Raw genomic sequence first — 57,671 nt, 5'->3', positions numbered from 1 at the left:
TCACGTGGGCGGTTCGGTCCCGGCCTGCTCGCTCACCATGTACCGCGCGTACCAGTCCGGCCAGCCGGGATCCTCCGCGCCGATGCGCGCCTCGTGCTCGCCGTGGGCGGCCGCGGCCCGCCGCAGGGCACTCGCCAGGTCCTCGGCCGAGGCGAACGAGGTGGCCGCGGGATCCAGCCGCCCCGGCAGCCGGTCGGTGATCTCCTGGAGGAGCCAGCCGTTGCCGTCCGGGTCGCTGAACGACAGGAAGGAGCCGTAGCTGCCGTGCTGTGGTGCGGGACCGGGCAGCCGGGCGTCGCCGTTGGCGTGGTGGAAGACACCACCGGAGTCGTGGAACACCTCGCTGGGGTGGGCGCCGTGCCGTGCCAGCTCGTCATGGGCGCTGTCGATGTCGTCGACGACCAGGTGCAGCCCCCGGGCCGACCCGGGCGTCTGTTCGGTGACCGACTCACCGAAGATGACGGAGGCCGGCGAACCCGGTGGGGTCATCTGCACCACCCGGAACTCCCCGTCGGTGGCGACGTCCGCGTCGAGCCGCCAGCCCAGCGCCGTGTAGAAGTCCTTGGCCCGGTCCACGTCGGACACCGGCACCACGACGACCTCTAGTTTCATGTCCATGGCTTGCACTTCCCGTCTCGGAGGGGACACCGGCGACGACCGGATCCGCGACAGGGCCGAGCAGGGGCTCAGTGAGCGAGGAGCTGCTGACCGCCGTCGATGTCGTAGGTGGCGCCGGTGAGGGCGTCGTTGACCATGAGGTGCACCGCGAGGGCGGCGACGTCGGCCGGACCGACCACGCGCCCGATGGGCAACGTCTTCCTCAACTCCTCGCGCCGCGCTTCGAGTCGGTCGCCCAGCAGGGAGGCCGACAGCGGAGTGTCCACGAACCCGGCCGCGATGAGGTTGACCCGGACCGGGGCGACCTCCAGCGCCAGGTTGGCGACCAGCGCCGGCAGCGCCGCGGTGAGGGCGCCGGTCACCGCCATCCCGGGCGCGGGCCGCCGGCCGCCGGTGCCGCCGATGAAGAGCAGCGCCCCGCCGGCCCTGACCTTCCCCCGGCTCGCCCGCGCCACCGCCAGCACCATCGCCAGACGCCCGCCGAAGTCTCGTCCGGCGTCGGTCAGGTCGACTTCGTCGAGGGGGGCGTACGACGGGCTGCCCGCCGTCACCAGCACATGGTCGACCTGCCCGGGCAGCTCCCCGACGAAGCGCTCCATGCGCGCGGTGTCATGGGCGTCGAACACGGCCGTGCTCAGCGGGTGCAGCTCGTCCGCGGCCCGCTGGAGACGCTCGGCGTTGCGCGCCACGAGCACCAGTTCGCCGCCGGCCGCCCGTACCTGCCGCGCGGTCTCCAGACCGATGCCCGCGCTGCCGCCCACCACCACGACCGTCTGCCCGGCCAGTTCCCCGTGCGCTCCGCTCCGCTCGTCACCGCTCATGAGCGCCGTCTCCGCTCTGCCGTGCGCCCTCACCGGCCCCGGCGTCCACCATCCCGACGAACTCCTCGGTGGTGACGACGGCATGGGCGTACAGGGGAGCGTTGAGTTCGAAGGTCGCGGTCATCTCCGGCCAGCTGAAGGACGCGATGGCGTCGCGGACGAGGGTCACGTGGTACCCCAGCTCCTGGCCGAAGCGCGCGGTGGTGTCCACACAGGTGTTGGCCCGCATACCGATCAGCACGATCTTCCGGATGTGGTGCTGCTTCAGCATGAAGTCGAGGTCGGTGTTGGCGAACCCGCTGGACGCCCAGTGCTGCCGTACGACGATCTCGTCCTCGCGCGGCTGGAAGTCGGGGTGCCACTCGGCACCCCAGCTGCCCTCGGCGAAGATCTGCTGGGCGACGACGCGCCGCTGGGTCGGGGACAGGTGGTCCCAGGTGACGTAGTCGCTCGGCGTCGTCCGGTGGTGCGGGACGACGAAGACGCGAAAGCCGTGGGCGCGGGCCGTGGCGAGCACGGTGCGCATATGGTCGAGCAGGCCCACGCCCTCCGCCACTTCCTTCGCCCGGGGCCACAACTTGCCGCCCTCGGACAGGAAGTCGTTGTAGGGGTCGACGATCAGAAGAGCGGTTTCGTCCGGGTAATACGGGGAGTACCGCGCTACGGAGGTCTCAGCAGTCATGGACGGTTCCCAACTGGTCAGCGACCGGATCGCTCGCTGCCGGGACACGGCACCGGACAGTACAGCCGACGGCCGCCCGCAAGCCCTCCGCGCCCCAAGCCCCGCGTAACACTCCGTCACGGGCCCGCCGGCTCAGAAATCCCAGTCTGTCACTCCCCCGGCCCAACGGCATCCGGGCCACCGGCCCCTCACCGGCGACGGCACCAGCCGAGGAAGGGACACGTCAGCCGAGCGACGGCGAGGGCGAGGGCGACGATGACGGCGACGTAGCAACGCCGGCACCACCATCCGAGCACCGCTGGAGAGCGTCCCGCTCCCGGAGGTCGACCAGCTCTTCCAGCTCAACACCCTGGGCGCGCTGCGCGTGGCACAGGCCGTGCTTCCCGCGATGCGGGAGAGGGGAGCGGGCCGCCTGGTCTTCGTCTCCAGCATCCAGGGCCGGATGGTGCTCCCGCTGATAGGCCCTGCCGGCCGAGATCGACTGGTAGCCGGGCACCTCTCAGGCCCGCGGCCGGGAGAGTTCCACTCCGCGCCGCTCCCGGATGACGCCCTTGACGGCGACCGGGATCTCGCGTCCGCGACCTCCGACCCGGAGCAGGAACGACCTGGAGCACGAACGACCCGGAGCAGGAACGACCCGGAGCAGGAACGACCCGGAGCAGGAACGACCCGGAGCACGTGCGGGCCGGAGCACGTGCGGGCCGGAGCAGGTGCGGCCCGCACCTCACGGAGTGCTTCCGTGGACCAGGTGCTGGGGTGCGAGCAGCCGCCTCAGCACAGGGACGGCGCTGGTCGCGCTGCCCGCCTGCGCCGCGGACAGGGCGCTGACGTCGACCGGCAGGGGCATTCCGCCACGGGGGACGGCGAGAACGGTCATGCCCGCGGCTGCCGCCGAGCGGATGCCGTTCGGTGAATCCTCGACAGCGACACATCGGGACGGCGGGATGCCGACGGCGGACGCCGCCCGCAGATAAGGGTCCGGCGCGGGCTTGACCCGCACCACGTCCTCTCCGCACACCACAGCGCTCAACTCCGGGTACAGGCGCAGCCCCTTGAGGACCGCCAGCACGAACCGCCGAGGACTGGCGGTCGCCACACCGACGGGCCCGTGTCGTCCCGCTTCGACAACCAGCTCCACCGCTCCCGGCAGCGCCCGCACACGCCCCTCGGCGCATGCGTCGACCATCGCGGTGGTGCAGGTCTCCACCACCTCCGCGCTGCTGACCGCACCGTGGCACAGCCCCGCGACATACGACGCCCAGCCGCCGTTGCCGTGCAGTGCGGCGTCGTCCTCGGCCCGCCACCGGTGCCCGTGACGGGCGGTGAAAGCGGCGCACACCCCGGACCACGCCGCGCCGCTGTCGATCAATGTGTCGTCCAGGTCGAAAATCGTCGCCCGCCGCGCCGGCGTCACGCCGGCGCCGCATCCGGGCGCAGCGGCAGCGCCTGCGACAACTGCTCGATCGACAGCAGGGTCAGCCCATGTTCACCGGCGAACGCCCGCAGCCGATCGGACCGGGCCACGGACCCGTCGTCCTCGCAGATCTCACTGATCACGGCGACCGGGAGCAGTCCCGCCAGGCGCATGAGGTCGACACCGGCCTCCGTGTGCCCGCGCCGCTCCCCGATCCCTCCGGCACGGGCCCGCAGCGGAAACACATGCCCGGGACGGACCAGTCTGTCGGGACGGCAGCCGGGTTCGGCCAGCGTCCGGACGGTCAACGCCCGGTCTGCGGCCGAGATACCGGAGCCGGCACCGACCGCGTCCACGGAAACGGTGTACGCGGTGGCCTCCACACCACAGGCAGCCGGAACCATCAGCGGCAGCTCCAGCCGGTCGGCGATCTCGGGTGCCATGGGCACGCAGATCAGACCACTGGTCCAGCGCACGAAGAATCCCAGAGCCTCGGCCGTGGCGAACTGAGCCGCCATGACGAGATCGCCCTCGTTCTCACGGTCCGCGTCGTCCACCACGATCACGGGCCGGCCGGCCCGCACATCCGCAAGGGCGACGGCCACCGTGCCGAGGTCCGCATCCGGACGCGGCACCGAAACTGACGTCAAAGGAACCAGCCCTTCCCGAGTCTTCGTTCCTGCCCAGTCCATCGGTGTGCGGACGAGCGACCTTGAGGGATCCCGCGGCGGCGCGCGAATCACTCCAGCCCCGCGAAATCACGTCCGGTCAGCGCCCGGCGCACCCCCCGCGGACACCAACGAGCCCCCGTCCGAGGCGCCCCTGCCGAACTACCCGACCCGCCGCGACGTCCCTGCCTTCCCCGGAGCTTGCTCCGGACGGGCGTCTTCCGCCGCGTTCGCGGGCCGACCGATGAGTTCCCGAGCCCTGTGCGGTCTGCCTCCGCACAAGCCAAAGCCGCGCACAGGCCGCGCACGAGAGCCGAAGCCGCGCACGAGATCCGTGAGGGAACCATGACCGACCACCCGCTACCACCCGTCGTCGACGCCGCGACCTGGGAACACCGGCTCGAGGCACTGCGTGCCCGGGAGAAGGCCGCAACGCGGGAGCTCGACGCCATCGCCGCCGAGCGTCGCCGCCTGCCGATGGTCGAGATGCCCGACTACACACTCGAGGGCGAAGACGGCCCCGTTCGGCTGGCAGACGTCTTCGAGGGCAAGAGGCAGCTGATCGTCTACAACCACATGTGGTTCACCGGCAAGGAATGGCAGTGCCCGGGCTGCACGGGGTTCACCTCGCAGTACACCCGCCTGGAGTTCCTGGACAACTACGACGCCCGATTCGTCATCGTCACCCAGGGCCCGATCAAGGAGGCGCTCGACTACAAGCAGCGGGTCGGCAACCGGATGGCGTGGTACTCGACCGCGAACAGTCCGTTCGGGTCCGACGTCGGCGCGCCGCCCGACGGTGGATTCGCGGTCAACGTGTTCCTGCGCGACGGCGACACCGTCTATCGCACCTGGCACACCGACGGCCGGGGCACCGAGCAGCTCAGCCACAGCTTCGCGCTGATCGATCTCCTGCCGTACGGACGTCAGGAGGAATGGCAGAACTCGCCCGAGGGCTGGCCCCGGTCCCCCACCTACAGCCGGTGGGCGACGTCCGAGAACATCGCCGCGCTCTACGGCCCGGGAGCCCGCTGAACTCGTCCCGGACGACGGACGGGTGAACCCGACGGCTTGTCAACGGCCTTGGCACGGACGCGAAAGGAGGTCGCCGACACGCCCCTGCCACGTCTCAACCACCCGGTCGAGCGCGTGGCTCACCTCAGTGCGCGTGCCCACCCGGTGCCGACGCGGCGTTCTTGACCGTCAGCGGCAGCAACTTCTTCCCGGTCGGGCCGATCTGGATGGCCGTGTCCATCTGCGGGCACACCCCGCAGTCGAAGCAGGGGGTCCAGCGGCAGTCCTCGACCTCTGTCTCGTCGAGGGAGTCCTGCCAGTCCTCCCAGAGCCAGTCCTTGTCGAGGCCGGAGTCGAGGTGGTCCCAGGGGAGGACCTCCTCGTAGGTGCGCTCGCGGGTGGTGTACCAGTCGACGTCCACGCCGAAGGCGGGCAGCGTCTTGTCGGCGCAGGTCATCCAGCGGTCGTAGGAGAAGTGTTCGCGCCAGCCGTCGAAGCGGCCGCCGTCCTCGTAGACCGCGCGGATCACGGCGCCGACGCGGCGGTCGCCGCGGGAGAGCAGGCCCTCGACGATGCCGGGCTTGCCGTCGTGGTAGCGGAAGCCGATCGAGCGGCCGTACTTCTTGTCGCCGCGGATCTTGTCCCTCAGCTTCTCCAAGCGCGCGTCCGTCTCCTCGGCGCTCAGCTGCGGGGCCCACTGGAAGGGGGTGTGCGGCTTGGGGACGAAGCCGCCGATCGAGACCGTGCAGCGGATGTCGCCCTGGCCGGAGACCTCGCGGCCCTTCTGGATGACGTTCATCGCCATGTCGGCGATCTGCAGGACGTCCTCGTCGGTCTCCGTGGGCAGGCCGCACATGAAGTAGAGCTTCACCTGGCGCCAGCCGTTGCCGTAGGCGGTGGCGACCGTGCGGATCAGGTCCTCCTCCGAGACCATCTTGTTGATGACCTTGCGCATGCGCTCGGAGCCGCCCTCGGGGGCGAAGGTGAGGCCGGAGCGGCGGCCGTTGCGCGTCAGTTCGTTCGCCAGGTCGACGTTGAAGGCGTCGACGCGGGTGGAGGGGAGGGAGAGGCCGATCTTGTCCTCGGTGTAACGGTCGGCCAGGCCCTTGGCGATGTCGCCGATCTCCGAGTGGTCCGCGGAGGAGAGGGAGAGGAGGCCGACCTCCTCGAAGCCGGTCGCCTTGAGACCCTTGTCGACCATCTCGCCGATGCCGGTGATCGAGCGCTCGCGCACCGGGCGGGTGATCATGCCGGCCTGGCAGAAGCGGCAGCCGCGGGTGCAGCCGCGGAAGATCTCGACGGACATGCGCTCGTGGACCGTCTCGGCGAGCGGGACCAGCGGCTGCTTGGGGTACGGCCACTCGTCCAGGTCCATGACGGTGTGCTTGCTGACCCGCCACGGCACGCCCGACTTGTTGGGGACCACGCGGGCGATACGGCCGTCGGGGAGGTACTCGACGTCGTAGAAGGCCGGGATGTAGACGGAGCCCGTCCTGGCGAGGCGGAAGAGGACCTCCTCGCGGCCGCCGGGGCGGCCCTCCGCCTTCCAGTCACGGATGATCTTCGTCATGTCGAGGACGGCCTGCTCGCCGTCGCCGATGATCGCCGCGTCGATGAAGTCGGCGACGGGTTCCGGGTTGAAGGCCGCGTGGCCGCCGGCCAGGACGATCGGGTCGTCCAGGCCACGGTCCTTGGACTCCAGGGGGATCCCGGCCAGGTCGAGGGCGGTGAGCATGTTGGTGTAGCCCAGCTCCGTGGAGAAGGACAGGCCGAACACGTCGAAGGCGCCCACCGGGCGGTGGCTGTCCACCGTGAACTGCGGGACGCGGTGCTCGCGCATCAGCGCCTCCAGGTCCGGCCACACGCTGTACGTGCGCTCGGCGAGGACGCCCGCCTGCTCGTTGAGGACCTCGTAGAGGATCATGACGCCCTGGTTGGGCAGGCCGACCTCGTAGGCGTCCGGGTACATGAGCGCCCAGCGGACGTCGCAGTCCTCCCACGGCTTGACCGTGGAGTTGAGCTCTCCGCCGACGTACTGGATCGGCTTCTGCACATGCGGGAGCAGAGCTTCGAGCTGCGGGAACACAGACTCGGCGATCTGAGCGGCGGCTTCGGCAGGCATCTCGCGGACCTTTGTGAGCTGACTGGGGGCACCCCCGGCCGGAGGCTGGGGGGAGGGTGGTCATCCAGCCTAGCGCGCCCGGCGGTGTCCCCCGTACGCCCGCTCAGACGGGCGCATCCTTCTTGATCTCCCGCCAGGCGCCCGGCGTCTTCGCCTCCGCCGCCGCCGCCCGCCGTTCCTCACGGCCGTACAGCAGCCCGTAGGTGAACGCGCTCTCCCCGGCCGCGTGGGCCACCGCGGACAGTTCGCGCAGGGTCTCGCGGGCCATCACGCTGTCCTGGTGCTCGCCGAGCAGGGACTGGAGCGACTTCATGGACTTGGCCAGGGACTTCGCCGGGCCGCCGAGGGCGGGGCGGGCCGCCTCGGCCGCGTAGCGGGTGCGCTTGGCCTTCTTGCGGGCGTCGTGCAGGCCGAGGTCGCGGTCGTGGCCGGGAGGCTGTGCCATGGCGGCCTCGATCAGGTCGGTCACCTTCGCGAAGTCCTTGTGCACGGCCTTCGCGAGGACCTTCTCCGGGTTCCCGGCGGCCGCCTCCCGAAGCGGCGGGTCGGCGATCAGGGTGTCCAGGGTGTCCAGCAGGGCGAGGTAGCGCCGGGAGTCCAGGACGCCGAGGAGCCGGCCCCGGGAGCCGCGCTCGCCGGCCTCGGCCCAGGCGTGCAGACGGTCGTGGACGGGGCCGGAGACGAGGGGGCCGGGGACCTCGTCCAGGGCGGTCATCAGGCGTTCGGCGAGGACCTCCTGGTCGCGGCCCAGGCCGAGCTCCCCGGCCAGCCACTTCAGCTCGTCCGCGACCGGGTCGGTGACCTGCCGGTCGAGGACCTTGCCGAAGGAGCGGAAGGTGCTGCGCAGCCGGCGGGTGGCCACCCGCATGTCGTGCACGCCCTCTTCGGTGTCCAGGCGTACGGCGGAATCGAGCTCGACGATCGCGTCCCGCTGGGCGCGGACGTAGGCCAGGACGTGGTCGCCGGCCGTGACGGGTGCGCCCAGGTCCGGCTTCGGCGGGTGCGGTTTGCCGCCCTTGGTCTCGGCCAGGGCCCGGGCCAGTTTCGAGGCGGACTCGGACGGCCGTACGCCCGCCTTGCCCAACCGTTTCTCCACCTTGTCGAGGAAGGCCGGGTCACCGCCGTCGGCGAGTTCCACCTCGATCTCGGTCCACTGGGCCTTGCCCGCGCCCCCGAAGAGCCGCTCGGCGCGGACGCGGTCCACGCTCACCTCGGCGAGCAGGGCGCCGTCCGCGTCGACGAGGTGGCGGATGTCACGGGTGGTGCGCAGCCGGATCACCGGGACCAGCTGGCCCTCGCGGACCCGGGAGCGGGCCAGACCGGCCAGTTCGTCGGGGATCGTGTCGGAGAGCGGGGCGTGGATCTCGTCGCGGATGCCGGGGGCCACCGGGAGTTTGAGGTGCCAGCCGGCGTCGGTGCCGCCGGTGCGGTGGCGCAGGGTGACCCGGGCCGAGGCCAGGCGCAGGTCGGAGGTGTCGTGGTAGGTCGCGTCGAGTTCGGCGGTGCCCTTGTCCACGACGTTCGCCACGCCGGCGACGCCGGTCAGGTCGGGCAGTCCACTCTCGTCGGATTCGTACTTGCGCTCGATCTCACGCTTCGTATCCGCCATGAACCGAATCTAGTGTCCATCGCCGCACAGGGACAGCGGGCGCCCGAGGCGAATCGGAGGAAAATCCTGAATGAGGGTGAGGTGAACACATCGGAAACGACATGTGCACCTCACCCTCAGGTGTCCGGCTGCGCCGGCATCGGACCCGTGACGCCTGCACCGGTCCCGTCACGCCGGCATCAGACCCGTCACGCCGGCACCGGTCCCGTCACGCCGACATCGGACGCTGCACCCTGATCGACTGCAACAGCCCCACCGCCACCCACACCGCGAACATCGACGAGCCGCCGTACGACACGAACGGCAGCGGCAGGCCGGTGACCGGCATGATGCCGAGGGTCATGCCGATGTTCTCGAACGCCTGGAACGCGAACCACGCCACGATGCCCGCCGCCACGACCGTGCCGTACAGCTCGGTCGTCTCGCGGGCGATCCGGCAGGCGCGCCACAGGACGACACCGAGGAGCACGATGATCAGGCCCGCGCCGGCGAAGCCCAGCTCCTCCCCCGCCACCGTGAAGACGAAGTCGGTCTGCTGCTCGGGGACGAACTGGCCGGTGGTCTGCGAGCCGTGGAAGAGGCCGGCGCCGGTGAGGCCGCCGGAGCCGATGGCGATCCGGGCCTGGTTGGTGTTGTAGCCGACGCCCGCGGGATCGAGGTCCGGGTTGGCGAAGGCCGCGAAGCGGTTGATCTGGTACTCGTCCAGGATGTGCAGCTGCCAGACCGCGATCGCGCCCAGCAGACCGGTCGCCAGCAGGCCGAAGACCCAGCGGTTGGAGGCGCCGGAGGCCAGCAGCACGGCCAGGATGATGATGACCATCACCATGACCGAGCCGAGGTCGGGCATCAGCAGCACGATCAGGATCGGTACCGAGGCCAGGCCCAGGGCCTGCAGGACCGTGCGGTGGTCGGGGTACTTCTTGTCGCCGGCGTCGACCCGGGCCGCCAGTATCATCGCCATCCCCAGGATGATGGTGATCTTGACGAACTCGGACGGCTGGAGCGAGAAGCCGCCGCCGAGCACGATCCAGGAGTGCGCGCCGTTGACGGTGGAGCCCAGCGGGGTGAGCACGGCCAGGATGCCGAGCAGCGACAGGCCGTAGAGGATCGGCACCGCGTTGCGCAGCTGGCGGTGGCCGATCCAGACCGTGCCGATCATCAGGGCGAGTCCGATGCCGGTGTTCATCAGGTGCCGGAACAGGAAGTAGTACTGGTCGCCCTGGTTGATCTCGGTGCGGTTGCGGGTCGCCGAGAACACCAGCAGCGAGCCCAGCAGGGACAGCGCCAGGGCCGCCATCAGCATCGGCCAGTCCAGGCGGCGGGCCAGCGAGTCACGGGCGAAGACCCGGGTCCAGCCGGCCCGCGCGGGACCGTATCCGGAGACGGAGAAGCTGTTGGCTCCGGTCATGCCGGGAACCTCCCGCCACAAACGCTCGTCACGTCAGCATCCTCCGGCTTCCCCTCCTGCGCGTCCGCCTTCGGGTGTCGCGGTTGCCCGTCGACGGCGACGCCGTGGTGGCCGGGGTCTGCTGGCCGTCGTCGCCCTTGTCGCTCTTCTGGCTCGCCTCGAAGTCCTTCGCCGGGTCCTTGGAGATCTTCGGGGAGGCGATGGTGCCGTCCGTGCGGACCTTGGGCAGGCCCTGCTGCGGGGTGTAGAGCAGCGCCTTGTTCTTGTCGATGGAGCCGTCGGCACCGACGCCGTACAGCGCGCTGTAGATGTTGCGGACCGCCTCACCGGAGGCACCGGAACCGGTACCGGCCTGGGCGATGGTCATGATGACCGTGTAGTCCTTGCTGTAGGTCGCGAGCCACGACGTGGTCTGCTTGCCGTAGACCTCGGCGGTACCGGTCTTGCCGTGCAGGGCGATCTTGTCCTGCGGCCAGCCGCCGAACTTCCAGGCGGCGGTACCGCGGGTGATGACGCCCGCGAAGGCGTCGTCCATGCCCTTGATGGTGGCCTGGCTGACGGGCAGCTTGCGCAGCGCCTTGGGCTTGATCTCCTGGACGGACTTACCGTCGGCGCTGACGACGGCCTTGCCGATGGTCGGCTGGTACTCGGTGCCGCCGTTGGCCACGGCGCCGTAGATCATCGCCTCCTGGATCGGCGTGACGAGGGTGTCGCCCTGGCCGATGGAGTAGTTGATCTCGTCGCCCTCGCGCATCTTGTTGCCTTCGAGGCAGTTCTCGTACTCGATCTTCTCGACGTAGGTGCCGTCCTTCTTGCCGGACTTGCACCAGGCGTCCTTGTTGGCCTTCCAGTAGTCGAGCTTCCACTGGCGGTCGGGGACCCGGCCGGTGACCTCGTTGGGGAGGTCGACGCCGGTCTCCTTGCCGAGGCCGAACTGGTGGGCGGTCTTGAAGAACCAGTCCTTGGGCTCGCCCTTCTTCGGGTTGATGCCGCCGTCCCTCTTCCACTCGCGGTCGGCGAGGCCGTAGAAGACGGTGTCGCAGGACACCTCCAGGGCCCGGCCGAGCGAGATCGGGCCGAAGTTCTCGCCCTCGAAGTTCTTGAAGACCTGGCCGCCCACCGAGTACGAACTCGTGCAGGGGTAGCCGCCGTCCCACACGTAGCCGGCCTGGACCGCGGCGGCCGTGGAGACCACCTTGAACGTCGAACCGGGCGCCGCCTGACCCTGTATGGCCCTGTTGAGCAGCGGGTAGTCGGAGTTCTTGCCGGTGAGGGCCTTGTAGTCCTTGGCGGAGATGCCGCCGACCCAGACGTTCGGGTCGTAGGTCGGCGCGGAGGCCATGGCGACGATCCGGCCGGTCTTGGCCTCCATCACGACGACGGCACCGGAGTCGGCCTTGTAGTTCTCGCTGGTGATCTTGTCGTACTGCTGGCGGGCGGCCTTCATCGCCTTGTCCAGCTCGTTCTCGGCGACCCGCTGGACGCGCGAGTCGATGCTGGTGACCAGGTTCGAACCGGGCTCGGCGGCATCCGACTTGGCCTTGCCGATGACCCGGCCGAGGTTGTCCACCTCGTAGCGGGTGACACCGGCCTTGCCGCGCAGTTCCTTGTCGTACTCGCGCTCCAGGCCGGAGCGGCCGACCATGTCCGAACGCAGGTAGGGCGAGGTGGTGTTCTGGGCCTGCTGGATCTCGTCGTCGGTGACCGGGGAGAGGTAGCCGAGGACCTGGGAGGTGTTGGACTTGCCGGGGGCCGGGTAGCGGCGCACGGCCTCGGGCTCGGCGGTGATGCCGGGGAAGTCCTCGGCGCGCTCGCGGATCTGCAGGGCCTGCTTGGCGGTGGCCTCGTCGGTGATCGGGATCGGCTGGTAGGGGGAGCCGTTCCAGCAGGGCTGCGGGGTCTTGGAGTCGCAGAGGCGGACCTTCTGCATGACCTCGGTGGGGCTCAACCCGAGGACGCCGGCGAGCTTGGTGAGGACCGCCTTGCCGTCGTCCGCCTGCTTGAGCAGGTCGGTACGGGAGGCGGAGACGACCAGCCGGGTCTCGTTGTCCGCGATGGGGACTCCGCGCGCGTCCAGGATCGAGCCGCGGACGGCGGGCTCGACGACCTGCTGGACGTGGTTGCCGGAGGCTTCCTTCTGGTACTCGGCGCCCTCACGGATCTGCAGGTACCACAGGCGGCCGCCGAGGGTGCCGAGCAGGGAGAGGACCAGGATCTGGATGACGACGAGACGGATCTGGACCCGTGGGGTCCGTCCGGTCTCCGGAATATTAGTCATGGGCGAAGCCCATTCCTTCAAGGGTGGTGGTGGGAGACGGGTGGGCGTTGGTCACTGGGTTGCCTCCCCCTCTCAGTGCTGTACGTAGGTGTCATATACGACGAAGCTGTGGGCCGCGCCGCCGGGTCGCCGGGTGAACTCCCGCACGCTCACAGGCGCTTGACCCCCTTGATGCGGCCGACGCGGACGTTGCGGGTGCGGGCTCTGGCCCGCAGGGAGCCGAGACCGCCGCGCTGGCCGCCGACGCGCAGTCCGGTGCCGGAGGAGAGCCAGCCGGAGGAGATGTCGCCCGCCTTGGTGCCGGAGTTGGCCTCCGTGAGCGGGTCGCTGTCGGCGCGGCGGGCCAGCCACATGATGCCGGGGACCACGAACGGGGCGAGCAGCAGGTCGTAGAGGGCGGCGCTGATCAGCAGGCTGGTCATGCCGACGTGCCGGGCGGCGGTGTCGCCGACGAGGGCGCCGACACCCGCGTACAGCAGGGTGGAGCCGACGGCGGCGGCGACCACGACGAGCATCGGCCCGGTGGCGGACTTCAGCCGGCCGTTCTCCGGCTTGATCAGGCCCGCGAAGTAGCCGACGACGCACAGCACCAGGGCGTAACGCCCGGCCGCGTGGTCGGCGGGCGGGGCGAGGTCGGCGAGGAGTCCGGCGCCGAAGCCGACGAGGGCGCCGCCGACATGGCCGTAGACCATGGCGAGGCCGAGGACGGTGAGCAGCATCAGGTCGGGGACGGCGCCCGGGAGGTGGAGGCGGGCGAGGACGCTCACCTGGATCACCAGGGCGACGACGACCAGGGCGGAGGAGAGCAGGATCCGGTTGACACGCATGAAGGGATTCAGCTCCTACCGCTGCTGCTGGTCGTTGGTGTCGGTCTCGTTCGTGCCCGAGTTCGTACCCGAGTCGGTGCCCGAGTTCGTACCCGAGTCCGATCCCGTGTTCGCGCTCGCGGACGGCGTGACCGTGACGGTCACCGTCGGGGTCGGCGTCGGCTTCGGCTTGGCCGGGAGCACCTCGTCGCGGGGGTCCTTCTTCGGTGCCTCGACGACCACGCCGACGATGTCGAGCTTGGTGAAGGACGCGAACGGCGTGACGTAAAGAGTGCGCGTGAGGCCGCCGTTGGACGGGTCGACGCTGGAGACCGTGCCGACCGGGACGCCGGGCACGAAGGGCCGGTCGGCCTCGGAGCCGAAGGTGACGAGCCGGTCGCCCTTCTTCACCTCGGCCTTGCCGTTGAGGAGTTCGACGCGCAGCGGGCGGTCGCCCTGCCCGGAGGCGAAGCCGAGTTCGTCGCTGCCCTCCATGCGGGTGCCGACGGTGAAGTCGGGGTCGTTGGCGAGCAACACGGTGGAGGCGTCCGGGCCGACGGTGGTGACGCGGCCGACCAGGCCGTTGCCGTTCAGCACGGTCATGTCCCGCTTGATGCCGTCGTTGGCGCCGACGTCGATGGTGATGGTCCAGGAGAAGCCCTGCGCCGACCCTATGGCGATGACCTGGGCGCCCTTGATGCCGTACTGGCCCTCGCCGGCCATCTTCAGCATCTTGTCGAGCTGGTTGAGACGGCTGCGGTTACGGTCGTCGCTGCCGAGCTTCGCCTTGAGGGTCGCGTTCTGCTTCTCCAGCCGGGCCAGCCGGTCGTGCCGTTCACCGGAGTCGCGGACGGCGGAGACGGCGTTGCCCACCGGGTCCACCACCGTCGACATGCCGTTCTCGATCGGGCCGAAGGCCGCGGCCGCGGCCTGCCGGGCGCCGTCGACCGGGGAGTTCCTGCCACCTCGGATGTCCACCGTGATCAGCGCGAACGCGATGGCGATCAGCAGCACCAGGAGCAGCCGGCTCTCTTTCGTGTCCCTCACGTGCGGCGGCCGTGCCTTCCTCGATAGGAACTTGCGGGAGCTTGTTTTGTTGGTCGGGGGAAGTCGGGGGGCGGAGCTCGATCTTGCGAGCCTATGCCTCCATATCAACGATCCGCCGCACGAGAGGGGATCATCTCGTACGGCGGAATCGAAGAGTTACGTCATCTGCGCGGCTGGGCGTCCAGGACCTGCTGGAGCGCCTCGAATTCCTCGACGCACTTGCCGGAGCCGAGCGCCACGCTGTCCAGCGGGTCCTCGGCGATGTGGATCGGCATGCCGGTCTCCCGGCGCAGCCGCTCGTCCAGACCGCGCAGCAGTGCTCCGCCGCCGGTCAGAACGATTCCCCTGTCCATGATGTCACCGGACAGCTCCGGCGGGCACTTGTCCAACGTGGTCTTGACGGCGTCCACGATCGCGTTGACGGGTTCCTCGATCGCCTTGCGGACCTCGGCGGCCGAGATGACCACGGTCTTCGGCAGCCCGGACACCAGGTCCCGGCCGCGGATCTCGGTGTGCTCGTCGGCGTCCAGGTCGTACGCCGAACCGATCGTGATCTTGATCTGCTCGGCCGTCCGCTCACCGAGGAGGAGGCTGTACTCCTTCTTGATGTGCTGGATGATCGCGTTGTCCAGTTCGTCGCCCGCGACGCGGATCGACTGGGCGGTGACGATGCCGCCCAGCGAGATAACCGCGACCTCCGTGGTGCCGCCGCCGATGTCCACCACCATGTTGCCCGTGGCCTCGTGGACCGGCAGGCCGGAACCGATGGCGGCGGCCATGGGCTCCTCGATGATGTGCACCTGGCGGGCACCGGCCTGCGACGACGCCTCGATCACCGCGCGGCGCTCGACCCCGGTGATACCGGAGGGCACGCACACGACGACCCGCGGCCGCGCCAGGTAGCGCCGCTTGTGGATCTTCAGGATGAAGTAGCGGAGCATCCGCTCGGTGATCTCGAAGTCGGCGATCACGCCGTCCTTCAGCGGCCGCACGGCGACGATGTTGCCGGGCGTGCGCCCGATCATCTTCTTCGCTTCCGCGCCGACCGCGAGAATTCCACCGGTGTTCGTATTGATCGCGACAACGGACGGCTCGTTGAGTACGATCCCGCGACCCCTGACGTACACCAGCGTGTTGGCGGTCCCGAGGTCGACAGCCATGTCACGGCCGATGAACGACATTGAGTTCCCCATCAGGATTCGTCTGGCCTTCCCGGGAGCTTTTGAGGGCATTTCAGGTCGGCGAAGTGGGTGCTGTGACGTGAAGGCTTACATCGTAGACGCGCCTGCACGAACACTGCGCGAGGGTCTTCGCCATTGTCATCACGTACAGGGCCGCCTCGCTTGTGGAGACGGTCCGACGGGGGCACTCGTTCCCCCGATCGGCACGCATATGCCGAGGGACGGTCGAAATCATTCGACCGTCCCAGGCCAGACGGAGTAGTGGACTGACCACCCGTCAGAAAATTCTACGGAAACTCTACGGGGCCCCGCCCCGGGGAGTCAGGCGCGGCCCGGGAAGAAGATCTTGATCTCGCGTTCGGCGGACTCCTCGGAGTCGGACGCGTGGATCAGGTTCTCGCGGACGATCACGCCGAAGTCGCCGCGGATGGAGCCCGGCGCGGCGGCGATCGGGTCGGTGGGACCGGCCAGTGCGCGGACGCCCTCGATGACCCGCTCGCCCTCGGCGATCAGGACGACGACGGGGCCGGAGGCCATGAACTCGACCAGCGGCTCGTAGAACGGCTTGCCCACGTGCTCGGCGTAGTGCTGCTCCAGCGTCGCCCGCTCCAGGGAGCGCAGCTCCAGCGCGGTGATCCGCCAGTCGGCCTTGCGCTCGATACGGCCGATGATCTCGCCGGTCAGGCCACGACGGACGGCGTCGGGCTTGAGCAGGACGAGGGTGCGCTGAGTCACGTGAGGGCTCCTTCGCGGTACTTACGTGTGCGGTGAGGAGAGGCTACAGGGCAGGTCCGGGCGGCCGTCACGCAGTGTCAGCTCCCGAGGTCGCGGACCGGTCCGCCTGCGCCGCGAAGCGGGCCTTCGCCTCGTCGATCTTCCTGCCGTAGTGCACCGACGCCCACCACAGGGCCGCGAAGACCGCGCCCAAGAAGTACATCGTCGGCACGAAGACGCCGGAGGCGATCAGCGCGATCTGCAGGGCCCAGCCGAGGGCGATGCCGCCGGGGCGGGTGATCACACCGCACAGGGCCACGCAGAGGAACATCGCGATGCCGCTGACCAGCCACACCGTGGCGGTGGACAGGTCCGGGGCCTTCATGGCGACCAGCGCGGCGAAGCCGATGACGAAGAACTCGCCGATCAGGGTGGAGGAGCAGAGCGTCCGCATGGTCAGGCCCTCCCCAGCAGCAGCCGGGCCTCGCCGACCGTGATGACCGAGCCGGTGACCAGCACCCCCGCGCCCGCGAACTCGCCCTCCTCCTCGGCCAGCGTGATCGCGGCCTCCAGGGCGTCCGGCAGCCGCGGCTCGACCTGGACGCGGTCCTCACCGAACACCTCGACGGCGACCGCGGCCAGTTCGTCCGTGTCCATCGCGCGATGGCTGGAGTTCTGGGTGATCACGACCTCGGCGAAGATCGGCTCGAAGGCCTCCAGGAGGCCCCGGACGTTCTTGTCGCCACTCGCCCCGACCACGCCGATCAGCCGGCTGAAGTCGAAGGCCTCGCCGACCGCCTCGGCGGTGGCGCGGGCGCCGGCCGGGTTGTGCGCGGCGTCCAGGACGACGGTGGGAGAGCGCCGTACGACTTCGAGCCGGCCCGGCGAAGTGACCGCCGCGAAGGCCTTGCGGACCGTGTCGATGGCGAGGGGCTCCGGGCGCTGGGAGCCGACACCGAAGAACGCCTCCACGGCGGCCAGCGCGACGGCCGCGTTGTGGGCCTGGTAGGGGCCATGCAGGGGGAGGTAGACCTGCTCGTACTCGCCGCCGAGGCCGCGCAGGGTGAGCAGTTGGCCGCCGACGGCGACCTGGCGGGCGACCACGCCGAACTCCAGGCCCTCGCGGGCCACCGTGGCGTCCACCTCGACGGCCTTCTTCAGCAGCACCTGGGCCGCGTCCACCGGCTGCTGGGCCATGATCACGGTGGCGTCCTGCTTGATGATCCCGGCCTTCTCGCCGGCGATCTCGGCGGTGGTCTCGCCGAGCCGGTCGGTGTGGTCGAGGTCGATGGGGGTGACGACGGCGACGTCACCGTCGATCACGTTGGTGGCGTCCCAGGAGCCGCCCATGCCGACCTCGACGACGGCGACGTCTACGGGGGCGTCCGCGAAGGCCGCGTACGCCATGCCGGTGAGCACCTCGAAGAAGGAGAGCCGGTACTCCTGCCGGGAGTCGACCATCTCGACGTACGGCTTGATGTCCTGGTACGTCTCGATGAACCGCTCGGCGTCGATCGGGGCGCCGTCGAGGCTGATGCGCTCGGTGATCGACTGCACGTGGGGGCTGGTGTAGCGGCCGGTGCGCAGGTCGAAGGCGCCGAGCAGGGCCTCGACCATGCGGGCGGTGGACGTCTTGCCGTTGGTGCCGGTGATGTGGATCGAGGGGTACGCCCGCTGGGGCTCGCCCAGCACGTCCATGAGGGCGGTGATCCGGGTGACCGACGGCTCCAGCTTGGTCTCGCCCCAGCGGGTGGCCAGCTCCGCCTCGACCTCACGCAGGGCCCGGTCGACCTCGGGGTCCTCGGGGCGGCCCGGGACGTCGGCCTGCGCCGAGCCGCCCTGGGTACGCAGGGTCCGGCTGCCGGCCTCGATCACCGCGAGATCGGGGTCGCGTTCCGTCTCGGCCTCGACGATGTCGTCGAAGTTCTCGTCGAAGCTGTCATGGGGGTCGCGCGGGGGCAGATCACTCACGGCACCAGTCTACGGAGCCCGGCACCGGCCCCGCGGCCCAGGAGGGCCCGGCGGGCCAGGAAGGCTCGCGGACTCGGCGGGCCCGGCGGCCCAGGAGGACTCGGCGAGCCCGGCGGGCCAGGAAGCCAGGAAGGCCCGGGCAGGCCCCGCAAGCCCCGCAAGCCCCGCAGGCTAGGCAGGCCCGGTGGGCTCGGTTGGCTCGGTGGTGGGCAGGGCCTGTTCGCACCAGATGGTCTTGCCGGCGGAGGTCTGCCGGGTGCCCCAGCGCTGGGTGAGCTGGGCGACCAGCAGCAGGCCCCGGCCGCCCTCGTCGAAGACCCGGGCCCGCCGCAGGTGGGGTGCGGTGCTGCTGCCGTCGGAGACCTCGCAGATCAGCATCGCGGTGTCCCGGATGAGCCGCAGCTGGATCGGGGAGCCGCCGTAGCGAATGGCGTTGGTGACCAGCTCGCTGACCACCAGTTCGGTGGTGAAGGACAGGTCCTCCAGCTGCCAGGCGCCGAGCTGGTCGGTGGTCAGGGTCCGGGCCCGGCCGACGTGCTCGGGGTCCGCGGGGACCTCCCAGGTGGCCACCCGGTCGCAGGGCAGGGCATGGGTGCGGGCGAGCAGCAGGGCGACGTCGTCGGCGGGCTCGCCGGTGCGCAGCGCGGCCACCACGCGGTCGCAGGTGGCCTCCAGCGGCTCCCCTGGCGTCGCCAGCGCCCGGCGGAGCCGCTCGAGGCCCTGGCTCAGGTCGAGGTTGCGGGAGTGCACCAGGCCGTTGCTGAACAGCGCGAGGGTGGTGCCTCCGGCGAGGTCCAGCTCGGTCGTCTCGAACGGCAGTCCGCCCAGCCCGAGCGGCGGTCCGGCCTGGCCCGGGGCCTTCTCCACCGCGCCCTGCGGGGTGATCACGAAGGGCAGCGGATGGCCGGCGCTGGCCAGGGAGCAGCGCCGCGAGATCGGGTCGTAGACGGCGTACAGGCAGGTCGAGCCGACCTCTCCGGCCGGTTCCGGGGCGCCGTCGTCGAGGTGGAGGACGAGGTCGTCGAGGTGGGTGAGGAGTTCCTCGGGCGGCAGGTCGACGTCGGCGAGGGTACGGACCGCCGTACGCAGCCGGCCCATGGTGGCCGAGGCCTGGATGCCGTGGCCGACGACGTCCCCGACGACCAGGGCGACCCGGGTGCCCGACAGCGGGATCACGTCGAGCCAGTCGCCGCCGACTCCGGCCCGGGTGCCGGTCGGCAGGTAGCGGTAGGCGATGTCGACGGTCGGGCGGGCGGGCAGGTCGTGCGGCAGCAGGCTGTGCTGGAGGGCCAGCGCGGTCTCGCGCTCCCGGGTGTAGCGCCGCGCGTTGTCGATGGCGGCCGCGGTCTTCGCGGCCAGTTCCTCGGCGTCGGACAGGTCGTCCTTCTCGAACGGCGGGGAGTGCCGGGTCCGCCAGAAGGCGATCACCCCCAGCGGGATGCCCTGCGCCGACAGTGGCGCGGTGATCAGCGAGCCCATGCCGTAGGCGAGCAGCCGGTCCGCGCACCGGCTGTCGGTGGCCCATCCCGCCGGAGCGGCGCGCAGGTCGGAGTGGAGGGCCGGGCCGGTGCCGGGGACGGACCGGCAGGGTGCGGCCGGTGCGCCGACCGGGGCCAGCGGCGACTCGTCGCGGATGCCGCCCCGGGCGACCCGCTGCAGGCCCGCGCCGTCGTCGTTCGCGGGCTCCCCGCCGGTCAGGACGGCTGCCGCCAGGTCGACGGTGACGTGGTCGGCGAAGCGGGGGACCGCGACCCGGACGAGTTCGTCGGCGGTCCGCCGCACATCGAGGGTGGTGCCCACGGCCGTACCGGCGTCGTAGAGCAGTCTGAGCCGGCGGTGGCTCTTCTCCAGGGAGGCGGCCATGCTGTTGAACGCCGTCTCCAGCTGCCCGATCTCCCGTCTGCCGGAGGGCGGCACCCGTGCGCTGAGATCACCGGCGGCGAGCCGGGTCGCGGTGACGGCCATCCTGCGCACCGGCCAGACGATCACTCGGGTCACATAGGCGCCGTAGCCGACGATCAGCAGGACCGCCCCGGCGACACCGACGGATGCCGCGAAGGTCAGCCGGTCCATCCGGTGCTCGAGGGCGTGCTCGCGCTTGTCGATGACGACGCGTTCGTCGCCGAGGTAGTTGCCGAGCTGGCCGCGGAGCGCCTCGACGCGCTGCCTGCCCTCCCGCGTGCGGGTACTGCTGCTCGCATCGGGATCACCGCGCCGGGCCGCGTCGACGAGCGGGATCGAGTAGTCGTGGATGAAGGACTGCCCGGATTCCCGGATCTGCCGGGCGAGCCGCCGCTGGGAGGAGGAGGGGCTCATGTCCACGAGCCGCTGCGCCTGCACGGGGAACGCGGCCCGTCCCGCCCGCCACGGCTTGAGGAACTCGTCCTGCCGAGTGATGACGTAGCTCAGCTGACCGCCCTCCATGTCGAGCACGGCCTTCTGGACCGCCGTGGCCTGGTCCAGTGCCGGCCGGCCGCCGCGAGCGGTCAGCAGGGAGCCGCGCGCGTCCTGGATCGCCCACAGCAGCATCAGGAAGACGAGCCCGATGAGCACGGCGAGCAGGGCGCCCGTGACAGCCGTCAGGGGAACCAGTCCCCTGTGCGGAGGTGTCCTCGTCCGGCCCCTGCGCAGCATGCGGGCGTTCCCTCCGCCACGAAGCATCAAAACAGAACAATCAGGTCATGTTCCTACTTTTGGATTGTAGGGCGGTGGCCGGTCCGCGCTTGATGACGGAAGAAATACGCGCAGGCGCCCGGCGGCCCGGGGAACGGGCTGCCGGACGCCTGCGGAGACGTGCGGGGACGTGCGGGTCAGGCCTGCGGAAGGCGGTCCAGCTGGGTCTGGATGCGGGCGATGTCCTCGTCCGCCTTGGCCAGCCGGCCGCGGATCTTGTCCACCACGTTGTCCGGGGCCTTCGCCAGGAACGCCTCGTTGCCCAGCTTCGCCGTCGCCTGGGCCTTCTCCTTCTCGGCGGCCGCGAGGTCCTTGGCGAGGCGCTTGCGCTCCGCCGCCACGTCGATCGTGCCGGAGAGGTCGAGGGCGACCGTGGCGCCGGCGACCGGGAGGGTGGCCGTGGCCGCGAAGGCGTCGCCCTCCGGCTGGAGGCGCAGCAGCTGGCGGATGGCCGCCTCGTGCGGGGCGAGCGCCGTGCCGTCGAGGGTGAGGCGGGCCGGGACCCGCTGACCAGGCTGCAGGCCCTGGTCGGCGCGGAAGCGGCGGACCTCGGTGATGACGGACTGGAGGCTCTCGATCTCCCGCTCGGCCGCGTCGTCGCGGAAGCCGCTGTCGGACGGCCAGTCAGCGATGACGACCGACTCGCCGCCGGTCAGCGTCGTCCACAGGGTGTCCGTGACGAAGGGGACCACCGGGTGGAGCAGCTTCAGGGTGACGTCGAGGACCTCACCGAGGACCCGCTGGGAGACCTCGGCGCCCCGGCCGCCGGCCTGGAACGTCGTCTTCGACAGTTCGACGTACCAGTCGAAGACCTCGTCCCACGCGAAGTGGTAGAGGCAGTCGGACAGCTTCGCGAACTGGAAGTCGTCGTAGAACGCGTCGACTTCGGCGACCGTCTTGTTGAGGCGGGACAGGATCCAGCGGTCCGTCGCCGACATCTCGGACGCGTCCGGCAGCGGGCCCTCGACGGTCGCGCCGTTCATCAGGGCGAAGCGGGTCGCGTTCCAGATCTTGTTGGCGAAGTTGCGGGAGGCCTGGACCCAGTCCTCGCCGATCGGGACGTCGGTGCCCGGGTTGGCGCCGCGGGCCAGGGTGAAGCGGACGGCGTCGGAGCCGTACTTGTCCATCCAGTCCAGCGGGTCGACGACGTTGCCGAAGGACTTCGACATCTTCTTGCCGCGCTCGTCACGGACCAGGCCGGTCAGCGCGATGGTGCGGAAGGGGACCTCGCCGTCCATCGCGTAGAGACCGAACATCATCATCCGGGCGACCCAGAAGAAGATGATGTCGTGGCCGGTCAGCAGGACGTCGGTCGGGTAGAACTTCCGCAGGTCCGCGGTCTGTTCGGGCCAGCCGAGGGTGGAGAACGGCCACAGGCCCGAGGAGAACCAGGTGTCCAGGACGTCGGTGTCCTGCTTCCAGCCCTCCGCCTCGGTGCCGGGCGGCTGCTCGTCGGGGCCGACGCAGACGACCTCGCCGTCGGGGCCGTACCAGACCGGGATCCGGTGGCCCCACCACAGCTGGCGCGAGATGCACCAGTCGTGCATGTTGTCGACCCAGTCGAAGTAGCGCTTCGACATGTCCTCGGGGTGGATCTTGACCCGCCCGTCGCGGACCGCGTCACCGGCCGCCTTCGCCAGCGGGCCGACCTTGACCCACCACTGCATGGACAGCCGCGGCTCGATGGTCGTGCTGCAGCGCGAGCAGTGGCCGACGCTGTGGACGTACGGCCGCTTCTCGGCGACGATCCGGCCCTGCGAACGCAGCGCCGCGACGATCGCGGAACGCGCCTCGAAGCGGTCCAGGCCCTCGAAGGGACCGTGGACCGTGATGACGGCCCGCTCGTCCATCACGGTGATGGACTCGAGGTTGTGCCGCTGGCCGATCGCGAAGTCGTTCGGGTCGTGGGCCGGGGTGACCTTGACGGCACCCGTGCCGAACTCCGGGTCGACGTGCGTGTCGGCGACGACGGGGATCGTACGGTCCGTCAGCGGGAGCTTGATGCGCTTGCCGACCAGGTGCCGGTACCGCTCGTCGTCCGGGTGGACGGCGACGGCCGTGTCACCGAGCATCGTCTCCGCGCGGGTGGTGGCGACGACCAGCGTCTCGTCGCCCTCGCCGTACTTGATGGAGACCAGCTCGCCGTCGTCCTCCTGGTACTCCACCTCGATGTCCGAGATGGCCGTCAGACAGCGCGGGCACCAGTTGATGATCCGCTCGGCGCGGTAGATCAGCTCGTCTTCGTAGAGCTTCTTGAAGATGGTCTGGACGGCCTTGGACAGGCCCTCGTCCATGGTGAAGCGCTCACGGTCCCAGTCGACTCCGTCGCCGAGCCGGCGCATCTGGCCGAGGATCTTGCCGCCGTACTCTTCCTTCCACTGCCAGACGCGCTCGACGAACTCCTCGCGGCCGAGGTCCTGGCGGGACTTGCCCTCCTCGGCGAGCTGCTGTTCGACCTTGTTCTGGGTGGCGATACCGGCGTGGTCCATGCCGGGCAGCCAGAGCGCCTCGAAGCCCTGCATGCGCTTGCGGCGGGTCAGCGCGTCCATCAGCGTGTGCTGGAAGGCGTGGCCCAGGTGCAGGGAGCCGGTGACGTTCGGCGGCGGGATGACGATGGTGTACGCGGGCTTGTCGCTCTTGGCGTCGGCCGCGAAGTAACCCCGCTCTACCCAACGCTCGTACAGCGGCCCCTCTACGTCGGCCGGCGCGTACTGGGTCGGCAGTTCGGTGCTGGGCGCTGTGGGCTGCTGCTGAGCGTTCTCGGTCACGGGGCTCAGTTTAGAGGTGTCACGGGCCAGTCCCGAAACGCGTTTGTTCTGTAACGGTGAGCACCCTCGTGCCATGAGTCCCCGGTGGCTGAGCCAGGATGTCAGGAACACATAAGCATCTGGAGGGGAACCCAGAGATGAGCTACAACCAGCCGGGCCCGTACGGGGGGCCGCCGCAGCAGCCGGGACCGTACGGACAGCAGCCGGGTCCGTACGGCCAGCCGCCGCAGGCGCCCCAGCCCGGCTACGGCTACCCTCAGCAGGCCCCGCCGCAGCCGCCGCAGCCGGGCTACGGCTACCCGCCCCAGGGCGTCCCTCCCGTCCCGCCGCAGCAGAACCCGTACGGTCAGCAGCAGCCGCCCTACGGCCAGCCCCCGTACGGCCAGCAGCCCTACGGCGTTCCGCAGCCGCCGGCTCCGGGCGGCCGGAAGAAGACGGGCCTGGTCATCGGCGCGGTGGCGGTGGTGGCGGCCGTGGCGGTGGGCGCGTACTTCGTGCTCGCCGGGGGCGGGAGCGGCGGGCTCAAGGACGACGGGCCGCACAAGCTCACCGCGCCGGCCTCGCTGCTGTCCGCCAAGTACAAGCGGGTGGGCGACCCCAGCGAGGAGAAGGCGAGTTCGAGCGACGCCAAGGACTTCGCCAAGTCCGGTGTCACCGACGCCACTTCGGTCACCGCGATCTACTCGACCGTCGACCTGGAGTCCCTCGACGCCACCGACCCGACGGATCTGGCGAAGGCGCAGACCGCCGAGAACCTCACCCTGTTCGGGGTCTACGGCTCGGTGAAGGACCCGCAGGCCGCGCTGGACGCCACCTTCGCGCAGATGAAGAAGGAGGGCACCTCCGACGACGACAGCGTCAAGCTGGTCGGCGACGCGCAGTCGGTGTCCCCCGACGGGCTGGACGGCGCGGTGATGAAGTGCCAGCAGGCGCAGGGCAAGAGCCAGCTCACCGGCAAGCAGCAGACGGCGTACCTCTGCATCTGGGCGGACTACAGCACGATCGGCATGGTGGAGCCGACGGCGGGTGTGAAGACGTACAGCGTCGACGAGTCGGCGAAGCTCGCCGCCGATGTCCGCGCGCAGGCGCGCGTGGCCAAGTAGACCTGTAGGACGTGTGAACGGTGCGAACGCCGAAGCGCCGGGCTCCTCCGAGGAGGGCCCGGCGCTTCGGCGTTGACGTGGTTACGCCGACTTCTGCTCGCCCGATCCCCGGCCGCGCGCGTCGCGCGGGATCAGGGTCGGGTTGACGTTGGAGTGGACGACGTCGGCCGTGATGACCACGCGGGCCACGTCCTTGCGGGACGGCACCTCGTACATCACGGACATGAGGACTTCCTCCATGATGGCGCGCAGGCCGCGCGCGCCGGTCTGGCGGAGGATGGCCTGGTCGGCGATGGCCTCCAGGGCCTCGCGCTCGAAGTCCAGCTCCACGCCGTCGAGTTCGAAGAGACGCTGGTACTGCTTCACCAGCGCGTTGCGCGGCTCGATCAGGATCTGGAGCAGGGCCTCGCGGTCCAGGTTGTGGACCGAGGTGATGACGGGCAGCCGGCCGATGAACTCGGGGATCATGCCGAACTTCACCAGGTCCTCGGGCATGACGTCCTCGAACTGGTCCTTGGACTGCAGCTCGCGCTTGGAGCGGATGGTCGCGCCGAAGCCGATGCCCTTGGCACCCGCCCGGGACTCGATGATCTTCTCCAGGCCCGCGAACGCACCGCCCACGATGAACAGCACGTTCGTCGTGTCGATCTGGATGAACTCCTGGTGCGGGTGCTTGCGGCCGCCCTGCGGCGGGACGGAGGCCGTGGTGCCCTCGAGGATCTTCAGCAGCGCCTGCTGGACACCCTCACCGGAGACGTCCCGCGTGATCGACGGATTTTCACTCTTCCGCGCGACCTTGTCGATCTCGTCGATGTAGATGATCCCGGTCTCGGCCTTCTTGACGTCGTAGTCGGCCGCCTGGATCAGCTTGAGGAGGATGTTCTCGACGTCCTCGCCCACATAGCCGGCCTCCGTCAGCGCGGTCGCGTCGGCGATCGCGAACGGGACGTTCAGCATGCGGGCCAGGGTCTGCGCCAGGAGCGTCTTGCCGGAGCCCGTGGGGCCCAGCAGCAGGATGTTGGACTTCGCCAACTCGATGGCGTCCTCGCGGCTTTGGCCGCCGCCGTTCTCACCGGCCTGGACCCGCTTGTAGTGGTTGTACACCGCGACCGAGAGGGCCTTCTTGGCGGGCTCCTGTCCGACCACGTAGCCCTCCAGGAACTCGTAGATCTCGCGGGGCTTGGGGAGTTCCTCCCAGCGCACCTCGCTCGTCTCGGCGAGTTCCTCCTCGATGATCTCGTTGCAGAGGTCGATGCACTCGTCGCAGATGTACACACCGGGCCCTGCGATGAGCTTCTTGACCTGCTTCTGGCTCTTGCCGCAGAACGAGCACTTGAGCAGATCGCCGCCGTCACCGATGCGTGCCACGGTGTGCTTCCCCTTCGCCTGGGAGACGCCTGGACTCTTTCGAATCCAGCGGCTCCTGGTGCTGCCTTATGTCGACGGTACCTTGCCGGGCCCCCCGTACGGGCCCCCCTTGGCACGGTTCACTTTGACGTGCACGTTACCGAGCCCACGGTCAAACCGGGCCAAGGGCGGCAGAGACTACATCCTCTGTCAGCGGACGTCAGCGTTGTTCATCTTCCGGGTGGAGATGATCTGGTCCACGATGCCGTACTCCAGCGCTTCCTCGGCCGTGAGGATCTTGTCGCGCTCGATGTCCTCGCGGATCTTCTCGATCGGCCGGTTGGTGTGCTTGGCCAGCATGTCCTCCAGCTGCTCGCGCATCCGGGTGAACTCGTTGGCGATGATCTCCAGGTCGGAGAGCTGGCCGCGGCCGGTGGAACCGGCCGGCTGGTGGATCAGCACGCGCGAGTTCGGCAGCGCCATGCGCTTGCCGGGCGTGCCGGCGGCCAGCAGGATGGCCGCGGCGGAGGCCGCCTGGCCCATGCAGACCGTCTGGATGTCCGGCTTCACGAACTGCATCGTGTCGTAGATCGCCGTGAGGGCGGTCATGTCGCCGCCCGGGCTGTTGATGTAGATCGAGATGTCCCGGTCGGGGTCCATCGACTCCAGGCACAGCAGCTGCGCCATGACGTCGTTGGCGGAGGCGTCGTCGATCTGGACGCCGAGGAAGATCACGCGCTCCTCGAAGAGCTTCGCGTACGGGTCGTACTCGCGGATGCCCTGCGAGGTGCGCTCCACGAAGCGCGGGATGACGTAGCGGGCGTCGGGCCGGGGACCGTCGTAACGGGCGTCGGCGGCGCCGGGGAAGTTGCTCATGAGGGTGTTCACCGTCCTGGTGGCGTTCGGGGGGCTGGAGTCTCGGCGGAGCGTGGCGTCGCCGCGCTCAGACGGCGCCGGTGCCGCCGCCTCCCGGAACACCGGAGGCATGCGTGATGATCCCGTCAATGAGACCGTACTCCTTGGCCTCTGCCGGGGTGAACCAGCGGTCGCGGTCGCCGTCGCGGACGATCGTCTCGACGGTCTGGCCGGAGTGCAGGGCGGTCAGCTCGGACATGGTCTTCTTGGTGCGCAGCAGGTACTGGGCCTGGATCTTGATGTCCGAGACCGTACCGCCCAGGCCCGCGGAGCCCTGGTGCATCATGATGTCCGTGTGCGGCAGGGCGAAGCGCTTGCCGGCGGTGCCGCCGGTGAGCAGGAACTGGCCCATCGAGGCCGCCATGCCCATGGCGATGGTGACCACGTCGTTCGGGATGAACTGCATGGTGTCGTAGATCGCCATGCCGGCCGTCACCGAGCCGCCGGGGCTGTTGATGTAGAGGAAGATGTCCTTGTTGGGCTCGGCCGCGAGCAGCAGCAGCTGCGCGGTGATCTTGTTCGCGATGTCGTCGTCGACCTGCTGGCCGAGGAAGATGATCCGCTCGCCGAGCAGCCGGTTGTAGACCTGGTCGCCGAGGCCACCACCGATGGAAGGCTCGCCGGCGGCGGAGGGCATCAGATTCGTCACGTATCCACCTGCTCGTCTTACGACGGCGCCGGGCCGTCTCACGTTTCCGTAGCCGGGGGCTTGGCTGCCCTCGTACTCATGGACCCTAACGCGATGGTCCCTTCGGGGAATCCCGGTAACAGGGCTGTTCGCCGGGGGCGTAGCGCGGTTGCCTCCGGCGGAAGGGCCGTTGTCAACCGGCCGTGACCGTAGCGGGAGGTGGGCGCGTGCGGCGCCATCGTGGCTTGTCGCGCAGTTCCCCGCGCCCCCAGGCGGCGGCTGCGCCGCCTTCGGGGGCGCTACCCCCCGGGGCGTATGACAAAGGGGCCCCCGGGATGGTCCCAGGAGCCCCTGTATGCCGTTAACGGGCGCCGTGGGCTCAGCCCTCGGACTTCTCCTCGTCGGCGGCGTCCGTGGACTCGGCGGCGGCCTCGGCGGCCTCCGTCGCGTCCTCGTCCTCGTCGTCCAGGTCGACGAGCTCGCCGTTGGTGTCCTTCACCGTGGCGGCCTCGACCACGACGGCCAGGGCCTTGCCGCGGGCGACCTCGCCGACCAGGAGCGGAACCTGGCCGCCCTCGACGACGGCCTGGGCGAACTGGTCGGGGGACATGCCGGAGGAGGCCGCGCGCCGCATGAGGTGCTCGGTGAGCTCCTCCTGGTTGACGTTCAGCTTCTCGACCTTGACCAGCTCGTCGAGGACGAACTGGGTCTTGATGCCCTTGACCGCGGCTTCCTTGGTCTCGGCCTCGAACTCCTCGGCGGTCTTGCCCTGGATCTCGAGGTACTTCTCCAGGTCGAGGCCCATCTGGCCGAGCTGGTGGTGCTCCAGGTTGTGCTTGCGGGTGTTGATCTCGTCCTCGAGCAGCTTCTCGGGGACGGGCACCTCGACGAGCTCCAGGAGCTTCTCCAGGACGCGCTCCTGGGCCTGGGTGGCCTGGTCGTACGTCTTCATGTCGGCCAGGCGCTTGCGGCTGTCGGCCTTCAGCTCGTCCAGGGTGTCGAACTCGGAGGCGAGCTGCGCGAACTCGTCGTCCAGCTCGGGGAGTTCGCGGGCGGCGACCTGGGTGACCTTGACGGTGACCTCGGCCTCCTGGCCGGCCGCCGAGCCGCCCTTGAGCTCGGAGGTGAAGGTGGCCTCGCCACCGGCCTCCAGGCCCTTCACGGCGTCGTCGATGCCGTCCAGCAGCTCGCCGGAGCCGATGGTGTAGGACACGCCGTCGGCGATGCCGTCCTCGAGCACCTCGCCGTCGACCTTGGCCACCAGGTCGATGGTGACGACGTCGCCGTCCTCGGCGGCCCGCTCGACCGGGGAGGTGGAGGCGAAGCGCTCGCGGAGCTGCTCCACGGACTTCTCGATGTCCTCGTCCGTCACCTCGACGGCGTCGACCTCGACCTCGATACCGGAGTAGTCCGGGATCTCCAGGGCGGGGCGGATGTCGACCTCGGCGGTGAAGTTCAGCGTCTCGCCGTCCTTCAGCTCGGTGATGTCGACCTCGGGCTGGCCCAGCGGGTTGAGCTCGGCCTCGTTGACCGCCTCGGTGTAGAACTTCGGGAGCGCGTCGTTGACGGCCTCCTCCAGCACCGCACCGCGGCCGAACCGCTGGTCGATGACGCGGGCCGGGATCTTGCCCTTACGGAAGCCCTTCACCGTGACCTGCTGGTTGATCTTCTTGTACGCCGCGTCGAGGCTGTCCTTGAGCTCCTCGAAGGGCACCTCGACAGTGAGCCGAACCCGAGTCGGGTTCAGGGTCTCCACGGCGCTCTTCACGGTTCGGTCTCCTTGTGGCTGACTGCTTGGGTTCTGCCGGGACCAGAGAGGCCCGGCGGAGTTTCGCCGCCCGGAGGAGTTCGTAAGCCGCCGAGTGGGGGCCGGGACACGCGGGCGCGCAGCTTGCATAGTAACCGCAGCCGCTCAGCGCCCCAAAAGGCGATCAAGACGGACGCCGTCATTCGATGGTCGGGGTGGCGGGATTTGAACCCACGGCCTTCCGCTCCCAAAGCGGACGCGCTACCAAGCTGCGCCACACCCCGTTTCGGTGCGACACGTAGGGTACATGCCCGGGCCGCCCGCGTCGGCCGCTTTGTTCACCCGCGTCGGCATCACATCCATGCAGACCAACACGTTGGCCTACGCGGCGGACGACCCGCTACGATGCCTTCTGTGCCGCGGTCACGGACCTGCGGCGCGTGTTGTGCGGGCGTAGCTCAATGGTAGAGCCCCAGTCTTCCAAACTGGCTACGCGGGTTCGATTCCCGTCGCCCGCTCTGCGTGGCGAAGGCCCAGGTGAGAGGTTCCGACCTCGTCGCCTGGGCCTTCGGCGCATCCGGGGCCGGGCCACCGCTCGCCGGCGCGGGTCCGACACGCCGACCGCACGGACGGAGCGGACGCCGTACAGGGCGTACGGAATCTACGTCTCGTGCTCTTTTGCCCACAGATCGCGTCCGCCGATCGCGCCCACGGATCGTGTCCGCCGATCGTGTCCACGGATCGCGCTCCGTCGCGCGGGCGTGCGCTCGCGCGCGCCCGCGCGATCAGAAGTTGATCGAGTTGATGGTCTGCGCTATCGAGTCGAGGAAGCGCTGGATCGAGGGGGCCATCCCGGTCGACGCGAGGAAGAAGCCGAAAAGGACGGCGACGATCGCGGGGCCGGCCTTGATGTTCCCCCCTCTGATCAGCACTACCAGGATGATCGCCAACAGCAGCACCACAGACAGTGAAATGGCCACAACTGATCACGCCCTCGGTCGGTTCCGCTCTCCCGGCCCGGGGGTACTGCCCCGCACCCCCGCCAGAACCATCGTGCCACCAACCCGGCCGCACTATGCGGCCCGTGACACAACGTCGACAACTCACCGCCCACCGGCCCCCGCCCGCACAGTAATTCGACGCCCCACCCAGCCGTAGATCCAAGGCAATTGACCAACTTGGTTTCGGTGTCCACACAACGCCTGCGCAGCCAATTCGAATTGTTGACACAGACACCACAAGGCAGGGTCACACGCAGTCGTTATGCACCAATTAGTCAGGATGAATAGGGACATCGCGGGTATAAGTGCCCCATGAAACCGCATGGACATAGGAGTCGACCCGGGTAAATAGACCGGCGGTTCACAAGTGATCACGGAAGATATCCAGCATTCACGTCGGCGGTTTTACGAAATCCCACAGGCGACGCTAGGGTGCCTCAGATGTTTGCCGCCGCCACGTCCCCCGGCCAGAACCCAGCACCGCGTCCCCCGGCCCGGCCGCCGGCGGACAGACAGCGCGACGCGTTCTTCGACAACGCCAAGTACCTGGCGATCGTGCTCGTCGCGATGGGTCACTCCTGGGAGCCGCTGAAGGGCGACAGCCGCGTCCTGGAAGCGCTGTACTGCGTCGTGTACGCCTTCCACATGCCGGCCTTCATCATCATCTCCGGCTACTTCTCCCGGAATTTCGACATGCGCCCGGACCGGCTGAAGCGGCTGGTCACCGGTGTCGTCGTGCCGTACGTCCTGTTCGAGACCGCCTATTCACTGTTCGAGCGGTACGTCGACCACTCCCCCGGCCAGGACATCAGCCTGCTCGACCCCTGGTACCTGACCTGGTTCCTGTGCGCGCTGTTCGTCTGGCGGCTGACCACACCGATCTGGCGGGCGGTCCGGCACCCGCTGCCCGTCGCCTTCGCCATCGCGATGCTGGCGTCCGTGTCCCCCAGCATCGGTGACGACCTGGACCTCCAGCGGGTCCTGCAGTTCCTGCCGTACTTCGTGCTCGGCCTGTGCCTGCGGCCCGAGCACTTCCGGCTGGTACGCCGGTGGCCGGTGCGGATCGCCGCGGTACCGGTGTTCGCGGTCGCGCTGGTGTTCTCCTGGTGGTCGGTGCCGCGGATGAACACCGCGTGGTTCTACCACCGCGACGCCGCGCAGGAGCTGGGTGTGCCGTGGTGGTGCGGGCCGGTGATGGTGCTCGCGATGTTCGGCTGCTCGATGGTGCTGACGGCCGGCTTCCTGTCCTGGGTACCGGGCCGGCGGATGTGGTTCACGGCACTGGGCGCGGGCACGCTGTACGGCTATCTGCTGCACGGTTTCGTCGTGAAGTACGCCGACCACGCGGGCTGGTTCGACCCGCGCTGGCTGCACCGCCCGCTCGGCGAGATCTTCGTCACCGCACTCGCCGGAGCCGTTGTCACGCTGCTGTGCTCCCGGCCCGTCCAGCGGGTGTTCCGGTTCGCCATGGAGCCGCGGATGGCCTGGGCGTTCCGGCAGGACGCGGCGGAACTGGCGCGGGGGCGGCAGAGCAAGGAAGGCCGGGAGATGGCCAACGTGTGATTCCGCCTACGCGGGCAGACCGAGGAGGGCGCGCATCCTGGCGTACTTCTCGGTCAGCCGTTTCCGGGTGTCCTCGTCGAGTACGGCGAGCCGGCCGGGGTCGGCGTTGTGCGCGAGGTCGGCCTGTTTGACGAGGAGCGCGCCCGGGGTGTCGAGGATGCGGCGGGCGTACGCCTCGGGGGCCTCGCCGGGGTGTTTGGTGACGGCGAGGACGATGGCCCTGGTGCGGGCGGTGAGAGGGGCCGCCGCCAGCCGGTCCGCCGTGAGGGCGTGGTCCTCGACCGCGTCGTGCAGCCAGGCGGCGGCGATCTGCTCCGGGTCACCGCCGCGGACGCGGACGCCTTCGGCGACGGCGGCGAGGTGCTCGGCGTAGGGGCGGCCGGCCTTGTCGGTCTGCGTGGCGTGCGCGGCCCGGGCGAGCGCCTCCACTTCGGGAAGGGAGAGCGGGGTCGGGGTCACGGTGCGAGTATCCCGTGGCGGGGGTGGGGACGCTTACCGGCGGCGGCCGGGTGCCGCCGCGCCCGCCCGTGCCGCCCTGCGGCACGCCTGCCCGCAGCCGGGTGGCCGGGACGGACGGCTGGGCAGCGCCCCGTGAGCCGCCGACGGTCCGCGGCCGCACCCCGGTCCGCGCTCATCTCACCGCCTCCCGGCAGATCAGGAGCAGCGCGCGGTCGTCGTTCACGTCCCTCGCCACCGCCTCGATCAGGTGCCACGCCGCCCCGTGGAAGCCGCCGGCGACATAGCGGTCGGCCTCTCCCGTGAGGCGGTCGATGCCCTCCACGATGTCCCGGTCCGACGTCTCCACCAGGCCGTCCGTGAAGAGCATCAGGACGTCACCCGGGCGCAGCGAGCCCTTGACCGAGTCGAACTGCGCGCCGTCGTAGACGCCAAGGAGCGGCCCTTCCGCGGCCTTCTCCTCCCAGCGGCCGCTGCCCGCGCTGAGCTGGAGGCCCGGGGGGTGGCCGGCGGAGTAGAGCTCGTAGTCGCCGGAGTCCAGGTCGAGGACCAGGTGGATCGAGGTGGCGAAGCCCTCGTCCCAGTCCTGGCGGAGGAGGTATCCGTTGGCGGCGGTGAGGAAGGCGTGCGGGGGCAGGGACCCCAGCAGGCCGCCGAACGCGCCGGACAGCAGCAGGGCGCGGGACGCCGCGTCCATGCCCTTGCCGGAGACGTCCGTGAGGACGACCTCCATCGTGCGCCCGTTGTTCGTGCGGGCCGCGACCACGAAGTCGCCGGAGAAGGACTGCCCGCCGGCCGGCCGCAGGGCCATCTCGCGGTGCCAGCCCGGCGGCAGCTTCGGCAGCTTGCTCTGCACCCGGATACGTTCGCGCAGGTCGAAGAGCATGGTGCCGCCGCGCCGCCAGGGCACGCCGACCCGGCTGCGGAACTGGGCGGTGAGGAGGCCGAAGAAACCGCAGGCGGCGACGACGAGGACCACGCCCGGGGTGACCCGGGAGGGGCCCTCCGTGTAGGGGCCGAGCCGTACCGACTCCACGATCAGCGCCGTGGCCGCCGCCGCGTACAGGCCGAGCAGGCTCGCCGGGCGCAGCAGCAGGCCGCCCGCGATGATCGGCAGGACCAGGGAGGCCGGGGAGAACCACACCGAGTTGGCGAGGGTCATGGCCGCCAGTACCGGGACGGTCAGCAGGAGTCCGACGAGCGCGATCCAGTCAGATCCGTCGCCGCGGAAGTAGTCCACGGCGCTTCTGCGCAGCCCGACGCGGGCCCGGTGCCACTGCATCTTCCACCGGGCCGTGAACGTCTCGGCCTTCCCGCGCCGCTCTCCGTCTACTGCCATTAGTTCGGGACCCTATCCATCGGACCAGCTGCTTGGCACGGGAGGTCCCACTTGTCCCCCGTCCGAGGTTCACCTTCGAGTGCGACTTCACAGTGAACTTCACCGGAAGCCCCCGCGTCGCCGTCCGGGAGAAATTCGCTGGCTCGTCCCGCATTGCCCCTGGTAGGCATGGCGTATGGCGACCGACCGTGCGACCGAGTTGAAGGTGCTGCGTGCCGAGGAGTTCGACGGGTGGTGGGACCACCTGATCCGGGCCTTCGGGGCCGGTCCGGCGTCGGCCGAGGAGCGCGAGCTGGACCGCTCCCTCACGGAGTTCGAGCGTTCGCTGGCCGCCTGGGACGGGACCGAACTCGTCGGGACGGGCGGGGCGTTCAGCTTCCGGATGACCGTGCCGGGCGGCGCCGTGCTGCCCGTGGCCGGCGTCACCATGGTGAGCGTGTCCGCGACGCACCGGCGGCGCGGGGTGCTGACCGCGATGATGCGGCGCCAGCTGGACGACGTACGGGAGCGGGGCGAGGTGCTCGCCGCGCTGACCGCCTCCGAGCCGGCGATCTACGGCCGCTTCGGGTACGACACCGCGACCCAGCAGCTGCAGGCCGAGATCGACACGAGCCGGGTGACGCTGGCCGTGCCGGCCGGCACCGACGACGTACGGCTGCGCTACGCCAGGCCGGCCGACGTGCTCGACGCGTGCGAGGCGGTGTACGCGGAGCTGGTGCCGCTGCGGCCCGGGATGCTGGCCCGGCAGCCCGGCTGGGAGCGGGTGGCCTTGGTGGACCCGGAGAGCGACCGGGACGGGGCGTCGGCACTGCAGTGCGTGGTCGCCGAGCGGGACGGGCGGGTCACCGGGTACGCCCGGTTCCGTACGAAGCTGGGCTGGTCGCCGAGCGGGCACGACGGCACGGTGGCGTTGCAGGACCTGGCCGCGGTGGACGCGGCGAGCGACGCGGCGCTGTGGCGGTTCCTGTTCGGCATCGACCTGATGTCGAAGCTGACGCTGCGGGGGCGGCCGGTCGACGACGCCTGGCAGTACCTGGTCTCCGACATCCGGCGCTGTCTGACGCGGGTGCGGGACATGGGGTACCTCCGTCTCGTCGACGTCGGCAGGGCGCTCGCGGCGCGGACCTATCAGGCGCCGGTGGACTTGGTGCTGGAGGTGGCGGACGCCTTCTGCCCCTGGAACGAGGGGCGTTGGCGGCTGACCGGCGACGCCAAGGGCGCGTCCTGCGAACGTACGACGGACACGGCCGAACTCGCCCTGTCCGTACGGGAGCTGGCGGCGGCGTACCTCGGTGGCGTGTCCCTGGTGTCGCTGGCCCGGGCGGGCCGGGTGCGGGAGCTGCGGCCGGGGGCGCTCGCGGAGGCGTCGACGGCGTTCGGGTCGGCGACGCTGCCGTGGCTGCCGCACGGTTTCTAGTGCGCCCTCCGGTGCGTGCCGCTCAGCGGTTCTGGCAGCGGGGACACCAGAAGAGGTTGCGGGCGGCGAGGTCCGCGGTACGGATCTCGGTGCCGCAGAGGTGGCAGGGCAGGGCGGCCCGGCGGTAGACGTACACCTCGCCGCCGTGGTCGTCGACGCGCGGCGGGCGGCCCATCGCCTCCGGGGTGTGCTCGGGGCGGACGGTGTCGATGCGGTTGTTCCGCACGCCTTCCCGCATGAGCCCGACGAGATCGGCCCAGACGGCGTCCCACTCGGCCGGGCCGATCTCCTTTCCGGCGCGGTAGGGATCGATTCCGTGCCGGAACAGCACCTCGGCGCGGTAGACGTTGCCGACCCCGGCGATGATCTTCTGATCCATCAGCAGCGCGGCGACGGTCGTACGGCTGCGGGAGATCTTCCGGTACGCGACGCTCGGATCGGCGTCGGCACGGAGCGGATCCGGGCCGAGCCGGGCGTGTACGGCGTTCTTCTCCGCGTCGGTGATCAGGGCGCAGGTGGTGGGGCCGCGCAGGTCGACGTACGAGGTGGCGTCGGCGAGGCGGAGCCGGACGGTGTCGGTGGCCGGGGGCGCGGGGGCGTCGCCGAAGGTGACCTTGCCGAAGAGGCCGAGGTGGATGTGGACCCAGTCGCTGTCGCGGAAGCCGAGGAAGAGGTGCTTGCCGTGTGCTTCGGTACGGGTGAGGGGGGCGCCGTCGATCAGTTGGGCGGCGTCGGAGAACTTGCCCTGCGGGCTGCTGACCCGTACGGGTCCGGTGAGCCGACGGTAGTCCAGCGCGAGCCGGTGGATCGTGTGCCCTTCCGGCACGAAAGCCATTCCTTTCCCACCCACCCACCCGACTCGCTCAGTGAACGAGGAGAACGTCGAGGAGGCGGGAGATCCCGAGGAGACGGAGAACGCCCCGCCCAACACGCCGGGAGGAGCGCGCCGTGAGGGGCGTGGGGAACTGCGCGGTCAGCCCCCGCCGGGCCGCGGGCATGGGACCGCGGCCCACCCCCGGCCTCGCCTCCGGGCGTGCCGAGCCGGGGTGGGCGGGGGGAATGTCACGGCTGGGGGTGGTGCGGCGGGATGGGCGGGAGGGTGCCCGTCGTCTCGTACTCCGTCAGCATGTCGATGCGGCGGACATGGCGCTCACCCTGCGAGAACGGCGTGTTCAGGAAGGTCTCGACGAACTTCGTCGCCTCCTCCTGCGTGTGCATCCGCGCCCCCACCGCGACGACGTTCGCGTCGTTGTGCTGCCGGCCGAGCGACGCGGTCTCCTCGCTCCAGGCGAGCGCCGCCCGCACGCCCTTCACCTTGTTCGCGGCGATCTGCTCACCGTTGCCGGAGCCGCCGATCACGATGCCGAGGGACTCGGGGTCCGCGGCCGTCCGCTCGGCCGCACGGAGGCAGAAGGGCGGGTAGTCGTCCTGGGCGTCGTAGATGTGGGGGCCGCAGTCGACGGGGTCGTGACCCGCTTCCTTCAGCCACTCGACGAGGTGGTTCTTGAGTTCGAAGCCCGCATGGTCGGAGCCGAGATACACGCGCATGGGATGAGTGTGACATGGCCGTAAACGCCCGGCAGTGCGGGGGGCCACGCCCCGGAAAGTGTGAGTAACACTACAGAACCTCAGGAAAACCTCAAGTAACGATCTGGAATCAAAGGTTCAGGAATTCGCCTGCCTCCGTTTCACTGGACCAACTCGTACGCCGCTCGTACGGGACCCCGCTCAACGGCGCAAAGGAATTCCCCCCATGACTTCGCAGCCGACCACGACTGCCCCGCCCCCGGCCGGCGATCCCGGCAACGGTCTGCACGCAGGACTCAAGAACCGTCATCTGTCGATGATCGCCATCGGCGGCGTCATCGGCGCCGGTCTCTTCGTCGGATCCAGTTCGGGTATCGCCACCGCAGGACCCGGCATCCTGCTGTCGTACGCCCTCGTCGGCACCCTCGTCGTCCTGGTGATGCGGATGCTCGGCGAGATGTCCGCCGCCAATCCCACCTCCGGCTCGTTCTCCGCGCACGCGGACCGCGCGCTCGGCCGCTGGGCCGGGTTCTCCATCGGCTGGCTGTACTGGTTCTTCTGGGTCGTGGTGCTCGCGGTGGAGGCCACCGCCGGCGCCAAGATCCTGGAGGGCTGGATCCCGGCCGTGCCCCAGTGGGGCTGGGCCCTCATCGTGATGATGGTCCTCACCGCCACCAACCTGGTCTCGGTCGGCTCGTACGGCGAGTTCGAGTTCTGGTTCGCCGGGATCAAGGTCGTCGCGATCGGCGCGTTCATCGTCGTCGGCCTGCTGGCCGTCTTCGGTGTGCTGCCCGGCGTGCACGCGGACAAGGCGAGTTTCGGCAACCTCACCGACCACGGCGGTTTCCTGCCCCATGGGCCCGGCGCCATCCTCACCGGTGTACTGCTGGTCGTCTTCTCCTTCATGGGCAGCGAGATCGCCACCCTGGCCGCCGGCGAGTCCGAGAACCCGCAGCGCGCGGTCACCAAGTCGACCAACAGCATCATCTGGCGGATCGGCGTCTTCTACCTCGGCTCGATCCTCATCGTCGTCGCGCTGCTGCCCTGGAACGACCCGTCGATCAAGGAGAAGGGCTCGTACGTCGCCGCCCTGGACTCCCTCGGCATCGCGCACGCCGGCGAGATCATGAACTTCATCGTGCTGACGTCGGTGCTGTCCTGTCTCAACTCCGGTCTGTACACGGCCTCCCGGATGGCGTTCTCGCTCGGACAGCGCGGCGACGCGCCGAAGGCGTTCGCCCGGACCACCTCCCGCGGTGTGCCGATGGCCGCGATCGTCGCCTCCGTCGTCTTCGGGTTCGTCGCCGTCTTCTTCAACTACCGGTTCCCGGACTCCGTCTTCCTCTTCCTGGTCAACTCCTCCGGCGCGGTGGCCCTGTTCGTCTGGCTGGTCATCTGCTTCTCGCAGCTGCGCATGCGGAAGATCATCCAGGCCGAGGCGCCGGAGAAGCTCGTCGTGAAGATGTGGCTGTACCCGTATCTGACCTGGGCGACTGCCGGTCTGATCGTGCTCGTCCTGGCCTACATGCTGACCGACACGGAGGGCGCGAGCAGCGGTCGTACGACCGTGCTGCTGTCCCTGCTGATCGCGGCGCTCGTGATCGCCGTCGCCCTGGTGAAGCAGAAGCTCACGGGGAGCCGCGGGGCGGCGACCGCCGCGGAGGCGGGCGAGCCCGCCGACAAGGTGTCCGTCGGCTGAGCCGACCGCCGGTCACAGCAGGGTGAAGCCCTCCTTGACCTGCTCGTACGTCCGCACGGCCTGGGTTTCGATCGCCGGCTGGTACCAGGTGTTGATCTGGTACGACTTGCCGTCGGCGTCGAAGCCCAGCAGCCGTGCGTGCCAGCGGACGCCCTTGAGGGTGAAGGTGTACTCCCACACCACCGCCGGGTAGCCGCGGAACCTCGTCTCGACCAGCCGGATCTTGCTGTAGTCCTGGCCCTGGTGGGCGCTGCGTTCCGAGGCGCTCCAGCTGTCCATGAGGTCACCGTGGGCCAGGGAGGACTTGGCGACGAGTTCCTGGCCACCGTCGGGGGAGGTGTAGTGCACCTCGGCACCGGTCTTCACGTCCCTGCGCCAGCCCTTCGGGGTCACCCAGGCGAAGCCGCCGGCCTCCTCGTGGGCGCCGGGCGGGAGGCTGCGGGGGCGGGCGGTGCCGGCCACCGTGGGCGCCGATGTGGTGGGCGTCGCGGTCGAGGGGGTTGGGGAGGTACCGGCTGCTGTGTCGTTGTCGCCGCCGCCTGTTGTGGTGGTGAGGAGGACGGCGACGGCGGTGGCTACCGCTGTGGTTCCCAGCACGGCCAGGAGAGTTGTGCGTTGGGGGACTTTGCGGCGGTGGGGCGCTGCGGGTGTGTGGGGGCTGGGCGCGCCGTTCCCCACGCCCCTGACGGGGCGCTCCGGTTCGGGGCGCCGCGATGCGAAGCCTGCTTGAGGGAGGGGCGGGCCCGCTGAATTGCTGGGCGGAGTCTCCGAGCGGACCTCGGAGCGTTCCGTCGCCGCCTCCGTCGAAGCACTCACCGGCGGGGACGTCCGCACCTCCGTCGGCTGCGACTGCGGGCGTGCGTCCTCGGGCTCCGGAATGCGCAGTCCCGTCAGGTCCACGTACGCCGGTGTCGGGCGCTCCACCGAAACCGGAGCCGGAGCCGGAGCCGGAGCCGGAGCCGAGGCCGGGGCCGGAGCCGGGGACGGGGCCGGAGCCGGAGCCGGAGCCGGGTAGGTCTCTGTCGGGGTCTGGGGCGGGTATGCCACCGGGCGCAGGGTCTGTTCGACCTCCGCCAGGCCGGGCCGCGCCGTCGGTTCCTTCGCCAGCAGCGCTGCCAGCAGGTCGTGCAACGGGCCCGCCGCCGCTGGGAGTTCGGGCTCCTCGTAGAGGACCGCGTGCAGGGTGGCCAGGGTCGTGTCGCGGGAGAAGGGGGAACGGCCGCCGAGGGCCGCGCACAGGGTCGCGCCGAGCGACCAGACGTCGGACGGCGGGCCCTGCGGGCGCCCGGAGATCCGCTCGGGCGCCATGTAGTCGGGGGAGCCGACGAGCATGCCGACCATGGTGAGCGCCTTGGCGTCCTGGATCGCCGCGATGCCGAAGTCGGTGAGGACGACCCGGCCGGCGGCGTTCTCGACCAGGACGTTCCCGGGTTTGATGTCGCGGTGCAGCACTCCCCCGGCGTGCACCTGGCGCAGCGCCGCGACCAGGCCGAGGCCGATCCGGGCCGCGGCGCGCGGGCTCAGCGCCCCTTCCTCGGCCATGATCCACTCGAGCGAGCGGCCGTTGACCAACTCCATGACGATCCACAGGCGTTCGCCCTCGTCGACGACGTCGTAGACCCGTACGACGTTGGGGTGGTCGATCCGGGCGGTCGCCCTGGCCTCGCGCAGGGTGCGTTCACGGCGGGTGCGGGTGTCCTCGGCGTCGAGGCCGTCGATCCGCATCTCCTTGACGGCGACCTGCCGGTCGAGCGTCTCGTCGGCGGCCCGCCACACCCGCCCCATTCCCCCCTGCCCGATACTCTCGGCCAGCCGGTATCGACCGGTCACCAGCAGCCCCGGAACCCCACCGCGCCCCGCGCTCTCGGCGTTCCCTGGACCAACCGCGCCCCCTGGACCAACCGAATTCCCTGGACTACCGGAATTCCCTGCGATCCCTGAACTCCCTGAATTCTCCGGCAATTCGCTGCACCCCCTCAACGACCGCCCCTGCTGACACACAATGGTCACACTTACGGCCATACCAGCATAGTGCGGAGAAATCTTGTGGTACCTCTTCAAGTGACCGCGAATTCAGGCGCGGTCCAGGGGGTTGCAAGGGGGACGAACATGAGTTCTCGTCGTATGGCAGTCGTCATGGGATCGCTGGTCACGGCATCTTTCTCGGCCGTGATGATCCTTCCGTTCACGGCGACCGCCGATGACCAGGGACCGGCGAGCGGCAAGGGGGGAAAGGCGGTTGACCAGGCACCGGCGGGTGTGAAGCTGACGACCACGTTGCCCGAGAAGATCTCGGTCGACAACAGTTCGCAGAAAACGGCGATTACCGCCACCGTCAAGAACGAGGGAACCAAGGACAGCGCCGACATCAGGCTTTTGGTGGTCGGTTTCGACGGCCTGAAGGTCACGAACGTGCAGGGCTGCGACGCCATCGCGGCGAAGGATCTGCCGGCCGGTTCGAACAGCGGCTTCAGCTGCCCGGTCGGCGCGCTCGGCGCGGGCGGGTCGAAGTCGTACCCGGTGGCCGCCACGTTCGACCTGGGCAGGACCGGGAAGATCTGTCTGCCCGTGCAGAGCGCGGACGGGAAGAAGACCTTCTGGCAGCAGGGCCCGGTGCCGTTCGGTACGACGAACCCGTCGCCGAACGCCCCGGCCACCCCGCTGCTGCTCGGCACCGACAACAAGCCGGTGGGGCCGAGCGGCGACCAGCTGCCGAAGACCGGCGCGGGCAGTGACGTGCTGCCGTTCGGCGCGGCCGGCGCGGCGCTGATCGCGGCCGGGGCTGCGGGCGTGTGGTGGTCGCGGCGGCGGACCGGCTGAGCGGGACACGCACGGGAAAGGGGCCCGGGGCGCGTACGCGCCCCGGGCCCCTTTCCCGTATGCGGTTGCGTCAGCTCTTGTCGGCGAGCTTCCAGGCGGCCGGCAGCGCGCCCATCGCCAGGGCCGCCTTCACCGCGTCGCCGATCAGGAACGGGGTGAGGCCGGCGGCGATCGCCGCGGACGCGGACAGGTCGGCGGCGTAGGCCAGGTACGGCACACCGATCGCGTAGATGATCGCCTCGCCGAGCAGCATCGTGCCCGCCATCCGCAGCACGTTGCGGTCGGCGCCGCGGCGGGCCAGGGAGCCCACGACGGCGGAGGCGAGCATCATGCCGAGGATGTAGCCGAAGGAGACCGAGACACCGGAGGTGCCGCTCGCGAACCACGGCACGCCCGCCAGACCCGCCAGCGCGTACAGGGCGAGGGAGAGCAGACCGCGGCGGGCGCCGAGGGCGGTGCCGACGAGCAGGGCCGCGAAGGTCTGGCCGGTGACCGGGACCGGGGAGCCCGGCACCGGGACGGCGATCTGGGCGGCGAGGCCGGTGAGCGCGGCGCCGCCGACCACGAGGGCCACGTCGCGTACCCGGGACGCGGGCAGGAGGTCGGCGAGGACGGTGCCGGTGCGGGTCGACGCGGCTGCGGTGGCGGTGCTCATGGGGACTCCGCGAGGTGAGGGTGGACAGACAAGCAGGGAACACCGTGACGCTATCCCGGCCCGCCTGAGCCGAACACGTCAGCGGTCGACAAAGGCCGGAACGGGCGCTTGGTGGGCTCCCCACAAAGGATGCGGGCTACACACGGTTCGAGGTGACGCCGATCACTGAGGCAGAGATGTTTCAGTCACGTCAACGGCGTTGAACAGGCCTGTGGAGTTCCACCAATCGAATCCCAGTGGTCTGGTGGGATTCCTCGTTGCTGGCCTACGCTTTCGGACATGGTCGCCCAGTCCCGGAACTTCACGTCGCGTCGCTATGTCGACCTGCGACGACAAGGGGCTGCCACCTGTCGCCGCCCGGTCTGAGGCCGCGCGGCAGGGACCGGACCCGGCGCGCCTCGCTCTCCGAGACGTGTCGGCCCCCGTTCCCGAGGACGGTTCCCATGCCCCGTACCGCGGCACCCCCGCTCATCTCTCCCCCCGGCGACCGGCGGCGGGCCAGCGCCAGCGTGGTCCTGCGGTCGGTGCTGGAGCACGGACCGGTGGCCCGCTCCACCATCGCCCGGCTGACCGGGCTCTCCCCGGCCTCGGTCACCGACTACTGCGCCCGGTTCACCGAACTCGGCCTGATCCGGGAGGCGCAGGCGCCCCGCCGGGCCGGGGTGGGCCGGCCGCATGTTCCCGTCGACCTGGACGACTCGCGGTTCGTGGTCGGCGGGGTGCACGTGGCCGTGCCGTACACCACGGTCGCACTGCTCGACCTGCGCGGACGGGTGCTCGTACGGCGGGAGTTGAAGCACCGGGACACCGAGCCACGCGGGGTGCTGGAGCGGGCCGCCGCCGGACTGGCCGCGCTGCTCGACGGAGTGCCGGGCAGCCGGCCGCTGGGCGTCGGGGTCGCGGTCGGCGGCTGGGTGGACCGGGACTCCGGGACCGTCGTCGAGCACCCGCTGCTGGGCTGGCGCGAGGTGCCGGTGCGCGAGCTGCTCGGCGCGCGCACCGGGCTGCCGGTCCATGTGGACGGGCACGCCCGGGCGTTGGTCAACGGGGAGCGGCTCTTCGGGCGGGCCCGGGGCAGCCGGAGCGTGCTGCACCTGTTCGTCGGGAACGTGGTCGACGCGGCCTTCGCCACCGGCGACGAGGTGCACCACGGCCCGCGCTCGCAGGCCGGCACGATCGCCCATCTCCCGGTGCCGGGCGGCACCGAGCCGTGCGACTGCGGGCGCACCGGCTGTCTCCAGGTGGAGCTGAGCGAGCGGACGCTGGTGCGCCGGGCCCGGGCGGCCGGGGTCGTCGACGGTGTCAATCCGATGGACGTCCTCGCGGCGGCCGGCGCAGGTGACCCGGTGGCGGTGCGGCTGCTGGTGGAGCGGGCGCGGCTGACCGGGCGGGCGGCGGGGCTGCTCCTGGACGTGCTCAACCCGGAGAGCGTGGTGGTCACCGAGGTCGGCGTACTGAACCGCGAGGACTGTCTGGCCGCGCTGCGGGAGGCGGTCGGACCGGAGCGGGCTGCCGTGGTCGCGCCGACCAGTTTCGGGGACTCCGTACTGGCGGTGGCGGGCGGTTCGGTGGTCCTCGACGTGCTGTACCGGGACCCGTTGAGCGCGTCACCACGGCTTATTTAATTCAGAAACTCGGAATATTGACAGCCGTCGTCCACGGCAAGGAACATCCTTCTCATGACCTGTCGCACCCTCTGTTGCTGACGTCTTGACGCGCCCCGAGCGCGCATTTCCCGCTGCGTGAGATCTCTCTTTCCGGCCTTCTGTCGCCGGTAATTCTCCCTGCCTTTCTGCTGCTTCTCAGCTGCTTTTCTCCCGGGAGCCCTCCCATGCCCTCTGCGTCCCCCTCCGGCATCGACCGCCGGCTCTTCCTCACCTCGCTGCTCGGCGCCTCGGCGGCCGTGGCCGGGCTCAGCGGCTGCGCCGGCGGCACGGCCGCCGCCGAGACGGCGGGCGCGTCCACCGCCCCGCTGGCCGCCAAGGTCCCGGCCGGTACCAGCCTGAAGATCGCCTCCTACCTGAACACCCAGCAGTTGCAGTTCAAGCTGGCGAAACTGCCCGAGCTGCCGTTCACGGTGTCGAGCTGGCTGAACATCGGCGCCGGTCCCGATGTCATCAACGCGTTCCGCGCCAAGTCGCTGGACCTCGCCAACAACGCGGGAATTCCGCCGATCCAGGCGCAGTTCCAGGGTTTCGCGACGAAGATCGTGGCGATCAACATCACCCGCAAACCCAACTATCTCTTCGCCACGAAGCCCGGCAGCGACATCCGCACGGTCGCCGATTTCAAGGGCAAGAAGCTGGCGTTCTCACAGGGGCAGGCCCAAGGGGTCGTACTGCTGCGGGCGCTGAAGGAGGCCGGGCTCGCCTACGACGACGTGCGGCTGGTGCAGCTGACCAGCAACCAGTTCCTCACCGCCCTGCAGTCCGGCCAGGTGGACGTGGCCCCGCTGGGCAACACCCAGGCGCCGGCCTACCTCCAGCAGTACGGCGCGAAGGGCGCCCACACCATCGCCACCGACGTCGTCGACCTGCTCAACCTGCTGTGGGCCCCGCAGGCGGTGCTGAACGACCGGGCGAAGGCGGCCGCGGTCGCCGCGTACATCCCGCAGTGGGCCAAGGGCCTGGTCTGGCAGTGGGAGAACCCGGACACCTGGAACGAGGAGTTCTACGTGAAGACCCAGAACCTGACCCTCGCCCAGGCCCAGGGCATCACGAAGCTCGCCAACAAGCCGTTGTTCCCGCCGACCTGGGACGAGGCGATCAAGTGGGAGCAGGAGACCGCCGATCTGCTGGCGGAGGGCGGCTTCGTGAAGAGGACCGACGTCTCCTCGCTCTTCGACCACCGCTTCGAGTCCATCGCCGCGAAGGCCGTGCCGGCGGAGTACCGGAAATGACCGCCGTGGCCACCGGCACCGTGCCGGTTCCCGTCGAGGAGGAGGCCCGCCGGGTCCGCCCGCGCCGCCGCCTCTCCCCCGGTCGCCGGCTGCCCGCCGCCCGGCTGGCCGGACCCCTGGTCCTCCTCGCCGCCTGGGCGATCGCGTCCGCCGCCGGACAGCTCGACCCGGGCGCCGTCCCGGCGCCCTGGACCGTCCTGGACACCGCCGTCCACCTGTGGACGGCGGGGACGCTGCGCACCGACGTCCTGACCTCCGTGGAGCGGGCCGGGTACGGCTTCGCGATCGGGCTGACCGCCGGGGTGCTGCTGGCCCTGGCCGCCGGGCTCAGCCGGACCGGGGAGGCGCTGATCGACGGGACCGTGCAGATCAACCGGGCGATCCCGACCCTCGGTCTGATCCCGCTGTTCATCCTCTGGCTGGGCATCGGCGAGACCTTCAAGATCGCCATCATCGCGATCGTCGTCTACATCCCGGTCTACCTGAACACGCACGCCGCGCTGTCCGCCATCGACAGCCGCTACGTCGAACTCGCCGAGGTACTGGACCTGTCGAGGGTCCAGTTCATCCGGCAGGTCGTGATCCCCGGCGCGCTGCCCGGATTCTTCGTGGGACTCCGGCTCGGTGTCACCGGATCCTGGCTCGGCCTGGTCGTCCTGGAGCAGATCAACGCCACCAGCGGCCTCGGCTACATGATGTTCCAGGCCCAGAACTACGGCCGCAGCGACATCATCCTGGTCGGCCTGCTGATCTACGGCGTCTTCGGCCTCGTCTCCGACACCGTGGTCCGCGGCATCGAACGGAGGGTGCTGTCATGGCGCCGCACACTGAGCAACTGACCCGCCCCGCCGTCCGGCTCCGGGGGCTGACCAGGTCGTTCGGGGGCCGTACGGTCCTCGACGGCATCGACCTCGACCTGCCCGCCGGGCAGTTCACCGCCCTGCTCGGACACAGCGGCTCCGGCAAGAGCACCCTGCTGCGGGCGGTCGCCGGACTCGACCACGGGGTCACCGGCAGCGGGGAACTCAGCGCCCCGGAACGGGTGTCGGTGGTCTTCCAGGACTCCCGGCTGCTGCCCTGGCGCCGGGTGCTGGACAACGTGGTGCTGGGACTGGACGGCAAGGACGCAGGCGCGAAGGGCCGCTCCGCGCTCGAAGAGGTCGGTCTCGGCGGCCGGGAGCGGGCCTGGCCGGGCGAGCTGTCCGGCGGCGAGGCACAGCGTGCCGCGCTCGCCCGCTCCCTGGTCCGCGAGCCCGAACTGCTCCTTGCCGACGAGCCGTTCGGCGCGCTGGACGCCCTCACCCGCATCAAGATGCACCACCTGCTGCGCGAGCTGTGGAAGCGGCACCGGCCGTCCGTGCTGCTCGTCACCCACGACGTCGACGAGGCGATCGTCCTCGCCGACCGCGTCCTGGTCCTGGAGAACGGCCGGATCGGCCTCGACCTGACCGTCGACCGCACCCAGCCCAGCGCCCTCTATCGGAAGCGGCTGCTCGCCGCCCTCGGTGTCACGGAGGACCCCGCATGACCCGCCCGCTCCACCTCAACGCCTTCCTGATGAACACCGGTCACCACGAGGCCTCCTGGCGCCTCCCGGAGAGCGACCCCTACGCGCACACCGACCTCGCGCACTACGTACGGCTGGCCAGGACCGCCGAGCGTGGCACCTTCGACTCGCTGTTCCTCGCCGACGGCCCGCACCTGTGGGGCGGTGTCGAGCAGCGGCCCTCGGGGGCGCTCGAACCCCTCACCCTGCTGACCGCGCTGGCGACCGCCACCGAGCACATCGGCCTGATCGCCACCGCCTCCACCTCCTACAACTCCCCCTACAACCTGGCCCGCAGGTTCGCCTCCCTGGACATCGTCAGCGGCGGCCGGGCGGGCTGGAACATCGTCACCACGGCGGGGGCGGAGGCGGCCCGCAACTTCGGTCTGGACGCGGAGCCCGCACACGCCGAGCGGTACGCGCGGGCCGCCGACTTCCTCGACGTGGCCCTGAAGCTCTGGGACAGCTGGGAGGACGACGCGATCGTCGCCGACAAGGCGGCCGGCGTCTGGGGCGACGACGCGAAGATCCACCCGCCCCGCCACCAGGGGCCGTACTTCAGTGTCGAGGGCGCCCTCAACGTGCCGCGCTCCCCGCAGGGTTACCCGCTGCTGGTGCAGGCGGGGTCCAGCGAGGACGGCAAGGCGTTCGCGGCCCGGTACGCGGAGGCGGTGTTCACCGCGCAGCAGACCATCGAGGACGCCCGCGCCTTCTACGCCGACCTCAAGGCCCGCACGGCCGCGGCCGGCCGGGACCCGGACCACGTCAAGGTGCTGCCGGGCATCGTCCCGGTGATCGGCTCGACGGAGGCCGAGGCCCAGGCCAACGAGCGGCTGCTGGAGGACCACATCGTGCACCGGCACGGGGTGGACCGCCTGGAGCGGCTCCTGCAACTGGCCCCCGGCACCCTGGAGCTGGACGCGCGGCTGCCGGCCGACCTGCCGTCCGAGGACGCCGTCGAGGGGGCCAAGAGCCGCTACACGCTGGTCGTCGAGCTGGCCCGCCGCGAGCGGCTCACCGTGCGGCAGCTGATCGGCCGGCTCGGCGGCGGCCGCGGCCATCTGACCTTCGCCGGGACACCCGAGCAGATCGCCGACGCGATCGAGACCTGGTTCACCCAGGGCGCCGCCGACGGCTTCAACATCATGCCGCCGGTGCTGCCCTCCGGCCTGGAGGCCTTCGTCGACCACGTCGTACCGATCCTGCGCGCCCGCGGACTGCTGCGCACGGAGTACGGCCCGCGCCGCACCCTGCGGGAGCGCTACGGCCTCCCCCGCCCCGCCAACCAGTACGTCGGCCCCGTGCTCGTCTGAAGCTCATCCGAAAGGAACCGCGATGTCCCTCGAGATCACCAAGATCACCGCGAACATCGGCGCCCGGGTCTCCGGCGTCGACATCTCCCGGCCGCTCGGCGCTCAGACCGCCGCCGCGATCCGCGAGGCCCTCAGCACGCACAAGGCGCTCGTCTTCGACGACGTGAACCTCGACGACGACGCCCAGCAGGCGTTCGTCCGGCACTTCGGCGAGGTCACCACCGCCCATCCGACGGTCTCCTCGATCGCCGGCGTCCCGAACGTCCTCCCGGTCGACAGCGAGCGCGGCCGGGCCGCCAACCACTGGCACACGGACGTGACCTTCGTCCTCAACCCGCCGCAGGCCACCACCCTGCGCTCGGTCACCGTCCCGCCGTACGGCGGCGAGACCCTGATCGCCAGCTCGGCCGCCGCCTACCGCCAGCTCCCGGAACCCCTGCGCCAGTTGGCCGACACCCTGTGGGCGGAGCACACCAACGACTACGACTACGCCGTGTCCGACGAGGAGATCGACGAGGAGCAGGCCGCCCAGCGCGCCCAGTTCACCTCGATCACCTACCGCACGGTCCACCCGGTGGTCCGGGTCCACCCGCTGACCGGCGAACGCGGTCTGTTCATCGGCGGCTTCGCGCAGCGGATCGTGGGCCTCTCGCCGTCGGAGTCCCGCAAGATCCTCGACCTGCTCCAGGCGTACGTCACCCGGCCGGAGAACATCCTGCGGCACCGCTGGTCGCCGAACCAGCTGGTGATCTTCGACAACCGGATCACCCAGCACTACGCCATCGACAACTACGACGGCCTGCCGCGCCGGCTGCACCGGGTGACCCTCGCCGGTGACGTCCCGGTGGGCACCGAGGGCAAGGAGAGCTACTCGATCGCGGGCGACGCCTCGCACTACACGACCGTAGCCGCGTGACCGCGGTGCGTTAGCGGGTCGTCCGGATAGTGGGCGGCCGCTCCCCGTGAGCGGAGCGGCCGCCCAGACTGTGGGCGTTTTTGCCCATCTCACGCATTGGACGAGCCGCGCCCATGCCGCACAGCACCACCCAGGTCGAGAAGCCGCCCGCACGGGACGCCGACGCCTCCCTCTCCCACGGCCTCAGACAGCGCCACCTCTCGATGATCGCCCTGGGGGGTGTCATCGGCGCGGGTCTGTTCGTGGGCTCCGGCGCGGGGATCGCCGCCGCCGGCCCGTCGGTCGTCATCGCCTACACCCTCTCCGGCCTGCTCGTGATGCTGGTGATGCGGATGCTGGGCGAGATGTCGGCCGCCCATCCGTCGTCGGGTTCCTTCTCGGCGCACGCGGAACGGGCGATCGGCCCCTGGGCGGGCTTCACGGCGGGCTGGTCCTTCTGGGTCCTGCTCTGCACGGCCGTGGGCCTGGAGGGCATCGGCGCCGCGAAGATCGTGACCGGCTGGCTGCCGGGGACCCCGGAGTGGGCCTGGGTGGCCCTCTTCATGGTCGTCTTCTGTGTCACGAACCTGGCCGCGGTGCGCAACTTCGGCGAGTTCGAGTTCTGGTTCGCGGCGCTGAAGGTCGGCGCGATCAGCCTGTTCCTGATCCTGGGCGTCCTGGCGATCGCCGGCGTGCTCCCGGGCACGGACTCCCCGGGCACCACCCATCTCACCGATTTCCTCCCGAACGGCGGCGAGGGCCTGATCGTCGGCCTGCTCGCCTCGGTCTTCGCCTACGGCGGCCTGGAGACGGTCACCATCGCGGCGGCCGAGTCGGAGGACCCGGTGCGGGGCGTGGCGAGCGCGGTGCGCACCGCCATGTGGCGCATCGCCCTGTTCTACATCGGCTCGATGGCGGTCATCGTCACCCTGGTCCCCTGGGACTCGAAGGAGGTCGTCGAGAAGGGCCCGTACGTCGCCGCCCTCGACCACCTGGGCATTCCCGGCGCCGGCCAGGTGATGAACGTGGTCGTCCTGGTCGCCCTGCTCTCCGCGATGAACGCCAACGTCTACGGCTCCTCGCGCATCGCCCACTCCCTGGTGGAGCGCGGCCACGGCCCCAGGGCGCTGGCCAGGGTCTCCGGCGGCGTGCCGCGCCTCGCGGTCCTCACCTCCTGCGTCTTCGGTTTCGTCTGTGTCGTGCTCAGCCACTGGCGTCCGGACGACGTCTTCCCCTGGCTGCTCAACATGATCGGCGCGGTGATCCTGGTGGTCTGGGTCTTCATCGCCGTCTCCCAACTGCTGCTCCGCCGCCGCCAGGAGCGGGAGACCCCCCGGCAGCCGGTCGTCCGGATGTGGGCGTTCCCGTATCTGACGTGGCTGGCGCTGGCCGGCATGACGGCGGTCTTCGTCCTGATGGCCCGTGAGGCGGACACCCGTGCGCAGCTGTACTACACGGGCGGGATGACCGCCGTGCTCGCGGCGGTGGGCTACGTCCGGCAGCGGCGGAGCGCCGGCGCCTGACTCCCCGCCCGTCCCTCGAGGCCCTCACGTGACGACACGTGGGGGCCTCGCCTCTTGCCCGCACCAGGCTTATTGTTGCTAACGTGTAGTTGCAAGTCTGTTGCAATAAGAGGTCCGGAGGGGACTCACTCCCATGCCCGTCTACACGCTCCCTGAACTGCCCTACGACTACTCCGCGCTCGCGCCCGTGATCAGCCCCGAGATCATCGAGCTGCACCACGACAAGCACCACGCCGCCTACGTCAAGGGCGCCAACGACACGCTGGAGCAGCTCGCGGAGGCACGGGACAAGGAGACCTGGGGCTCCGTCAACGGCCTGGAGAAGAACCTGGCCTTCCATCTCTCGGGCCACATCCTGCACAGCATCTACTGGCAGAACATGACCGGCCCGAAGGACGGCGGCGGCGAGCCGCTGGCCGCCGACGGCGTGGGCGACCTGGCCGACGCGATCACCGAGTCCTTCGGCTCCTTCGCCGGCTTCAAGGCCCAGCTCACCAAGGCCGCGGCCACCACCCAGGGTTCGGGCTGGGGGGTCCTCGCCCACGAGCCGCTCAGCGGCCGGCTGATCGTCGAGCAGGTCTACGACCACCAGGGCAACGTCGGCCAGGGCGCCATCCCGATCCTGGTCTTCGACGCCTGGGAGCACGCCTTCTACCTCCAGTACAAGAACCAGAAGGTCGACTTCATCGACGCCATGTGGGCCGTCGTCAACTGGCAGGACGTGGCCCGCCGTCTCGCGGCCGCCAGGTCCCGCGCGGATGTGCTGCTGCCGGCTCCCTGAGCCACCGATGCGCCCTGCCTCGTGATCGTCTTCTCACCGCTCACGGGGGCAGGCGGAAAAAAGGAGGCCCCCGCGAGGACGTGACTCGCGGGGGCTTTCCCGTAGGGGTTCGTCAGGGCCCGCGACCGGGCCGGACGGCAGGGCGCCGATCAGGTCGCGGGCGCGCCGACGTCTACAGGTTGCTGAAGTCGGGGCCCTTGGTGCGGGTCCGCTTGATCTCGTAGAAGCCGGGGACGGAGGCGACCGCGAGGGTGCCGTCCCACAGGCGGGCCGCCTCCTCGCCCTTGGGGGCGGGGGTGACGACCGGGCCGAAGAAGGCGATCTGCTCGCCGTCCGGGCCGGGGACCGCGATGACCGGGGTGCCGACGTCCTGGCCGACCTTGTCGATGCCCTCCTTGTGGGAGGCGCGCAGCTCCGCGTCGAACTCGAAGTCCTCCTGGTCGGCGTAGTCGATCAGGTCGGCCGGCAGACCGACGTCCGCGAGCGCGCCCGCGACGGCCTCCACGGTCGGGCCCTCACCGTTGTTGTGGATACGGGTGCCGAGCGCGGTGTACAGCGGGCCGAGGACGTCGGCGCCGTGCTTCTGCCAGGCCGCGGTGACCACGCGGATCGGCTTCCACGCCTTGGTCTCCAGCAGCTCCCGGTACTCCTCGGGCAGCTCGTCGAGCCTGGGCTCGTTGAGCACCGCGAGGCTCATGATGTGCCAGCGGACCTCGATGTCGCGGACCTTCTCCACTTCCAGGACCCATCGGGAGGTCATCCAGGCCCAGGGGCACAGCGGGTCGAACCAGAAGTCGACGGGGGTCTTGCCGGAACTCGTCACGGTCTCGGACATGGTTCTCCTCGGAATACGGTCCTTTTCGATCCGCAACACCGACCACGGCCACCCCATTCCCGGGTGCCCGTGGTCAGGAGCGCATGGGAGGATCGGTGCTGTTCCGGCGTACCGACAACCATGAGGGAGTGCCGCCCGTGCCCGGTGAGAATCTGTCCCGCGACGAGGCCCGGGAGCGGGCCGCCCTGCTGTCGGTGGACGGCTACGACGTGTCGCTGGACGTGCGGTCGGCCGTCGGCGAGGGCCAAAGCGAGCCACGCACCTTCCGCTCGGTGACCACGATCCGCTTCCGCTGCAACGAGCCGGGCGCGGCGAGCTTCGCCGACCTGATCGCGCCGGGCGTGACCGCGGTGACACTGAACGGCAAGGACCTGGACCCGGGCGAGGTCTTCGACGGCACCCGGATCCTCCTGGAGGACCTGGCCGCGGAGAACGAGCTGGTGGTGGACGCCCGGTGCGCCTACTCCCGCACCGGCGAGGGCCTGCACCGCTTCGTCGACCCCGAGGACGGCGAGGTCTACCTCTACACGCAGTACGAGCCGGCCGACTCCCGCCGGGTCTTCGCCAACTTCGAGCAGCCGGACCTCAAGGCGCCGTTCCGCTTCGAGGTGCGGGCGCCCGAGGAGTGGACGGTGTGGAGCAACGGGGCCGGTGAACTCGCCGACGGGGTGTGGCGGTTCGCGGAGACGAAGCCGATCTCGACGTACATCACGTGCGTGGTGGCGGGCCCGTACCACTACGTGACGGACGCGTACGCGCGCACGCTCCCCGACGGGACGACGCTGGAGATCCCGCTCGGCGCGATGTGCCGCAAGGGCCTGGCCCCCTACTTCGACGCGGACGACGTCTTCCTCGTCACCAAGCAGGGCCTGGACTTCTTCCACGACCACTTCGACTACCCGTACCCGTTCGGGAAGTACGACCAGGCGTTCGTGCCCGAGTACAACCTCGGCGCGATGGAGAACCCGGGTCTGGTCACGTTCCGGGAGGAGTACATCTTCCGGGGCAAGGTGACCCAGGCGTCCTACGAGGCGCGGGCCAACGTCATCCTGCACGAGATGGCGCACATGTGGTTCGGCGACCTGGTCACCATGGTGTGGTGGGACGACCTGTGGCTGAAGGAGTCCTTCGCGGACTTCATGGGCACCTTCGCGAACGTCAACGCGACCCGTTTCACCAACGCCTGGACCACCTTCGCCAACCGCCGCAAGGCCTGGGCCTACCGCGCCGACCAGCTGCCGTCCACGCACCCGATCACGGCCGACATCCGCGACCTGCAGGACGCCAAGCTCAACTTCGACGGCATCACCTACGCCAAGGGCGCCTCCGTCCTCAAGCAGCTGGTGGCCTACGTCGGCCAGGACGCCTTCCTGGAGGGCGCCCGCCGCTACTTCAAGCGCAACGCGTACGGCAACACCCGGCTCGGTGATCTGCTGTCGGTCCTTGAGGAGACCAGCGGCCGGGACATGAGCGCCTGGGCCGGGAAGTGGCTCCAGACGGCGGGGGTGAACTCGCTGACCCCACAGGTGCTGCTGGACGGGGACGGCAGGGTGGCCGAGGTGGCGGTGGTGCAGGAGGCCGCCGAGTCGCATCCCGAGCTGCGCCCGCACCGGGTCGCGGTCGGCCTCTACCGCCGTACGGCCGAGGGCGAGCTGGAGCGGTACGCGCGCGCGGAGACGGACGTCGACGGCCCGCGCACGGTGATCGCCGACCTGGCCGGCGCCGAGGCCCCGGAGCTGGTCCTGGTCAACGACGACGACCTCACCTACTGCAAGATCCGCTTCGACGACACCTCGCTGGCGACGCTCCGGGACCACCTGGGCGCCCTGACCGACCCGCTGGCCCGCGCCCTGTGCTGGTCGGCGCTGTGGAACCTGACCAGGGACGCGCTGCTGCCGGCCCGGGACTTCGTCGACCTGGTGCTGCGGTTCGCGAGCCGCGAGTCGGACATCGGGGTGCTGCAGATGCTGCACGCGTGGGCGAACTCGGCGCTGGTGAACTACGTGGCGCCCGAGCGGCGGGAGACGGCCGGGCGGCGGCTCGCGGAGGGCGCCCTGCGGGAGCTGCGGCAGGCCGAGCCGGGCAGCGAGCACCAGCTGGCCTGGGCGCGGTTCTTCGCGTCGACGGCGGCGGACGGGGCCGACTTCCGGCTGCTCCAGGAGCTGCTGTCGGGCACGGCCACGATCGACGGCCTGGACGTCGACCAGGAGCTGCGCTGGGCGTTCCTCGAACCCCTCGCCGCGCACGGCGTGGCCGACGAGTCCGCGCTGACGGCCGAACTGACCCGCGACGACACCGCGTCCGGCAAGCGCCACCAGGTGCGCTGCCTGGCCGCCCGGCCCTCGGCGGCCGTGAAGGCGCAGGCCTGGGCGCAGGTCGTGGAGTCGCAGGCGCTGTCCAACGCGCTGGTGGAGGCGACGATCGCGGGCTTCGCCCAGTCGTCGCAGCGGGACCTGCTGGCGCCCTACGCGGAGAAGTACTTCGAGGTCATCGCGCGGATCTGGGAGGACCGCTCGATCCAGATCGGCATGGACGTGGTCCGGGGCCTGTACCCCTCGCTCCAGGACCGCCCGGAGACGCTGGAGGCGACGGACGCCTGGCTGACGGCGCACGCCGACGCGCCGCCCGCGCTGCGCCGGCTGGTCCTGGAGGCCCGCGACGACCTGGCCCGGACGCTGCGCGGACAGGAGTGCGACGCGCGGGCCGTGACCGGCTGACCTTTGGCCTTGGGTTTCCCGCCGGGTGACCGTTACGGAATTCAGTCAATCATGACCGTAACCCCTGGTCCGCACCCGATCGGACCAGGGGTTTTCGCCCCCTACTCGGCACTCGAACACCTGACCTTTAGCATCATTCTGTCCGCATTCTTCAACAGGAACGTAACAGCGGTTAACGGGCAGACCGGACAAGGGAATCTCCGGTCCATGACCCACAACACCCCGCTCTCCCCCCGCCCCCTCCGCCACCTCTCCGACGTCCACCGCCGGGTGCTGACGACGGCTCAACTCCGTTCCCACGGCGTCCCGGCCACCGAGATCACCGAGCAGTGCCGGGCGGACGGCCCCTGGCAGCAGCTGCTCCCCGGGGTGATCCTGCTCCACCCCGGCCCGCCGACCAGCGAGGAACGCCTGCACGGAGCGCTGCTGTTCGCCGCCCGTGAGCCGGCCCCCGGCGTCCCGGTCCAGCCGGGCGCCGACTCCCCGCACCGCACGGTCTACCCGGAGGCGATGATCACGGGTCTGGCGGCGCTGACCCTCCACGGCTTCTCCGCCACCCCGCCGCTCCTCTCCCTGGACCACGTGGACGTCCTGGTCCCGCGCCTGCGCCGGATCCGCTCCACCTCCTACGTCCGGGTGCTCCGCACCTCGGCCCTGCCGACCCCCGAGCCGGTGACCGGCCTGCCCGTCGCCCCGGTCCCGCGCGCCCTCGCGGACGCGGTGGCGGACCTGACCGACGCGGAGGCGGTACGACGGCTGCTGACGGAGGCGGTCCGCGGCCACCACTGCGAACCGGCCGCGGTGGTAAGGGCGTTGAACGAGGCGAAGCTGCTGTCCCGCCCGCACGTGGTGGACGCCGTCGACTCACTGGTCGCCGAGGGCCGGGCCATCGCCGAGGACCGCCTCTACCGGATGGTCCACGAGTACGGCCTGCCCGCCCCGGTGTGGAACGTGGACCTGCGCCTGCCCGGCGGCCCCCACCTGGGCGGCCTGGACGCCTACTGGCCCGAGCAGGCGGTGGCGGTCGAACTGGACACCCGGGCCCCGCGCCAGGGCGACCGGCAGGACGACGACGCCCTGTGGTCCGAATACGCCTGCAAGCGCGAGCACCTGGAGCGGCTGGGCATCACCGTCGTCCACCTCACCCCGAAGAAGCTCCGCGACGCGATGGAGCAGCAGGCGGCGGTGATCCGTACGGCACTGATGGCGGCCGACGACCGGGACCCGGCCGCGTATGTCGTGGTGCTGCCCCGATAACGAGGGGGGTCGCCGCCAGGAGGGGAGAGGAGGGGCCGCCGGTCGGAGGGGGACCGGCGGCCCCTCCTCACGTCGCGGCGGCCCTTCACCGGCCCGCTCTCCTACTGCCCGCTGACGCCTGGGCGCAGTTCGTCGCGCACGTCGCCGGCGACGCGGTCGAGCAGGTCGGCGTACGCGGCGATCATCCGGGTACGGCTGAACCGCTCGCGGCTCGCCAGCAGCGCCGGTGCGAACGCGTCCCGCTCGGCCACCGCCGCCGACCACGCGAAGGCGATCGCGTCGGGGTCGAAGGGCGTCACGAGACCGTGGCCCGCCACGATCGACGCGCTGTCGCCGACGTCGGTCGTCACCGGTACGGCGCCGCACATCATGCCCTCGATCAGGCAGAGCGGCGCCGCCTCGCCGGAGACGGAGGTGAGGGCGACGACGTCGGAGCCGGCATAGACGGCCTCCATGTCGTGCCGTACGCCCAAGAGGTGCACGCGGTCGCCGAGGGCGGCCCGGTCGGCGCCGAAGGCGATCTCCATGTCGGCCCAGAGGGCCGGGTTGTCCTCGGTCATCCCGGCGCCGCACATGACCACGTGCCCACCGCCCTCACGGGCCAGCCACGCCCGGGCCGCCCGCAGGAAGAGCGGCACGTTCTTCATGCCCGCGTACCGGGCGGCGAAGACGACGACGGGGGCGGTGGCCGGGATCCCGGCGGACTCGCGGAACGCGAGGCGCGCCGCCGCGTCCGGGCGGAAACGGAGCAGGTCGACCCCGTTCGGGATGAGGTGCAGCAGCTCACCGGGGATGCCGGCGGCCTCGTACGCGTCCCGCGTCGACTCGGCGCAGCACACGCAGGCGACCACCGTGCCGTCCGCGATGGCTGCCTTCAGTTCGTCCAGCGCCGGGCCCTGGTTCTCCGGGTCGGACCGGTGCAGGCAGACGACGACGGGGCGACGGGGCAGCCCGGCCTGGTTGAGGAGCGCGAGCGGCTGCTCCTTCAGGGAGAGGATGACGTCCGCGCCGGCCATCGCCCGCGCGGTATCGGCCAACTCGGGTCCGCTGAAAACCGACGCCGCGACAGTGCCGTCGACGAGGCCCGCGGTACGGCCGAGGGAGGTGACGTCGATGCCGCCGGCGGTGAGGGCGCGGTAGCAGGCGTCGTCCTCCATCCGTTGCGTGGTGGCTTCCCGGTGGACCTCACCGTGCAGACTCAACACGCGATGCCACTGCTGACCGCCCTCGACGAGGCCGAGCAGCACATCACTGTGCACGATCCGGGCTCCCCCGGAGAAAAAACCCTCGTAGACCGAGAGCACACGAAGTCCGAGCCGAGCGCCCACACGACCACCTGCCTTGCACCAGATCGAGCCATCCCCGGGAACCGCGGGTTAGCCGATATGAGGCGGTACGGACGTTTCATTCGGATGAACGGTATGTCTCGTATCGGAGTCCGATTCATTTACACGGCGGGTACTGGGACCGTCACTCGCGGCATCGTCCGACGACTCTCGTTGTCACCCTTCTGACCTGCGGTTTTACGGGACCTTGTCGGGGCGGCGGGAGGCACGGGGCCGACCCGGCGGACGGCAAAAAATCGGCAAGCGCGCCACCCGAACGTACGACGGTGTCAGTGACGGTCGCGGCGGGCGTTGAGCCGGGCGGCCTGACGGGTCAGATGGTCGCGTTCGGCGAGGTGGGTCGCCTTCCGGGCCGCCTCGGCGTAGAGCCGGGCCGCGGTCGCCAGGTCGCCGTCGCGCTCGCGGAGGTAGGCGGCGACCGCGGTGTGCCGGGGCAGGGCGGGGTCGAGCGCCGCCAGCGCGGCCAGCCCGGCGCGGGGTCCGTCGGCCTCGCCCACGGCGACCGCGCGGTTGAGCCGGACCACCGGGCTGTCGGTCAGGCGCGCGAG

General features: G+C 70.4%; 47 protein-coding genes, 2 tRNA genes and 1 pseudogene (1 of these 50 only partly in view). 18 read left to right on the top strand and 32 right to left on the bottom strand.

What is annotated here, in order from left to right:
* The 3 genes from ABZ642_RS17255 to ABZ642_RS17245 form a co-directional block, all read right to left on the bottom strand.
* On the bottom strand, window positions 1-618 hold the full coding sequence (locus ABZ642_RS17255) for a VOC family protein (RefSeq protein ID WP_360483907.1): 618 nt from the start codon (window positions 616-618) through the stop codon (window positions 1-3).
* Window positions 619-686: 68 nt separating this feature from the next.
* Window positions 687-1,439: an SDR family oxidoreductase gene (locus tag ABZ642_RS17250; protein ID WP_360483904.1), complete on the bottom strand. Its 753-nt coding sequence runs from the start codon at window positions 1,437-1,439 to the stop codon at window positions 687-689.
* Window positions 1,429-2,121 (bottom strand): isochorismatase family cysteine hydrolase, encoded by a 693-nt coding sequence (locus ABZ642_RS17245; RefSeq protein WP_360483902.1) that lies wholly within the window; start codon window positions 2,119-2,121, stop codon window positions 1,429-1,431. Before ABZ642_RS17245 ends, ABZ642_RS17250 begins: the two co-directional genes overlap by 11 nt.
* A gap of 283 nt (window positions 2,122-2,404) precedes the next feature.
* Between ABZ642_RS17245 and ABZ642_RS17240 the strand changes: the two are divergent.
* Window positions 2,405-2,563: pseudogene (locus ABZ642_RS17240) on the top strand (SDR family NAD(P)-dependent oxidoreductase); the annotation flags it as partial.
* 282 nt (window positions 2,564-2,845) lie between these two features.
* Here ABZ642_RS17240 and ABZ642_RS17235 read toward each other — a convergent pair.
* Both ABZ642_RS17235 and ribB read right to left on the bottom strand, forming a co-directional pair.
* Window positions 2,846-3,535: an HAD family phosphatase gene (locus ABZ642_RS17235; protein WP_360483899.1), complete on the bottom strand. Its 690-nt coding sequence runs from the start codon at window positions 3,533-3,535 to the stop codon at window positions 2,846-2,848.
* Window positions 3,532-4,170: a 3,4-dihydroxy-2-butanone-4-phosphate synthase gene (gene ribB / locus ABZ642_RS17230; protein ID WP_360483896.1), complete on the bottom strand. Its 639-nt coding sequence runs from the start codon at window positions 4,168-4,170 to the stop codon at window positions 3,532-3,534. Before ribB ends, ABZ642_RS17235 begins: the two co-directional genes overlap by 4 nt.
* Window positions 4,171-4,548: 378 nt before the next feature.
* Between ribB and ABZ642_RS17225 the strand changes: the two genes are divergently transcribed.
* Window positions 4,549-5,238 carry a DUF899 family protein gene (locus ABZ642_RS17225; RefSeq protein WP_360483894.1) on the top strand — a complete coding sequence of 230 codons (690 nt, stop codon included), beginning with the start codon at window positions 4,549-4,551 and terminating at the stop codon, window positions 5,236-5,238.
* 124 nt (window positions 5,239-5,362) lie between these two features.
* On the opposite strand, the gene ABZ642_RS17220 is transcribed toward ABZ642_RS17225, so the two are convergent.
* From ABZ642_RS17220 to ABZ642_RS17165, 12 genes are all read right to left on the bottom strand, one after another.
* A complete protein-coding gene (locus ABZ642_RS17220) occupies window positions 5,363-7,339 on the bottom strand; it encodes a TIGR03960 family B12-binding radical SAM protein (RefSeq protein ID WP_360483891.1) in 1,977 nt (658 codons plus the stop codon).
* 103 nt (window positions 7,340-7,442) lie between these two features.
* On the bottom strand, window positions 7,443-8,948 hold the full coding sequence (locus ABZ642_RS17215; protein ID WP_360483888.1) for a CYTH and CHAD domain-containing protein: 1,506 nt from the start codon (window positions 8,946-8,948) through the stop codon (window positions 7,443-7,445).
* A 208-nt stretch (window positions 8,949-9,156) separates the two neighbouring features.
* Window positions 9,157-10,356: a rod shape-determining protein RodA gene (gene rodA, locus ABZ642_RS17210; RefSeq protein WP_360483885.1), complete on the bottom strand. Its 1,200-nt coding sequence runs from the start codon at window positions 10,354-10,356 to the stop codon at window positions 9,157-9,159.
* Window positions 10,357-10,384: 28 nt separating this feature from the next.
* Window positions 10,385-12,634, bottom strand: a complete 2,250-nt coding sequence (mrdA, locus tag ABZ642_RS17205) for a penicillin-binding protein 2 (RefSeq protein WP_360483882.1) — start codon at window positions 12,632-12,634, stop codon at window positions 10,385-10,387.
* Window positions 12,635-12,783: 149 nt separating this feature from the next.
* On the bottom strand, window positions 12,784-13,461 hold the full coding sequence (gene mreD, locus ABZ642_RS17200; protein ID WP_360483879.1) for a rod shape-determining protein MreD: 678 nt from the start codon (window positions 13,459-13,461) through the stop codon (window positions 12,784-12,786).
* A gap of 15 nt (window positions 13,462-13,476) precedes the next feature.
* Window positions 13,477-14,487 (bottom strand): rod shape-determining protein MreC, encoded by a 1,011-nt coding sequence (gene mreC, locus ABZ642_RS17195; protein ID WP_360483876.1) that lies wholly within the window; start codon window positions 14,485-14,487, stop codon window positions 13,477-13,479.
* Between the two features lie 161 nt (window positions 14,488-14,648).
* The gene (locus ABZ642_RS17190; protein ID WP_004931372.1) at window positions 14,649-15,668 is read right to left on the bottom strand and encodes a rod shape-determining protein; all 1,020 of its coding nucleotides are present in this window, start codon (window positions 15,666-15,668) and stop codon (window positions 14,649-14,651) included.
* 321 nt (window positions 15,669-15,989) lie between these two features.
* Entirely contained in the window at window positions 15,990-16,403 is a 414-nt protein-coding gene (ndk, locus tag ABZ642_RS17185; RefSeq protein WP_360483873.1) for a nucleoside-diphosphate kinase, read from the bottom strand.
* A 67-nt stretch (window positions 16,404-16,470) separates the two neighbouring features.
* Entirely contained in the window at window positions 16,471-16,836 is a 366-nt protein-coding gene (locus ABZ642_RS17180) for a DUF4233 domain-containing protein (RefSeq protein ID WP_360483870.1), read from the bottom strand.
* A 2-nt stretch (window positions 16,837-16,838) separates the two neighbouring features.
* Complete coding sequence (locus ABZ642_RS17175; protein WP_360483867.1) at window positions 16,839-18,353, bottom strand: folylpolyglutamate synthase/dihydrofolate synthase family protein; 1,515 nt, start codon at window positions 18,351-18,353, stop codon at window positions 16,839-16,841.
* A 171-nt stretch (window positions 18,354-18,524) separates the two neighbouring features.
* Complete coding sequence (locus tag ABZ642_RS17170) at window positions 18,525-20,987, bottom strand: SpoIIE family protein phosphatase (protein ID WP_360483864.1); 2,463 nt, start codon at window positions 20,985-20,987, stop codon at window positions 18,525-18,527.
* 176 nt (window positions 20,988-21,163) lie between these two features.
* Window positions 21,164-23,794, bottom strand: coding sequence for a valine--tRNA ligase (locus ABZ642_RS17165; RefSeq protein ID WP_360483861.1), 2,631 nt, complete (start codon window positions 23,792-23,794; stop codon window positions 21,164-21,166).
* Between the two features lie 137 nt (window positions 23,795-23,931).
* On the opposite strand from ABZ642_RS17165, the gene ABZ642_RS17160 reads away from it, so the two are divergent.
* Window positions 23,932-24,897 carry a hypothetical protein gene (locus ABZ642_RS17160; protein WP_360483858.1) on the top strand — a complete coding sequence of 322 codons (966 nt, stop codon included), beginning with the start codon at window positions 23,932-23,934 and terminating at the stop codon, window positions 24,895-24,897.
* Between the two features lie 81 nt (window positions 24,898-24,978).
* Here ABZ642_RS17160 and clpX read toward each other — a convergent pair whose 3' ends face one another.
* From clpX to ABZ642_RS17135, 5 genes are all read right to left on the bottom strand, one after another.
* Window positions 24,979-26,265, bottom strand: a complete 1,287-nt coding sequence (gene clpX, locus ABZ642_RS17155) for an ATP-dependent Clp protease ATP-binding subunit ClpX (protein ID WP_360483855.1) — start codon at window positions 26,263-26,265, stop codon at window positions 24,979-24,981.
* 189 nt (window positions 26,266-26,454) lie between these two features.
* Window positions 26,455-27,120, bottom strand: a complete 666-nt coding sequence (locus tag ABZ642_RS17150; protein ID WP_360483852.1) for an ATP-dependent Clp protease proteolytic subunit — start codon at window positions 27,118-27,120, stop codon at window positions 26,455-26,457.
* A 67-nt stretch (window positions 27,121-27,187) separates the two neighbouring features.
* A complete protein-coding gene (locus tag ABZ642_RS17145; RefSeq protein WP_360484353.1) occupies window positions 27,188-27,796 on the bottom strand; it encodes an ATP-dependent Clp protease proteolytic subunit in 609 nt (202 codons plus the stop codon).
* A 370-nt stretch (window positions 27,797-28,166) separates the two neighbouring features.
* Window positions 28,167-29,555, bottom strand: coding sequence for a trigger factor (gene tig, locus ABZ642_RS17140; RefSeq protein WP_360483851.1), 1,389 nt, complete (start codon window positions 29,553-29,555; stop codon window positions 28,167-28,169).
* Window positions 29,556-29,741: 186 nt separating this feature from the next.
* Window positions 29,742-29,818, bottom strand: a tRNA-Pro gene (locus ABZ642_RS17135).
* Window positions 29,819-29,981: 163 nt separating this feature from the next.
* On the opposite strand from ABZ642_RS17135, the gene ABZ642_RS17130 reads away from it, so the two are divergent.
* Window positions 29,982-30,052, top strand: a tRNA-Gly gene (locus ABZ642_RS17130).
* 267 nt (window positions 30,053-30,319) lie between these two features.
* Here ABZ642_RS17130 and ABZ642_RS17125 read toward each other — a convergent pair.
* A complete protein-coding gene (locus tag ABZ642_RS17125; protein ID WP_360483848.1) occupies window positions 30,320-30,514 on the bottom strand; it encodes a hypothetical protein in 195 nt (64 codons plus the stop codon).
* A gap of 462 nt (window positions 30,515-30,976) precedes the next feature.
* Here ABZ642_RS17125 and ABZ642_RS17120 point away from each other — a divergent pair, with 462 nt between their 5' ends.
* Entirely contained in the window at window positions 30,977-32,098 is a 1,122-nt protein-coding gene (locus ABZ642_RS17120; protein WP_360483845.1) for an acyltransferase family protein, read from the top strand.
* 6 nt (window positions 32,099-32,104) lie between these two features.
* Here ABZ642_RS17120 and ABZ642_RS17115 read toward each other — a convergent pair whose 3' ends face one another.
* Window positions 32,105-32,557 (bottom strand): HD domain-containing protein, encoded by a 453-nt coding sequence (locus tag ABZ642_RS17115; RefSeq protein WP_360483842.1) that lies wholly within the window; start codon window positions 32,555-32,557, stop codon window positions 32,105-32,107.
* Window positions 32,558-32,729: 172 nt separating this feature from the next.
* Window positions 32,730-33,893: a PP2C family protein-serine/threonine phosphatase gene (locus ABZ642_RS17110; RefSeq protein WP_360483839.1), complete on the bottom strand. Its 1,164-nt coding sequence runs from the start codon at window positions 33,891-33,893 to the stop codon at window positions 32,730-32,732.
* Window positions 33,894-34,068: 175 nt separating this feature from the next.
* On the opposite strand from ABZ642_RS17110, the gene ABZ642_RS17105 reads away from it, so the two are divergent.
* A complete protein-coding gene (locus tag ABZ642_RS17105; protein ID WP_360483836.1) occupies window positions 34,069-35,310 on the top strand; it encodes a GNAT family N-acetyltransferase in 1,242 nt (413 codons plus the stop codon).
* A gap of 22 nt (window positions 35,311-35,332) precedes the next feature.
* Here ABZ642_RS17105 and ABZ642_RS17100 read toward each other — a convergent pair whose 3' ends face one another.
* Both ABZ642_RS17100 and ABZ642_RS17095 read right to left on the bottom strand, forming a co-directional pair.
* A complete protein-coding gene (locus tag ABZ642_RS17100; RefSeq protein WP_360483833.1) occupies window positions 35,333-36,136 on the bottom strand; it encodes a DNA-formamidopyrimidine glycosylase family protein in 804 nt (267 codons plus the stop codon).
* Between the two features lie 236 nt (window positions 36,137-36,372).
* Window positions 36,373-36,858, bottom strand: coding sequence for a ribose-5-phosphate isomerase (locus ABZ642_RS17095; RefSeq protein WP_360483830.1), 486 nt, complete (start codon window positions 36,856-36,858; stop codon window positions 36,373-36,375).
* A gap of 205 nt (window positions 36,859-37,063) precedes the next feature.
* Here ABZ642_RS17095 and ABZ642_RS17090 point away from each other — a divergent pair, with 205 nt between their 5' ends.
* Window positions 37,064-38,536 (top strand): amino acid permease, encoded by a 1,473-nt coding sequence (locus ABZ642_RS17090; RefSeq protein ID WP_360483827.1) that lies wholly within the window; start codon window positions 37,064-37,066, stop codon window positions 38,534-38,536.
* A gap of 12 nt (window positions 38,537-38,548) precedes the next feature.
* On the opposite strand, the gene ABZ642_RS17085 is transcribed toward ABZ642_RS17090, so the two are convergent.
* Complete coding sequence (locus ABZ642_RS17085) at window positions 38,549-40,369, bottom strand: serine/threonine-protein kinase (protein ID WP_360484350.1); 1,821 nt, start codon at window positions 40,367-40,369, stop codon at window positions 38,549-38,551.
* 276 nt (window positions 40,370-40,645) lie between these two features.
* Between ABZ642_RS17085 and ABZ642_RS17080 the strand changes: the two genes are divergently transcribed.
* Window positions 40,646-41,356 (top strand): LPXTG cell wall anchor domain-containing protein, encoded by a 711-nt coding sequence (locus ABZ642_RS17080; RefSeq protein ID WP_360483824.1) that lies wholly within the window; start codon window positions 40,646-40,648, stop codon window positions 41,354-41,356.
* A gap of 70 nt (window positions 41,357-41,426) precedes the next feature.
* Here ABZ642_RS17080 and ABZ642_RS17075 read toward each other — a convergent pair whose 3' ends face one another.
* Window positions 41,427-42,011 carry a biotin transporter BioY gene (locus ABZ642_RS17075; RefSeq protein WP_360483821.1) on the bottom strand — a complete coding sequence of 195 codons (585 nt, stop codon included), beginning with the start codon at window positions 42,009-42,011 and terminating at the stop codon, window positions 41,427-41,429.
* A gap of 443 nt (window positions 42,012-42,454) precedes the next feature.
* Here ABZ642_RS17075 and ABZ642_RS17070 point away from each other — a divergent pair, with 443 nt between their 5' ends.
* The 8 genes from ABZ642_RS17070 to ABZ642_RS17035 all read left to right on the top strand — a co-directional run bounded on the left by ABZ642_RS17070 (window position 42,455) and on the right by ABZ642_RS17035 (window position 50,968).
* Window positions 42,455-43,636, top strand: coding sequence for an ROK family protein (locus tag ABZ642_RS17070; protein ID WP_360483818.1), 1,182 nt, complete (start codon window positions 42,455-42,457; stop codon window positions 43,634-43,636).
* Between the two features lie 206 nt (window positions 43,637-43,842).
* On the top strand, window positions 43,843-44,910 hold the full coding sequence (locus ABZ642_RS17065; protein WP_360483815.1) for an ABC transporter substrate-binding protein: 1,068 nt from the start codon (window positions 43,843-43,845) through the stop codon (window positions 44,908-44,910).
* Window positions 44,907-45,749 carry an ABC transporter permease gene (locus tag ABZ642_RS17060; protein ID WP_360483812.1) on the top strand — a complete coding sequence of 281 codons (843 nt, stop codon included), beginning with the start codon at window positions 44,907-44,909 and terminating at the stop codon, window positions 45,747-45,749. Before ABZ642_RS17065 ends, ABZ642_RS17060 begins: the two co-directional genes overlap by 4 nt.
* Window positions 45,725-46,438, top strand: coding sequence for an ABC transporter ATP-binding protein (locus ABZ642_RS17055; RefSeq protein ID WP_360483809.1), 714 nt, complete (start codon window positions 45,725-45,727; stop codon window positions 46,436-46,438). Before ABZ642_RS17060 ends, ABZ642_RS17055 begins: the two co-directional genes overlap by 25 nt.
* Window positions 46,435-47,769, top strand: coding sequence for an LLM class flavin-dependent oxidoreductase (locus tag ABZ642_RS17050; protein ID WP_360483806.1), 1,335 nt, complete (start codon window positions 46,435-46,437; stop codon window positions 47,767-47,769). Before ABZ642_RS17055 ends, ABZ642_RS17050 begins: the two co-directional genes overlap by 4 nt.
* Before the next feature lie 22 nt (window positions 47,770-47,791).
* The gene (locus tag ABZ642_RS17045) at window positions 47,792-48,685 is read left to right on the top strand and encodes a TauD/TfdA family dioxygenase (RefSeq protein ID WP_360483803.1); all 894 of its coding nucleotides are present in this window, start codon (window positions 47,792-47,794) and stop codon (window positions 48,683-48,685) included.
* Window positions 48,686-48,798: 113 nt separating this feature from the next.
* Window positions 48,799-50,187, top strand: coding sequence for an amino acid permease (locus tag ABZ642_RS17040; protein ID WP_360483800.1), 1,389 nt, complete (start codon window positions 48,799-48,801; stop codon window positions 50,185-50,187).
* 133 nt (window positions 50,188-50,320) lie between these two features.
* Window positions 50,321-50,968, top strand: coding sequence for a superoxide dismutase (locus tag ABZ642_RS17035; protein WP_360483797.1), 648 nt, complete (start codon window positions 50,321-50,323; stop codon window positions 50,966-50,968).
* 172 nt (window positions 50,969-51,140) lie between these two features.
* Here ABZ642_RS17035 and ABZ642_RS17030 read toward each other — a convergent pair whose 3' ends face one another.
* Window positions 51,141-51,803 carry a DsbA family protein gene (locus ABZ642_RS17030; protein WP_360483794.1) on the bottom strand — a complete coding sequence of 221 codons (663 nt, stop codon included), beginning with the start codon at window positions 51,801-51,803 and terminating at the stop codon, window positions 51,141-51,143.
* Window positions 51,804-51,940: 137 nt separating this feature from the next.
* Between ABZ642_RS17030 and pepN the strand changes: the two genes are divergently transcribed.
* Window positions 51,941-54,520, top strand: coding sequence for an aminopeptidase N (gene pepN, locus ABZ642_RS17025; RefSeq protein WP_360483791.1), 2,580 nt, complete (start codon window positions 51,941-51,943; stop codon window positions 54,518-54,520).
* 207 nt (window positions 54,521-54,727) lie between these two features.
* Window positions 54,728-55,777, top strand: coding sequence for a hypothetical protein (locus ABZ642_RS17020; RefSeq protein WP_360483789.1), 1,050 nt, complete (start codon window positions 54,728-54,730; stop codon window positions 55,775-55,777).
* 101 nt (window positions 55,778-55,878) lie between these two features.
* On the opposite strand, the gene ABZ642_RS17015 is transcribed toward ABZ642_RS17020, so the two are convergent.
* Window positions 55,879-57,081: a glycosyltransferase gene (locus ABZ642_RS17015; protein ID WP_360484347.1), complete on the bottom strand. Its 1,203-nt coding sequence runs from the start codon at window positions 57,079-57,081 to the stop codon at window positions 55,879-55,881.
* Between the two features lie 311 nt (window positions 57,082-57,392).
* Window positions 57,393-57,671: the 3' portion of a DUF6596 domain-containing protein gene (locus tag ABZ642_RS17010; protein WP_360484344.1), read on the bottom strand. It continues 870 nt past the right edge of the window; the window shows 279 of its 1,149 coding nt (coding positions 871-1,149); its start codon lies off the right edge, out of view; it ends in the stop codon at window positions 57,393-57,395.

The sequence above is a fragment of the Streptomyces sp. NPDC007157 genome, from assembly GCF_040634235.1.
Taxonomy (GTDB): domain Bacteria; phylum Actinomycetota; class Actinomycetes; order Streptomycetales; family Streptomycetaceae; genus Streptomyces.
Note: the sequence above shows the minus strand (reverse complement) of the source record. Positions and strands in the feature narration are given on the sequence as shown.

Coding starts and splice junctions, on each gene's coding strand:
- ABZ642_RS17020 (WP_360483789.1), top strand. CDS start 54,728: ATGACCCACAACACCCCGCTCTCCCCCCGCCCCCTCCGCCACCTCTCC.
- ABZ642_RS17090 (WP_360483827.1), top strand. CDS start 37,064: ATGACTTCGCAGCCGACCACGACTGCCCCGCCCCCGGCCGGCGATCCC.
- ABZ642_RS17145 (WP_360484353.1), bottom strand. CDS start 27,796: ATGCCCTCCGCCGCCGGCGAGCCTTCCATCGGTGGTGGCCTCGGCGAC.
- ABZ642_RS17250 (WP_360483904.1), bottom strand. CDS start 1,439: ATGAGCGGTGACGAGCGGAGCGGAGCGCACGGGGAACTGGCCGGGCAG.
- ABZ642_RS17075 (WP_360483821.1), bottom strand. CDS start 42,011: ATGAGCACCGCCACCGCAGCCGCGTCGACCCGCACCGGCACCGTCCTC.
- ABZ642_RS17220 (WP_360483891.1), bottom strand. CDS start 7,339: ATGCCTGCCGAAGCCGCCGCTCAGATCGCCGAGTCTGTGTTCCCGCAG.
- ABZ642_RS17030 (WP_360483794.1), bottom strand. CDS start 51,803: ATGTCCGAGACCGTGACGAGTTCCGGCAAGACCCCCGTCGACTTCTGG.
- ABZ642_RS17080 (WP_360483824.1), top strand. CDS start 40,646: ATGAGTTCTCGTCGTATGGCAGTCGTCATGGGATCGCTGGTCACGGCA.
- rodA (WP_360483885.1), bottom strand. CDS start 10,356: ATGACCGGAGCCAACAGCTTCTCCGTCTCCGGATACGGTCCCGCGCGG.
- ABZ642_RS17035 (WP_360483797.1), top strand. CDS start 50,321: ATGCCCGTCTACACGCTCCCTGAACTGCCCTACGACTACTCCGCGCTC.
- ABZ642_RS17110 (WP_360483839.1), bottom strand. CDS start 33,893: ATGGCAGTAGACGGAGAGCGGCGCGGGAAGGCCGAGACGTTCACGGCC.
- ABZ642_RS17245 (WP_360483902.1), bottom strand. CDS start 2,121: ATGACTGCTGAGACCTCCGTAGCGCGGTACTCCCCGTATTACCCGGAC.
- ABZ642_RS17215 (WP_360483888.1), bottom strand. CDS start 8,948: ATGGCGGATACGAAGCGTGAGATCGAGCGCAAGTACGAATCCGACGAG.
- ABZ642_RS17105 (WP_360483836.1), top strand. CDS start 34,069: ATGGCGACCGACCGTGCGACCGAGTTGAAGGTGCTGCGTGCCGAGGAG.
- ABZ642_RS17060 (WP_360483812.1), top strand. CDS start 44,907: ATGACCGCCGTGGCCACCGGCACCGTGCCGGTTCCCGTCGAGGAGGAG.
- ABZ642_RS17120 (WP_360483845.1), top strand. CDS start 30,977: ATGTTTGCCGCCGCCACGTCCCCCGGCCAGAACCCAGCACCGCGTCCC.
- ABZ642_RS17255 (WP_360483907.1), bottom strand. CDS start 618: ATGGACATGAAACTAGAGGTCGTCGTGGTGCCGGTGTCCGACGTGGAC.
- ABZ642_RS17050 (WP_360483806.1), top strand. CDS start 46,435: ATGACCCGCCCGCTCCACCTCAACGCCTTCCTGATGAACACCGGTCAC.
- ABZ642_RS17040 (WP_360483800.1), top strand. CDS start 48,799: ATGCCGCACAGCACCACCCAGGTCGAGAAGCCGCCCGCACGGGACGCC.
- ABZ642_RS17045 (WP_360483803.1), top strand. CDS start 47,792: ATGTCCCTCGAGATCACCAAGATCACCGCGAACATCGGCGCCCGGGTC.
- ABZ642_RS17225 (WP_360483894.1), top strand. CDS start 4,549: ATGACCGACCACCCGCTACCACCCGTCGTCGACGCCGCGACCTGGGAA.
- ABZ642_RS17160 (WP_360483858.1), top strand. CDS start 23,932: ATGAGCTACAACCAGCCGGGCCCGTACGGGGGGCCGCCGCAGCAGCCG.
- ABZ642_RS17180 (WP_360483870.1), bottom strand. CDS start 16,836: ATGCGGACGCTCTGCTCCTCCACCCTGATCGGCGAGTTCTTCGTCATC.
- mreD (WP_360483879.1), bottom strand. CDS start 13,461: ATGCGTGTCAACCGGATCCTGCTCTCCTCCGCCCTGGTCGTCGTCGCC.
- ABZ642_RS17095 (WP_360483830.1), bottom strand. CDS start 36,858: ATGCGCGTGTATCTCGGCTCCGACCATGCGGGCTTCGAACTCAAGAAC.
- ABZ642_RS17170 (WP_360483864.1), bottom strand. CDS start 20,987: ATGCTGCGCAGGGGCCGGACGAGGACACCTCCGCACAGGGGACTGGTT.
- ABZ642_RS17055 (WP_360483809.1), top strand. CDS start 45,725: ATGGCGCCGCACACTGAGCAACTGACCCGCCCCGCCGTCCGGCTCCGG.
- ABZ642_RS17070 (WP_360483818.1), top strand. CDS start 42,455: ATGCCCCGTACCGCGGCACCCCCGCTCATCTCTCCCCCCGGCGACCGG.
- ABZ642_RS17190 (WP_004931372.1), bottom strand. CDS start 15,668: ATGTCGTTCATCGGCCGTGACATGGCTGTCGACCTCGGGACCGCCAAC.
- mrdA (WP_360483882.1), bottom strand. CDS start 12,634: ATGACTAATATTCCGGAGACCGGACGGACCCCACGGGTCCAGATCCGT.
- ABZ642_RS17150 (WP_360483852.1), bottom strand. CDS start 27,120: ATGAGCAACTTCCCCGGCGCCGCCGACGCCCGTTACGACGGTCCCCGG.
- ABZ642_RS17065 (WP_360483815.1), top strand. CDS start 43,843: ATGCCCTCTGCGTCCCCCTCCGGCATCGACCGCCGGCTCTTCCTCACC.